This is a genomic window from Janthinobacterium foliorum (assembly GCF_978021625.1).
Map to the genome: position 1 here is coordinate 115344 of NZ_CDXDQE010000008.1, position 55584 is coordinate 170927.

The following is a 55584-nucleotide window of genomic DNA, read 5'->3' on the forward strand; positions in this document are numbered from 1 at the left end:
ACGGTCAAGGCCATGGCCGTGGAGCCGCGCTGGCAGCAGCAATGGGAAAAGCAGCTGGCCGGCTACGTGTCGGCGGGCTTGTCGGCGAACAATATCGGCATGCTGGCCAGCGGCGGCGTCACGCTCGTCAGCAAGCTGGTGACGGCGGCCATCATGTGGTGGGGCGCCACCCTCGTCATCGACGGCAGGATGACGGTGGGCGAACTGGTGGCGTTCAACATGCTGGCCGGGCAGGTGGCCTCGCCCATCCTGCGCCTGGCGCAGCTGTGGAATGATTTCCAGCAAGTGGGCATTTCCATGAGCCGGCTGGGCGATATCCTCAACGCGCGGACGGAACCGGGCAGCCAGGGCGGAGGCAGCCAGAAGGCGCGCCTGCCGCGCATCGCCGGCGCCATCGACTTCCAGCAAGTGGGCTTCCGCTACCGGCCCGACGCGGCCGAGGTGCTGCGCGATGTGTCGGTGGCCATCGCGCCCGGCGAAGTGATCGGCATCGTCGGGCGTTCCGGTTCCGGCAAGAGCACCCTGACGCGGCTGGCGCAGCGCCTGTACATCCCCGAGCGGGGCAAGGTGCTGATCGACGGGCAGGACATCGCCGTCATCGACACGGCGTCGCTGCGGCGCCAGATCGGCGTGGTGCTGCAGGAAAATATCCTCTTCAACCGCTCCGTGCGCGACAACATCGCCCTCAGCGACCCGGCGCTGCCCATCGACGCCGTCATCGCCGTGGCGAAACTGGCGGGCGCCCACGACTTTATTTGCGAATTACCGGAAGGCTACGACACCATGGTGGGCGAGCATGGCACGGGCCTGTCGGGCGGCCAGCGCCAGCGCATCGCCATCGCCCGCGCCCTCATCGGCAATCCGCGCATCCTGATCTTTGACGAGGCGACCAGCGCACTCGATTATGAATCGGAAAAAATCATCCAGGACAATATGCGCGGCATTTGCGCGGGACGCACCGTGCTGATCATCGCCCACCGCCTGTCGGCCGTGCGCGAGGCGCACCGCATCGTCGTCATGGAACGGGGCCAGGTGGCCGAGATCGGCAGCCATGCGGCGCTGCTGGCGTTGCCGGGCGGTATCTACGCCCACCTGCACGGCCTGCAGCAGGGCAGCAGCGGGAGCGCGGCATGAGCGCCGGCCACCGCCTGGCGGCCTACGCCGACTTATTCAAGCGCTATGCCGCAGTGCTGCGGCACAGCTGGCGCCACCGCGCCGCCATGAGCGGACCCGTGCTCAGCGAAGACGAAGCGGCCTTCCTGCCGGCCGCGCTGGCGCTGCAGGAGCGGCCCGTGTCGCCCACCTTGCGCGTCACGGCGCGCGTGCTGATGCTGCTGGTCGCTTGCGTGCTGCTGTGGGCCATCTTCGGCCGGGTCGACATCATCGTCAATGCGGCCGGCAAGATCATCCCGTCGGGCAACAGCAAGACCATCGCCTCCGTCGACGTGGCGGCCGTGCGCGCCCTGCATGTGCGCGAAGGGCAGGCCGTCAAGGCGGGCGAGCTGCTCGTGGAGCTGGACAGCCGCGGCCCTGATGCCGAGCGCGACAGGGCTGCCGGCGACGCCGTGGCGGCCGCGCTGCAAGTGGCCCGTTCGCGCGCGCTGATCGGCGCCGTCGACTCCCTGGCCCTGCCGAAGCTGGTGGCGCCGCCCGCCGCCTCCGCCGCCCAGCGGGAAGAGGCGCAAGGCCACCTGGATGGCCAGTATGCCGCTTTCCGCACCCGGCTTGCCCACATCGACGGGGAAATCGCCCGCTATGCGCAGGCGCTGCCGCTGGCGGCGCAGCGGGCCGCCGACTACAGGGCCCTGGCCGACACGCGCGACGTGGCCGAACATGCCTGGCTGGAAAAGGAACAGGCGCGCATCGACCTGGCCGGCCAGCTGGCATCGGCCCGCAGCGAGCGCGCCGCCCTGCTGGCGCAGACGCGCAAGGATGCCTACGATGCGCTGGCGGAAGGCGCGCGGGTGGCGGCCGCCAGCGGCCAGGACGCGCGCCGCGCTGGCGCCCGCGGCAGCCTGCTGCGCCTGACGGCGCCCGTCGACGGCACGGTGCAGCAGCTCAAGCTGCACACGGTGGGCGGCGTGGTGCCGGCCGCGCAGGCGCTGATGCAGATCGTGCCGCGCCAGGGCCGGCTGGAAATCGACGCCGTGCTGGAAAACCGCGACGTCGGTTTCGTGCAGGAAGGGCAGGCGGTCGCCATCAAGGTCGACGCCTTCGACTTCACGAAGTACGGCACCGTGCCCGCCGTCGTCAGCAGCGTCTCGCGCGATGCCGTCGAGGATGACAAGAAAGGCCTCGTGTATGCCGTCAGGATCACGCTGCGCCAGCCGGCCATCGTCATCGACGGCAGAGTGGTGCCGCTGTCGGCCGGCATGGCCGTGCGCGCGGAAATCCGCACGGGCACGAGGCGGGTGATCGAATACGTGCTCTCGCCGCTGGTGCAGCACCAGAAGGAGGCGCTGCATGAACGCTAGCGCTCGCGCCGCCGTGTTCAGCGCCGGCTTGCTGCTGTGCGCGCTGCCGGCGCACGCCGGCTGGCGCGACGATCCCCTGCGCGCGCAGCCGCGCTTGCCCGATGGCGGCCGCCTGCTGCCGGGCGACAGCGTCGCCGCCCCATGCCCGCCGTCGTACGACGCAGCCACGCCCATGAGCCTGCCGGCGGCCATCGACCTGGCCCTGTGCCACAACGCGCAGGTGCGCGGCGCCTGGGCCGGCATCCAGCTGCAGGCGGCCGGCCTGGGCGAAGCGAGGGCCGCCTACCTGCCGACCCTGAATGCGGGCCTGAGCCGCGTGCACGACCGCACGGCCTATCCGGGCGCCGCCAGCGCTTCCAGCAGCTTGACCAGCAATACGGGCTCGCTGAGCTTTTCCTGGCGGCTGTTCGACTTCGGCGGCCGCGCGGCGGGCCAGCGCGGCGCCACGGCGCTGCTGGACGCGGCCCTGGCCAACCGCGACGCGGTGCTGCAAAAGACCCTGGCGGCGGCCGTCGGCGCGTATTTTGACGCGCAAACGGCGCAAGCGACTGCGCGGATGCGGCGGGAATACCAGGCGCTGGCGCAGGACACGGTGGCGGCGACGCGGCGCCGCGCGCAGCGGGGACTGGGCTCGCACAGCGACACCCTGCAGGCGGAAAGCGCGCTGGCCAAGGCGGCGCTGGGCGCCAGCCGCGCCGGCGGCGAAGATGACAAGGCGCGCGCGGTCCTCATTTATATCCTGGGCTTGCCGGCCGGCGCCGGCGTGACCGTGGGGGACGACGCGGATGCGCCGGCGTCCGGCCTGCGCGAGGACTTGCAGGCCTGGCTGGCGCAGGCGCAGGTCCGCCATCCCGCCATCGTGGCGGCGCAGGCGCAGGTGGCGGCGGCGCGCGAACGGGTGGCCGTGGCCCGCTCGGAGGGCCGTCCCAGCATGGACCTGACGGCCAATTTCTACCAGAACGGCCGCCCGAACCAGGGCTTGTCGCCCGCCTCGACACGCGAAACCCTGGTCGGCGTGTCGCTGAACATTCCCCTGTTCGACGGCTACGCGCGCGGCTACAAGGTGCGCGGCGCGCAGGCGCAGGTGGCGCAAAAGGAGGCCGAGGCGCAGGAAACGCAGCAGCAGACCCTGATGGAGCTGGTGAAAGCGCACGCGGAAGCGGACATGGCGCTGGCCAACCTGGCGGCCTCGCGCACCTGGCTGGACGCGGCGCAGGAGGCGCAGGCCAGCGTGCAGCGCAAGTTCGGCCTGGGCGCGGCGGACATCCTGGAAATGCTGGCCACGCAGTCGGCGCTGCTGGAAGCGCAGCAGGAGCGCATCCGCTGCCAGGGGGAGTGGCGCGCGGCCCGTCTGCGGCTGCTGGCCAGCGCCGGCGTGCTGGGACGGGAGGCGATTGCGGGGCGGTAACTGGCGCACTCCGCGCGCCACGGCGCTGCAAAAGTGACTATATTAAGGCGTCTGATCCACACCGACCAAGGGAGACATCATGCACAGCATCCAGAAGATTACCCCGTGTTTATGGTTCAATGGCCACGCCGAGGCGGCGGCCCTGTTTTATACGGGGATTTTCCCCAATTCGAAAGTCGGCCAGATCCTGCGCTATGGCGAGGAGGGCCAGGAAATCCATGGCCAGGAGCCGGGCAGCGTGCTGACGGTGGCCTTCGAGCTCGATGGCCAGACGTTCACGGGCTTGAACGGCGGGCCGCTGTTCCAGTTTTCCGAGGCCATCTCGTTCCAGGTCAATTGCGAAACCCAGGACGAGGTGGACCATTACTGGACCCAGCTGTCCGAAGGCGGGCCGCCGCAAGCGCAGCAGTGCGGCTGGCTCAAGGACCAGTTCGGGGTGTCCTGGCAAATCGTGCCCACCATCATGGTCAAGCTGCTGGGCGACCCCGATGCCGTCAAGGCGCAGCGCGTCATGAAAGCCATGATGGGCATGAAAAAGATCGACATCGACGAGATCAAGCGGGCCTACGCCGGTTAGAAGCTGGCCCGCAAGGTCAGCTGCGCGTTGCGCGGATCGCCGTAGTAGCCGCTGCCGTACAGGCCGTAGCCGCTGTAATAGCGCTTGTCGAAGACATTATTGAGATTGAGCACGGCGCTCAGACGCTTGCTGAACTCGTAGCGCGCCATCAGTCCCGCCACGCCAAAGCTGCCTTCGTCGGCGCGCGCCGGCACGTCGCCCGCCAGCACGGTGTGGTAATAGGTCCGGCCTTGCCAGCTGATATTGCCGCCCACGCTCACGCGGCGCCAGTCGCCGCCCAGGCGGTAGCTGGTGGCCAGCTTGACGCTGCGTTCGGGGCGCGTCGTGTCGATGCGCTGGCCATCCTTGTCGCGCGGGCGGCTGAACGTCGCGCCCGCCTGCACTTGCCAGTCGGGCAAGAGCTGGCCCGCCACTTCCAGCTCCACGCCGCGCGTGGTGGTGCCGTCGATGGGCCGGTAGACTTCCCGTTCGTTGGCGTCCGTGCCCACGTAGTCGGCCAGGTTGTCTTGCCGGATGTGAAAGATGGCCACGCTGGCGTTCAGCTTGCGCTCGAAAAACTCGCCCTTGATGCCGCTTTCCCAGGATTTGCCCGTGGTGGGCGGCAGCGCCCTGGCATTGGCGTCGCTGACCGATTGCGGCTCGAAGATGCTGGCATAGCTGAGATACGCGGAATACGTGCCGTTCAAGTCGTAGACGGCGCCCGCATACGGCACCAGCCGGTGTTTTTCCCGCGCGTCGTCGCGGCCCGTACCGCCCCAGCCGTAGACCAGGTCGCCCGTGCGTTCATAGCTGTTCAGGCGGCTGCCGACGATCAGCGACCAGCCATCGGCCGGCTTGAAGCGGGCCGCGCCGTACGCCGCATACTCCTTGAAGCTGTATTTTTGCGTCAGGCTGACGGCCATGCTGGCCGGCAGCGGCACATTGTTGTTCCAGTGGCGGTAATCGATTTCCACATTGCCGCCGCCATAGGCCAGGTAGTCGGAGTTGCGGTGACTGGCGTTGACGCCCAGCACCAGCTCATGCTGGCGGCCCAGCCACTGGAAGGGTCCTGTCGCATAGGCATCGAACGAATTGCTGTCGATGACATAGGTTTTGGCGCCGCGCTGCACGGTGGCCAGGCCCGTGGCCGGGTCCGGATACGGCCCCCAGCTGATGATGTTCGCCTGCAGCTGGTCCGTATCGCCTTTCCAGTGGCTCGCTTCCGCCTTCACCTGCCAGCCATTGTCGAACAGGTGCTCGGCGGCGGCGAACACGCGCGTGCTGGTGCTGCCCGCGTCCGTCCAGCGCGCGGCGGGGTTGAAGGCGCGCGCGAACCGCGTGCGGCTGCCATCGGCGTAAAACAGGGGATTCTGGCCGAACGACGACCCCGTCGAATCGATTTTCTGGTAATCGATGCCGGCCAGCACGCGCGTGCGCGGCGTCAGGTCCGCCTCGATGACGCCGTACACCACGCTCTTGTCCTGCTGGTAATAGTCGATGTAGGAGCCGTGCTTCTGGTGCGCGGCCACCAGGCGCGCGCGCACGGAACCGTCCGCGCTCAGCGGGCCGGAGACATCGGCTTCCGCGCGGTAGCGGTCCCAGCTGCCGATAGCCGCCTGCGCATAGGCCTGGACCTGGCGCGTGGGTTTCTTGCGCACCAGGTTGACGGCGCCGGCCGGGCTGCCGGCGCCGCTCATCAGGCCATTCGCGCCGCGCACCACTTCCACCCGGTCGTAGATGGCCATGTCGCGGATGCCCAGGCCGTTCGAATTGGTGCTGAAGTCGAAGGTGGGCACGCCGTCATACTGGAAGCTGTTCAGGCTGAAACCGCGCGCGTAGTAGTTATAGCGCTCCGAATCGTCGTGCGAGACGGTCACGCCCGGCGTCTGCTGCAGCACGTCGGCCAGGGTCAGGACGCCCTGGTCATCCATCTGCTGGCGCGTGATGACGGTCAGCGATTGCGGCGTTTCGCGCGGCGACAGGGTAAACCGCGTGGCCGTGCCGGCCAGCGCCGCCGCATAGGCGCCGCTGCCTTCCGTTTCCAGCGCCGGCTCGCCGCCGGCCGTGACCGTGATTTCGGCCAGTTGCTGCGCGCCATCGGCCGCCGCGTTCGCCGACCTGGGCAGCGGGCGCAGGACGAAATCGTTGGGCGCCAGTTGCAGCGCCGCCAGGCCGCTGCCTGCCAGCAGCGCATCGAGGCCGGCCGCCGCGCTGTCATTGCCGGCCAGGCCGGCCGTGCGCAAGCCGCGCACCTCGGCCGCCTGGTAGGTGAGGGTCAGGCCCGCCTTGCGCGCCAGCTGTTCCAGCGCCGCATCGAGCGGGCCGGCGGCGATCTGCAGGGCATGGGTGGCGCTGGCGCTGCTGGCCTGGGGCGGGTGCTGCTGGGCCATGACGGGCGCCGCGCCGAACAGCAGCAAGGCGCCGGCGACGGCGCCGGCCAGGCGTGAACGCGCGGGAAACCGGGCAGGAAACGGGGCATGAAAGCGGACGGCAAGCGGGGGGGATGGCTGGGGGCAGGGCAGGAAAGAGTGGTTCATAATCGCTATCAAGTTGGGGGGTATCAAGCTGTATGCCGCGCGGCCAGCCCGATCCCCTCATCTTTTTTACGCTTTTTTCAGCGTGACCCAGAAGCGCGTGCGGTACACGGCCACGATGGGCTGCGTCTGCAGCAGCACGCGCAGGGCCCGCTCGGGGTCGTCCAGCTGGAAGACGCCGGAGACGGGCAAGCTGGCGATACCGGCGTCGCACAGCAGCAAGCCATGCCGGTGGCGCGCCAGTTCGGCCACCAGCTGGCCCAGGGGCATGTCGCGCGCGGCGATTACGCCGTCGAGCCAGGCGGCCGGATCGTCATGGCCCGGTTCGCGCCAGGTGCGCGCGCCATCCGTCACGACGCTGTCGCCGGCGCGCACCAGCACGGGGCTGGCCACGCCTGTGCCTGCACCTGCCTGCAGCTGCACTGCGTGTTCCTGCACGGCCAGGCGCGTCAGCATGCCATCGGCGCCGGCGAGCCGGCGCACCGTGAAGCGCGTGCCCAGCGCCTGCATGCGCGCTTCGCCCGTGTCGACGAGAAACGGCCGGCGCCGCGGGTCGGCTTGCGTGGTGACGGCCAGCTCGCCATGCAGCAAGGTCAGCAGCCGCTGCTTGCCATCGAAGCGCAGCCGGACCGTCGTTCTCGCATTCAGGCGCAGCAAGCTGCCGTCCGGCAGGCGCACGGCCAGGCGCTGCCCCGTGCCCGTGCGGTAGTCGGCGCGCGTATCGATGGCGAACCAGGCGGCCGTGCCGGCAAAGCCTATGCCGGCCAGCACTTTCAATGCCTGGCGGCGCTGGCGGCGGCGCGCCAGGCTGGCGTCGAGGGTGGCGCGGCTCGCTTCCGGCGGCAAGCCCGAGAACTGGTTGCCGATGGCGACGAGGCGCTGCCACGCCTGTTCGTGGCCGGGATCGGCATCGCGCCAGCGCTGCAGCGATTGCAGGGCGTCCGGCGTGGCGCCGTGCATCTGCAGGCGCACGGCCCAGGCGATGGCTTGCTCGACGGCGTCATCCTGCAACGCGGCGGCCGTCACTGGAAGTACACGCGGTAGCAGGCGCGCCAGGCGCTGGCCAGGTCGCGCTCGACGGTGGCCAGCGAAATGTCGAGCCTGGCGGCGATGGCGGGACCCGTCAAGCCATCGAGCTGGGCCAGCAAAAAGGCCAGCCTGGCGCGCGGCTTGAGGGCGTCGAGCGCCGTATCGAGGCGCACCAGGGTGTCGATGATCAGCAGCCGCGTTTCGGGCGACGGCGCCGTCTGTTCGGGCAGGGCGGCCAGCGCCTGCAGGTAGGCGTGTTCCACGTCGCGGTGCCGGTAATGGTCGATCACCAGGCCTTGCGCGATGCGCGTCAGGTAGGCGCGCGGTTCGCGCAGGGCCGGCTGCGGCCGTTCGCGCCGCTGCAGCAGGCGCAGGAAGGTGTCGTGCGCCACGTCGGCCGCGTCGGCGCCGCAGCCCAGCTTATGCCGCAGCCAGCCCTGCAGCCAGCCGTGGTGGGCGCGGTACAGGGTGGCAAGGTCGGGCGGTGCGGCAGGGTTCATGGCGGCAGGGACGATGGTGGGCGGCGGTTAATTGAGAATCATTCTCAATTATTGCATTGACTGCGGGCGCTGGCAAGTGCCGCCGCCGGCGCCCGCACCATAGGCGCACCCTGTCCAAGCGGGCCGGCATTTGTTATAGTCCCAGCCATCTTTCCATCCGCCTACAGAACCTGCCATGACCACAAGCTCCCTCACTGCCAGCCCCATCGCGCCGCGCACTTTCGGCACGCCCCTGTCTTCCACCGCCGTCAAGGTCATGCTGCTGGGCTCCGGCGAGCTGGGCAAGGAAGTGATCATCTCGCTGCAGCGCCTGGGCGTGGAAGTGATCGCCGTCGACCGCTACCCGAACGCGCCCGGCCACCCCGTGGCGCACCGTTCGCACGTGATCGACATGAGCGACGGCGTGGCCCTGGCCGCGCTGATCGACCTGGAAAAGCCGGACCTGATCGTGCCGGAAATCGAAGCCATCGCCACCGATACCCTGGCGGCGCTGGAAGCGGCCGGACAGATCACGTGCATCCCGAACGCGCGCGCGGCCGTGCTGACGATGAACCGCGAAGGCATCCGCACCCTGGCGGCGGAAACCCTCGGCGTGGCGACGTCGCCCTACCGCTTCGCCAGCAGCCTGCAGGAATTGCAGCTGGCCTGTCAGGAAATCGGTTTCCCGTGCGTCGTGAAACCCGTCATGTCGTCGTCGGGCAAGGGCCAGTCCAAGCTGGACGGCCCGCAGGACGTGGAAACGGCGTGGGCCTATGCGGCCAGCGGCGGCAGGGTCGATACGGGCAGGGTCATCGTCGAGGGATTTATCGACTTCGACTATGAAATCACCTTGCTGACGGTGCGCGCCGTGGGCGCCTCGGGGCACGTTGAAACGCAGTTCTGCGAGCCGATCGGCCACTTGCAGGTGCAGGGCGACTACGTGGAATCGTGGCAGCCGGCGCGCATGGCGCCGCTGGCGCTGGAGCGTTCGCGCGACATCGCCCGCAAGGTGACGGACAACCTGGGCGGCCTGGGCCTGTTCGGCGTGGAACTGTTCGTCAAGGATGACATGGTGTGGTTCTCGGAAGTGAGCCCCCGTCCGCACGACACGGGCATGGTCACCATGGCCAGCCAGGTGCAGAGCGAGTTCGAGCTGCACGCGAAAGCCATTCTGGGTTTGCCCGTCAACGTGGCGCTGCGCTCGCCCGCCGCCTCGGCCGTCATCTACGGCCAGGTGGAAGCGAAAGGCATCGCCTTCGAAGGCGTGGCCGAGGCCTTGAACGTGCCGGGCGCGGACCTGCGCCTGTTCGGCAAGCCCGAATCGTTCGCCCGCCGCCGCATGGGCGTGGCCCTGGCCACGGCCGAGGATATCGACACGGCCCGCCAGCGCGCCGTGCTGGCCGCCTCGAAAGTCAAGCCCGTCGTCCGCTGATGGCGAACCCGGTGGCCGACGCCAGCCTGCCGCTGGCCGGCGCGGGCGACGACGACGTCAAGCGCAAGCTGCGCGGCCACATCGCGCGGCGCAACCTGGCCGGCGCCGCCAACGACTGCAAGTGGAACGCGTTGCTGGCCTTCATGCGCGGGCGCACCGACTGGGCGCCGTCGTACCGCTACGGCTCCGTTAGCGGCTACGTTTCACGCTGGGACACGGAGTGGGATTACCACCCGCCGTTTCCCTTTCTGGGCGTGGAATGGTTCGACATCAGCCTGTACACGGAAGAGCACGTGGCCATGCTGCTGCCGAAAAAAATCATCGACCATGGCGTGTGGATCGTGCCCGAACTGGCACGCATCGGCTTCGATTTCGAAGTGCGCGACCGAGTGGCGCGCATCTGGGGCTATCTGCCCCGTTCCTATCACGATTTCCCACCTGCTGATTGACACCCGACAAAACCTGCTGCGCGTCGCTACTGGCGGCCTGCGATGCTCGCCGGCTCGGCGCCCCCGCTCGGCGCCCCCGTACTGGGCAAGGGGGCGCCTTTTGGCCACCTCTGCCTTGCGCGCGCGGCGGTGTTGTCAGGGGTCGCAAATAAAGGAGTATTGCCATGCCTGACAACGACATTCCCCAAGTGCCGCAACCGGACGACGCCGTCACCGGCAAGGCGGCGGGCGCGCAGATGCTGGCCGCGGCCTGCGCCGCGCGCGACGCGTTTTATGCCAGCCTGGGCGCCATCGATGGCGACGTGCTGGCGCCGCTGCTCAATCCCGCTTTCACGGGCGGCCCGCGCTGGCCGTCCCTGCGCCAGGCCTGGAGGGTGATCCGCCGGCCAGATGCCATCATGCTCGCCAGCGATGGCTTGAGCGATCCGTTCGAGGATGACGACGACGTGTTCGTGCCGCGCGGGCACCTGCTGGAAGTGTGCATCGAGGCGCCGCCGTCCGCCTTCGATGCTCAGGACGTGGCGCAATCGTGGCTGTTCGACGTGATTTACCAGGTCAGCCAGAACGTGGCCGATCACGGCTCCATCGATTTACTGGTGCAGCGCCACGGCAGCGTCTCGATGGTGCTGGACCTGCAGGACGCGCCGCCCGCACTGGAAGACGAAAACGGCCAGGTGGGCGTGCTGCTGGCCCAGGGCGCGGCAGGCATTCCTGCCGCCTTCGACACGCCGTATGGCGAAGTGCTGCTGCTGACGATGACCGTGCTGCAGCCGGCGGAACTGGCGTTCATCAGCGCGGCGCACGACAAGGCGCAGTCGCGGCGCGACCTGGCCGCCGCGCTGGCCGCTTCGCCGTCGGGACATTGGAGCGTGGCCGGGCGGCCGGCCGTCATTCCCCGCTAGGCTTGTCGACCGGCGGCACGGCCGCTTGCTGGGGTTCGGCCGCGGCCGCTTCCACGGTGGCGGGCGCGGGCGGCGGTTCGCGCCATTTGCCCGCCGCCTTCAGCTTGTTCTTCAAGCCCGGCAGGGGAAAGCCCAGTGCATAGGCTTTCTGCGCATGCATGCTGGCCTTGTCGTATTCCTTTTTCTTGACATACATCAGGCCCAGGTTGTACTGGATCGTGGCCTGCTCGGGGGCCAGGCGGCTGGCCGCGTCCAGCTGCTCCAGCGCCGTCGCGTCCTGGCCCGTGGCCAGCAGATAGTTGCTATATACCATGCGCGCCGTCACGTCGTGCGGCGCGAAGCCGATGGCGCGCTCGAAAAAACAGCTGATGGTGTAACGGGCGCCCGGCGGCTGCGCGCTTTTCAGGCGCAGCCCCAGCTTGGCCATCGACGCCAGCGCACGGTGGTGGTTCGGAAAATGCTCCAGCGTGTAGAGAAATTCGCGCTTGACCTTGAGAATTTCGATCATTTCCAGCATGCCGCGGCTGGCCGCATACACGGCGCCCGACCATGACCAGGCGCGCGGGTCGCCTTCGTCGCCATAGTGCGCCACTTTCGACAGGTCGACGGACCCCACCAGGTCGGCCAGGTCGGCCGTGGTGGGGTCGTGCGGCGCATAGGTGCCAATGCCGCAGCGGTTCGCTTCCGACAGATAAATCTGTTCGACGGGCATGCGCAGGAAGTCGCCCGCGTACTGCTCTTCCAGCCGGGCACGGCAATGCGGGCATAGTTCGCCCTGCAGCTCGACGCCGTAGCTGGCCCGAAAGCCGGCGCGCATGCTGTGCGGCACCAGATGCAGCGGCGATTCGTGCACGGGGCAGCCGCCGATGCCGTACAGCGCCCCTTCGTCGCTGTGGCTGTAGTCTTCCAGGCCCCGCTTCAGCAGGATCACCATGGTCGACTTGCCGCCCGACGGCGGCCCCAGCAACAACAGCATGCGCCGGCCCACCTCAGAACCGGCCGCCGCCGCCTTGAAGTAGGCGGCCACGCGGTCGATCGCCTCGTCGATGCCGAACAGCTCGTCATCAAACAGGCGGCAGCGGAAATGCCCGCTGCCGTCCGTCTGCCCGTTCCAGCGCATCATGTCCCACAGGTACTGGTGGGCGCTGCGGGCCAGCAGCGGGGCGCCATCCGGCAGGATTTGCTCGAGGAAGTCGGCGAGGCTGCCGCGCCAGGGATTGAGGCGATGTTCGGCCGCATAGGACGCCATGCCATGCACGAAGCGGGCGCGCTGATGCGCGCCGTCCGACGTATCAGGCTCCGTGCCGCCACCTGCCGATGCATCATTCTGCGTACCAAGGCTCGTCATCGTGTCCCCATTGCCGCCATCGCGCGCTATCTATTTACCATCGTGCCGTCGCATGCCATCGCATGCCATTCCCCGTATGGAGCGGGCCATCTGCCAGTTTGTCGGTGAAGTATACGGCGCCGCCGCTATCTGCACGCCTGATCTCGCGCAAGCTTGAAAACGGAACTATTCCTGCGGCACTTAACACAGATACTGTCCGCACGTCATGTGCCAGCGCAGTTCAATCCAGATCAATACCGGCGGCGGCCAGCGGCCCACACTGCGCCTTGGGAGTGACCAACGAGGAGAACATCATGTTTGGGAATGACAATGGTTTCAGCGCGCCGCCGGCCGGCGCCGGCAGGGGACAGACGGCCGACGACGAAGAAGCGATCGATCAGTTTGCCGTACCCGGCGATGGCGACGGCAACATCGAGAGCGCTTCCGTGTCGGAGGTGCCGGATGCCTTGAGCGGTGTCAGCATGGAGTTATTGGAAATCAAGCGCAGTATCGAAGACGGCATGCGCCAGGCCATTTCCCAGGCCAGTGGCGTGCGCGCGGCCGATGCCTTCAGCGATGGCGGCAATATCCAGGGCGTCTCGATCGGCCTGGGCGAGGGCGCCAGCGACAGTTCCTCCGGCGAACCGGGTGTGCCCGCCCTGACCCTGTATGTTGCCGAACCGACGTCCGTGGACCGCGCCAAGGCCGCCATCGTGGGCGCCATGGGCGTGCGCGCCGTGGCCAGCGACAACGTGCCGGTGAATATCGTCGTCACGGGCGTCATCGATGCGCAGCCCCACCGCTTTCGCCTGCGGCCTGCGCCGGGCGGCGTCTCCGTCGGCCACTTCCGCATCACGGCCGGCACCATCGGCTGCCTGGCCGTGGGCCGCAGCGCGCCGCGCAACAGCCGGTTGATGATCTTGAGCAATAATCATGTGCTGGCCAATTCGAATGGCGGCGTGTTCAACGACTGCATCGTGCAGCCTGGCCCCATCGATGGCGGCCGCTGCCCGCCAGACCAGGTGGCCGTGCTGGAACGCTTCGTGCCCATCAATTTCAGCGGCGGCGTCAACTTTGTCGATTGCGCCACCGGCTGGGCCTGGCCAGACCGCGTGCGGCCCGAACTGGTGTACCTGAGCGGCGGCGTGCCCGCGTATTTCCGCATCAGCAATGCGCTGGTGGCGCCCGTGCTGGGCATGCTGGTGGGCAAATCGGGACGCACGACGCAATTGACGCAGGGCCGCATCACGGGCCTGGGTGCGACCATCAACGTCAATTATGGCAGCGGCAGGATAGCGCTGTTCCAGGACCAGATCGCCATCACGGGGGTCAGCGGCGCGTTCAGCGCGGGCGGTGATTCCGGCTCCTCCATCTGGACCTGGAACCAGCAGCGCAATCCCGTCGGCCTGCTGTTCGCCGGTGGCGGCAACATTACCTTTGCCAACCAGATGCGGCGCGTGGTGGTGGCGCTCGACATCAATCTGTACACCTGAGCAGGCAGAATGCATGGCGCCGTGGCCGGTGCCGCGCCACCTTGCATATCGCCGCCTTTTGCACGAAGATGAAGTTGTCAGGGACTGCAGGCGCGCATGGTTCAGCCCGGCAAGGGGAGCTGTGACGCCCGGTAGCCGGGTGTATCATGGATAGCATCAGGAGAAATTGCCATGTCAAACAGCAAATTTACACCATCGCCCCATGCCGTGTTCGAGGATGCCGCCATGCCGTATTTGCCGGATGAGCCCTTGGGGCAGGGCGCGGGAATCACGGGACAATACGGCCAGCCGGCACGGCACGGGCGCCTGGAGGCCGCGAAGCGGCGCAATGAGCGGGCGCTGATGGCCATCGACGGCGTGGAAGGCGTCAGCCTGGGACAAACCGCCGTCGGCAAGGAAGCGCTGGTCGTGTATTTGCGCGACTCGTCCGTCAAGCGGCGCGTGCCGCTGCAGGTCGAGGGCTATCCGGTGGAAACGAGCATCACGGGCCAGATCGATATCCAGCGCTGGTAGGGAAGGCCCGACGGCATCGCCATCAGGCCTTGAGCGTGGCGCCACTGCCCGGCGCGACGACAGGCTGCCATGTGCTGGCGTGGCCCGCCGTCACGCCAGCGCCGGCATGGCGGACCGGCCGGCGGCCTGCCAGCCCGCCAGCCCGCATTCCAGCGCGGTTTGCCAGCTCAGGCTAGCTGCTCAGCCTACTTGCTCAGTCGGCCGATCGCTTCCGCCACGCCCGCGCCATAGGCGGGGTCGCACAGGGTGCAATTGCCGATATGGCGTTGCTTGACCTGCTCCGAGGCGCCCGAAATGGCCCGGGCCGTGTTCTCGAACAGCACTTGCTGCTGTGCCGGGGTCATCAGGCGGAACAGGGCGCGCGGCTGCGAATAGTAATCCTCGTCCACGCGGTGGTTCCAGTGGTCGGCCGCGCCTTCAATGCTCAGCGGCGGTTCGCGGAAATCGGGCTGCTCCGCCCACTCCTGCTCGCTGTTCGGTTCATAGGCCAAGGTCCCGCCCTGGTTGCCGTCCACGCGCATCTGGCCATCGCGGTGGTAGCTGTGGAACGGGCACTTCGGCGCGTTGACGGGGATAAGGCTGTGATTGACGCCCAGGCGGTAGCGCTGCGCGTCGCCATACGAAAACAAACGGCCTTGCAGCATCTTGTCCGGTGAAAAACTGATGCCGGGCACCACGTTGGCCGGGTTGAACGCAGCTTGTTCCACTTCCGCGAAGTGGTTGTCCGCATTGCGGTTCAGTTCCAGCACGCCCACCTCGATCAGCGGATAGTCGCCGTGCGGCCATACTTTCGACAGGTCGAACGGGTTGATGTGGTACGTTCCCGCCTCTTTTTCCGGCATGATCTGCACATACAGGGTCCAGCGGGGGAAATCCTTGTTTTCGATGCTTTCGTACAGGTCGCGGTGCGAGCTTTCGCGGTCCTTGCCCACCAGTTCCTCGGCTTGTGCATCCGTCAGGTTCTGGATGCCTTGCTGGGTTTTAAAGGTGAACTTGACCCAGAAACGTTCGTTTTGCGCATTCAGGAAGCTGAATGTGTGGCTGCCGAAACCGTGCATGTGGCGGAAGCTGCGCGGCAAGCCCCGGTCGCTCATCACCACCGTCACCTGGTGCAGCGCTTCCGGCAAGGACGACCAGAAGTCCCAGTTGCTGTTGGGGCTGCGCAAGCCCGTGCGCGGGTCGCGCTTGATGGCGTGATTCAAGTCCGGGAATTTCAGCGGGTCGCGCATGAAAAATACCGGGGTATTGTTGCCGACCAGGTCCCAGTTGCCTTCTTCCGTATAGAACTTCAGGGCGAAGCCGCGGATGTCGCGTTCCGCGTCCGCCGCGCCGCGTTCGCCGGCCACCGTGGAAAAGCGCGCAAACATGGGGGTTTGCTTGCCCACCGCGCCAAAAATCTTGGCCCGCGTGTAGCGCGTGATGTCGTGCGTGACGGTAAACGTGCCGTGCGCGCCGGAACCCTTGGCATGCATGCGGCGTTCCGGGATGACTTCGCGGTCGAAGTGGGCCAGTTTTTCCAGGAACCACACATCTTGCAACAGGGCAGGGCCACGCGGGCCTGCCGTCTGGATGTTCTGATTGTCTACAACAGGCGCGCCAAAGGCGGTGGTCAGCTTTTTCATTGGACTCTTTCTTTATAGGGAGGTCAACGGACGAGCCAGGGCCTACCCAAACACTGGCTGGGTCGAGCGATGCGACGCGCTCACCGAGGCTGGTCCAGAGTAACTAATTTCCAAAAAGCAAATTCAGTGTAATGCATTTCGAGGCTGGCAGCAGCCCTGCCGCCTCCGTGGAGACGGCAGGGCCATCATAGCCTCTCGGCAATGTCTAGCCCAACACGATTGACGCAGCACAAACCTCTATGCTGTGGTGGCGGCGCGCAAGGCGGCCAGCGATTGGCGCTGCGTGCCATCCGAGGGCAGGTTGTCCGGCGACAGCCATTGCTCCAGGGCTTGCCGCAGGGCGGGCCAGTCGCTGCGGACGATGGCAAACCATGCCGTATCGCGGCTGCGGCCCTTGTAGAAGCCGGACTGGCGGAAGATGCCTTCGAACTGGAAACCCAGGCGCAGCGCGGCCTGGCGCGACGGCGCGTTCAGGCTGTCGCACTTCCATTCGTAGCGGCGGTAGCCCAGGGTGTCGAAGGCATAGCGCATCAGCAGATACTGCGCTTCGGTGGACGCGGGCGTGCGCTGCAAGGCGGGCGAAAACATGACCGTGCCCACTTCGATGGCGCCGTTGGCCGCATCGATGCGCATCAGGGCCAGGGTGCCGAGCGCTTGTCCGCTGGTCAGATCGATGACGGCGTAGTGCAGGGGATCGTTGCACTGGGCAGCTTGCTGGGCATAGGCGCGGTAGCCTTCCAGGTCATCGAAGGGGCCCATCAGCATGTAGGTCCAGCCGCGCTGGTCCGGCGCCTGCGCATGGGCGCGATACAGGTCTGCCGCATGCCGCGCAGCATCGAGCGGCTCCAGGCGGCAATAGCGGCCGTGCAGGGTGACGCGCTCAGGACGGGGGCGGGCCGTCCACTCCGGCGCGGGTGCGCCGATAGGTTGCTGGAAAGAATTCAAGAGGGGGGACATGGCGGCTTTCTGATTGTGTCGGCCGGCACCTTGCCGGCCTGTGACGGGCAGAATAAGCGGCGCGTGGTCTCCTCACAAGTGCCATATCGGGTATATTCCATGGTGCCATGATTTGATGATATTTGATGTGATACCGATTAACCACCCGCAAACCACCCTCGAACTGCCCCTGTCCCGCGCAGCCGGTGCCGCACCGCTGCAGCGGCAATTGCATGCGCGGCTGAGAAAGGCCATTCTCGACGGAGGTTTGCTGGCAGGCAGCCGTCTGCCTGCGTCGCGCCTGCTGGCGCAAGCCCTGGCCATTTCGCGCAATACCGTCAGCGCCGTGTACGAGCAACTGGCCGTGGAAGGTTTTGTCGTTGCGGGGCGGCAAGGCACCTTGGTTGCCGCCTTGCCGCCACAAGGCATGGCGCCCGCGTCCCTGCCCATGCCGCCGCTGGCGCGGCGCCTGGGGCCGCTGTCGGCTGCGCCCGTCACGGAACACGGTCCCGCCGCGCTGCGTCCCGGCGAACCGGCGCTGCCGCAGTTTCCGCTGGCGGCATGGCGCCGCGCGCTCGACGTTGCCTGCAGCAATGGCAGCGCCGCGCTGGCGTATGGCGAGCCGGCCGGCGAGCCAGCCTTGCGCGCGGCGATCGCCCGCTACCTGGGCGCGGCGCGCGGCGTGCGTTGCCTGCCCGAACACATCATCATCACGGAAGGGGCGCAAGAGGCGCTGGGACTGTGCGTGCGGCTGCTGACCAACCCTGGCGACACGGCCTGGGTGGAAGATCCCGGCTACCGGGGCGCCAAGGCGGCCATGCGCGCGGGCGAGCTGCGCATCGTGCCCATGCGCGTCGATGCACAGGGCATGCTGGCCAGCGCGGACGATTGGCGGGAACAGCGCCCACGCCTCGTCTACGCGACGCCGGGCCACCAGTATCCGCTGGGCGCCGTGCTGTCCGCCGCGCGGCGCCTGCAACTGATCGAGGCGGCGCAGGCGCACGGCGCCTGGCTGATCGAGGATGATTACGACAGTGAATTTCGCCACGCGGGCGAGCCGATCGCCGCCATGCAGGGCCTGGCCAGCCAGGGGCCGGTCTTGTACGTGGGCACCTTCAGCAAGACCATGTTTCCCGCCTTGCGTCTGGGCTTCCTGATCCTGCCCGCCGCCTTGCTGGAGGCGGCGCGTGCGCCGCTGGCCGCCATGCTGCGCGGCGGGCACCGGCTGGAACAGCTGGCCATGGCGCATTTTATGGATAGCGGGCAGTATGCGCGCCACCTGGGACGCATGCGGCGCCTGTACCGCGAACGGCAGCACGCCTTGCGCGCGGCGCTGGCGCAGCACTTCGATGTGCCGCACAGCATCGAAGGCGGGCATTGCGGCTTGCACCTGACGGTACGGCTGCCCGCGCAGTTTCCCGATGCCGCCATCGCCGCGGCCGCGCGCGCCTGCGGCATGGCGCCCACGGCCCTGTCCAGCTTTGCGCTGGCGCCGCTGCCCGTAGACAATGGCCTGGTGATCGGCTATGGCAACACGCCGCCCGACCTGTACGCGCCGCTGCTGCGGCGCCTGGCACAGCTGGCGCAATCGGCGCGGTAAGGCAGACGCGCGCGGTCGCCTGTGTTAAAAACGGTTCCAGTTGTTATGCCGGTGCTCCGTCGCTTCCTTCATCAGGTGGCCGGCGCGCAGGGCATCGTCGGCCTGCACCGCCATGGCCAGTTCCTGGATGGCGGGCGGGTACTCATGGTGGGCCGCTTCTTCCAGCAAGGCGCGGCCCCTGGACAAGTCCTGCGGCACGCCGCGGCCTTCGCGGTAGGCGTTGTACAGCAGGAACATGGCATGTGCGTTGCCCAATTCGCTAGATTTTTCCAGCCAGCGCGCCGCCTCGGTCTGATCCTTCGGCACGCCTTCGCCATTCGCCGCCTGCAGGCCCAGCATCAGGGCCGCCTTGCCATGGCCTTGCTGCGCCGCCTGCCGGTACCACAGCCACGCTTGGCCCGGTTCTGCCGCGCGCAGCATCTGGCCCAGCTCGAAGGCGGCTTCCGTGTCGCCCGCGCGGGCCGCCTGTTCAAAGAATTTCAGCGCATCGGCGCGGCGCCCGGGCCTGGCCTGGTAAATCAGCGCCAGTTCGCGTTCGGCCACGGGCATGTCCTTGCTGGCCCAGCTGCGCACCTTGCGCTCGGCCTGGTGGTCGCCGGCCTGGCGCGCATGCATGGCGACGGCTTCGATTTCGGCCGCCGTGGGCGGTGGCGAGGACTGGCAGGCGGCCAGCGCCGTTGCCAGGATGACGGCGGGGAGGGAAAGCGCTTGTTTCATCTTGATCACCTTTCATCAAAACAGGCCGGAACACCAGCAGTTCCGGCCCATGCACCTTATTTGCTCAGGTCGATGCGGTATTTGGCAAAACCGCTGGCGTCGAGCGCGCCTTCGGCCGCCACGTTGGCAATGCCGCTGCTTTGCGCCAGGGCCAGGTGGCCCGGCGCGGAGCGCAGGATCACGGGACCGGCCGTGGCCGTCTTGACGAAGCTCCAGCTGCGCGCGCTGCCATTCGCCGCCAGCGTCACCTTGCCGCCCTTGGTGCTCAGCGACGCCAGATAATTGCTGACCACGGCCTGGTTCGCATCGGGCGACTTGATGATGGTCTTGCTGCCGTCGATGCCGGGCACGGCGCCGCCGCCGCCGGCACGGTAGTCGTTCGTCGCCACGATGAAATCGTCGCCATCGGCCACGGGCGCGCCCCTGTACGTCAGGTTGACGATGCGGCTGCCCGCTTTTTTTGTCACGTCGATCTGGTACGTCAGCGCATTGTTTTCCGCGTAGAACACGTCATAGTTATAGATCGTGCCATACGAGGGCACCAGGTCCTGCTCGGCGCTGCTGGCCGGGTCGATCTGGTTGAATTGCTTGGCCGACGTTTCCAGCCACGCCTTCAAGTCCGCACCCTTGATCTTCACGGCTTGCAGGTTGTTATTACTATATAAATACAAATCGCCGGGATTACGCACCTGCAAGCCAATCGGCGCGGCCGGGCTGGCGCCCGACGCCACGTCCGTGAAGTCCGATGGCCCGTTGCGGCCCGCCTTGAATGGGGCGCTGCAGGAAATCACGGGAATGTTCTTGTAGGCCGACAAGGTGGCGTCCGTGCTGGTGGCGATGAAGTTTTTCACATAGTCCAGCTGCGCCTGGTTCACCAGCTGGATGGCGCTGACATCGCCCACCAGCGCGAAATAGGCCGACATCTCGAAATCCGTGCTGATGCCCAGCGGCTGCTTGGCATAGGCGATGGTGGCCGCATGCTCGGTGGCCACCAGCGGGGCGATGGCCGGGTCGGCTTTCACGAGGGTCGTGCCATCCGTGTACTTGAAGCCGCGCGATTCCACCGTCGTCTTCGCCGGCTGCACCACCCATTTGCCGCCCTGGTACACCATGGTCAGCTTGATGATGCCCAGGCGGCGGCCCCAGCTTTGCGCCATGACGGTGGGCACACCGTTGACAAAGCCGTTCTCCGCATCGATCTTGGCGCTGGCGGGGAAGGCGCTAAACGAGGCGTCCAGCGCGGCCGCGCCGGTTTCCTTGCCTTTTGGGAAGATCAAGTGCGAGTGGCCGATCATCAGCGCGTCGATGCCCGTGCTGGTCAGGTGATAGCTGCCGTTTTCCATCTTCGGGCTGTAGGGGCTCGTGTCCAGGCCGCCATGCGACAGGGCCACCACCAGGTCGGCACCCTTGCTGCGCAGCTCGGGCACGTATTGTTTCGCCGCTTCCTGCACGCCCGTCACGCTGACCTTGCCAGCGAGGACTTTCTGGTCCCATTCGAGGATTTGCGGCGGCACGAAGCTCAGCACGCCCACATTGATCTTCACCGTCAGCTTGCTGCCATCGGGCGCCGTGGCGGCAAAATCGCGCGGCAGCAAGGTGTAGGGCTGGAAGATGGGCTTGCCGCTGGCCACGCCGACGACGTTGCTCAGCACGGAAGGGTAGGCGGGCGCGCCGCAGGTGCCCGTCGGCTTGGTGACACCGGGGATGCCGAAGTCCGTGTTGGTGATCTGGCTCAGGTAAGCGAGGCCATAGTTGAATTCGTGGTTGCCCATGCCGCCCGCGTCGTATTTCAGCGCGTTCATGGCCTTGTGCACGGCCAGCGTGCCCGTGCACGGCACGGGCGCGGCCACGGCTTGCAGGTCGGCCAGCAAGGTACCCTGGATGACGTCGCCATCGTCGAGCAAGACGTTGTTCGGGTTTTCCGCGCGCGCCGCCTGGATCAGGGTCGACGTGCGCTCCAGGCCCAGGCTCGTGTCTTCCGCCAGCGCATAGTAGTTATAGCTCAGGACATTCGAGTGGATGTCCGTGGTTTCCAGCAAGGCCACGCTCACCGTCGTGCCTTCGGGAATGGCCGGCGCGGCCGGGGTATGCGAACTGCCGTTGCAACCGACGAGACCCACACTTGCCAGCGCCGCCAGCATGACCCAATTTGTTTTCATTACCGCCCTCAGTTAGATGCAAAGGACGCGACTGTAACGCCGCCATATGACGCGGCGATGACAGCCGTGCAGGGCGCATGGATGCGTGCTTAGCGGCAGGCCGCCACGGCGGCCTCCAGCCACGCCGCATCGATGGCGCCCAGGCGCCGGGTACAGATCCGATGCTGAGAGTTCACAATCACTGTGTACGGCAAGCCTTTGATTTGATTGCCAAAGGTGGGCAGCAAGGCAGGCCCGGCCAGGGCCTGGGGATAGCTGGCAGGGTGCTGCAGCAGGAAAGCCTGCGCGGCAGCCCTGGTATCGATGGCGATGCCGATGAAGGGTAGCCCGGGATGCTTGGCGGCATGGGCATTGAGGACGGGCAGTTCGCGCACGCAGGGCAGGCAGTTGCTGGCCCAGAAGTTCAGCACCACGGCCCGCCCAGGGAAGTCGCCGAGCTGCATCCGGCCGCCGCCATTCAGGCGGGGCAGATCGAATTGCAGCGGTGCGGCGCTTGCAGGGCAAGACGGCGGCAAGAACAGCATCAAGAACAGCAGCGCTGGCCGGCGCCTCATTGCGCTACCACGGCCGCGTCCGTCATGCGGTAGTACAGGCCCATGGGATCGCTGGCCAGCACCTTCAGCTTGCCCTGCACGACGAACGGCGCGTAGCTGAAGTTGACGGGCGTGCGGCTCCTGATTTCCACCACGCCTTCGGGCCCGGCCGGCAGGCAAAAGGGGCAGCTGGCCGAGGTCACGGTCAGCAGGAAATGCCTGTGCTTCCGGCCTGGCTCGATCGGCATCATGAAGCCCTGCACTTTCACTTCCGTATTGTCGAGTGCGCGGATGGCCGGTGTGTATTTGGGCACCATGCGGCCCTTGCTTGCCTTCACGGTGGTGGCCTGGCCCAGGAGTTTCCACGACACCACGCCTGGCAGATCCGTCAAGGGGGCGAAAAACGAGGGCGGTTCGTCGGCTGGCGCGGCGGCGGCAAGGCCGGCCAGCAGCAGTCCGGCACCCAATATCATGATTTTTTTCATGCTGGCTTCCTGTCAGGGGCGCGCCAGGATGGCGGCAATATCCGTGCGGTAGGCGCGCGCGGCGGGGATGGCGGCGGCCAGCAAGCCGATGGCCATGGCGATCACGGGCAGCCACGCTTCGCCGGGGGCGATGCGCCAGGGCTGCAGGCTCAGGTCTTGCACGGATGCCAGCACAGCGATACCGGCATGGCCCAGCAGCCAGCCGATGGCCGCGCCGGCCAGCGACAGCAGCAAGCCCTGCGCCAGCAGCAGTCGCAGCAGCGTTAAGGGCGAGGCGCCCAGGGTGCGCAGGATGGCCATGTCCCACTTGCGTTCTTCCAGCGCGCCATACAGGGCGACGAACAGCGACAGGGCCGCCACCAGCAGCACGCCGGCGGCGATCGCCCGCAGCACGTCGATGCCCACGCCCAGCAAGGTGAACAGGCGCGCCGCCTCGAAGGCGGGCTGCGCCGCCTGCAGCCGGGCCTGGGCATTCACCCAGCGGGGCAGGAAAACGGCGGCCAGGGGCGACGCGTAGTGCACCAGCACGGCCGTCAGCTCGCGCTGCGGCGTGGCCGCCGGCACGGCGGGCTGCTCGTCCGGGTCCGTCTCGTGCACTTGCCACACGGATGCGACGGGCGTGAGGATCAGCCGGTCGAGCACCGTGCCCGTCGGCTGCAGGATGCCCACGACGGTGTAGGGCGCATGCCCGTGCAGCTCGCCGCCCGTCGCCAGCCCGTGCGACCCGGCAAAGCTGGCGCCCACGGTGGCGCCCGTCTCGCGCGCGGCGCGGGCGCCGAACACGGCTTGCATGGGCTGCGTGAACAGCTGGCCTTGCGCCAGGCGCGCGCCATAGTGGCCGGCCAGGGCCGCGGTGCTGCCGACGATGCGGAAACCGTGGAAGTTGTCGCCCAGGGCCAGGGGAATGGCGCTTTTCACCAGCGGCTGCGCGGCCAGCGCCGCCAGCGCGCCCTCCGGGATGTTACCGGTCGGAATATCGGCGTGGTACACGGAGGACAGGATCAGCTGCAGCGGCGAGCCCTTGGCGCCCACCACCAGGTCGATGCCCCGCGCATCGCGCTCGGCATGCTCTTCCAGCTGGGCCGACACGCTGAAGATGAACGTCATCATGGCGATGCCGATGGCGACCAGCAGCAGGTTCAGGCTGGACGCCAGCGGCTTGTGGCGCAGGGCGCGCCAGGCCAGGGTAAGGGCGTTCATGCCGCCACCCGCATCGGGGGCAGGCGCAGCACCGTGGCCTGCGGCAGGGCGGCCAGCACGCGCGCGTCGTGGCTGGCGATGATGAGCGATGCGCCTGCCTGTTCCGCCTGGCCAGCCAGCACCGCGATGACGGCGGCGCAGGCGGCATCGTCGAGATTGGCAGTCGGCTCGTCGGCCAGGATCAGCTGCGGGCGCATGACGACGGCGCGCGCGATGGCGGCCCGCTGCCGCTGGCCGCCGCTCAATTCGTGCGGGTAGGCGGCCAGTTTGGCGCCCAGGCCCAATTGATCGAGCAGGCTGGCGGCGCGGGCCGGATCGGGCCGCTGGCCGCTGGCGTAGGCGGGCAGCAAGACATTTTCCAGCACGCTCAGGCTGGCCACCAGCGCCAGTTGCTGGGGCAGCAAGCCGACGGCGCGGCCGCGCCAGCTGTCGCGCTGGCGCGGCGTCAGGCCGGGCAGGGAGGTGCCCGCCACTTCGAGGCGGCCGGCCTGCGGCGCCAGGATGCCGGCCAGCAAATGCAGCAGGGTCGATTTGCCGGAACCGGACGGCCCCAGGAGCAGGGCATGGCGCCCGGCAGGCAAGTCGAAGGCGGCGATGTCGAGCACGGGGCGGGCAGCGGCGTCGCCATAGCCATATGTCAGTGAGGCGAGATGGAGCATGGAGTCTCTTTCAGGGTGGCGGAAACGGGCGGTGCAAAATTGCCGCACAAATGCAAGTGAGCTGCATTATAATTTAAAACGCAATCGACTTGCATTTAAAAATCAGGCTCCATTGCTACCCCTCATCGACCATCCGAAAGATACCCATGACCCAGCGCAAACTCCCCGTCACCGTCCTGTCCGGCTTTCTCGGCGCCGGCAAGACCACCTTGCTCAACCACATACTGCGCAACCGCGAAGGCAAGCGCGTGGCCGTCATCGTCAACGACATGAGCGAGGTCAACATCGACGCGGCGCTGGTGAAGGAAGGGGCTGCGGCGGCCGGTGCGGCCCTGTCGCGCACGGAAGAAAAACTCGTCGAAATGTCGAACGGCTGCATCTGCTGCACCCTGCGCGACGATCTCCTGGTGGAAGTGCGGCGTCTGGCCGCCGAGGACCGCTTCGACTACCTGCTGATCGAATCGACGGGCGTGGGCGAACCGATGCCCGTGGCCGCCACCTTCGACTTCGAGGACGAGCACGGAGACAGCCTGAACGACGTGGCGCAGATCGACTGCATGGTCACGGTGGTCGACTGCGCCAACCTGCTGGCCGATTTCCATAGCGAGGACAGCCTGGAGCAGCGCGGTGAAGTCGCGGGCGAGGGCGATGACCGCCAGCTGGCCAATTTGCTCACCGAACAGATTGAATTTGCCAACGTCATCGTTCTCAACAAGGTGGACATGGTGGAGGCCGATGAGCGCCTGCGCGTGCTGGCCATCCTCCAGGCCTTGAATCCCGGCGCGCGCATCATCGAGACGAACCAGTCCGTCGTGCCGCTCGACGCCATCCTCGGCACGCGGCTGTTCAACCTGGAGCAGGCGGCCAGCATGCCGGGCTGGGCGCAGGAGCTGGCGGGTATCCACGCGCCGGAAACGGATACCTATGGCATCAGCAGCTTTGTCTACCGGGCCAGGGAGCCTTTCCATGCGCAGCGCCTGCACGACTACATTGCCCAGCCGATTGCCGGCGTGGTGCGCAGCAAGGGCTATTTCTGGCTGGCCAGCCGGCCCGAATGGGTGGCCAGCCTGTCCGGCGCGGGCAAGCTGATGAATATCGAACCCGTGGGCCTGTGGTGGGCTTGCGTGCCGCAGGAGCGCTGGCCCACGGATGCGGACTCCCTGGCGGAAGTCAAAGCGGGCTGGAGCGAGCCATATGGCGACCGCTATCAGGAAATCGTCTTCATCGGCCAGGGCATGGACCAGGCCGCCATTGAAGCGGACTTGAAAAAATGCCAATTGAACCATATGGAAACGCGCCAGGGCATGGCTGCCTGGCGCGGCTTGCCGGATCCGTTCCCCCAATGGCAGCGCATGGAAGAACTCGAAGATCAACCTTGAACAGGACAACAGCATGACAGAACTGATCCCCGTCACCATCATCACGGGTTTTCTCGGCAGCGGGAAGACCACCTTGCTCAAGCGCATATTGCAGGGCAACCACGGCTTGCGCATCGCCGTGATCGAAAATGAATTCGCCGCCGAAAGCATCGACCATGGCTTGCTGGTGCAGGATGGCGGCGAGCAGATCGTGGAAATGAACAATGGCTGCATCTGCTGCAGCGTGCGCGGCGACCTGATCCGCATCCTGGGCGAGCTGCACGCGAAACGCGCCGCGGGCAGCATCGCTTTCGACCACGTGGTCATCGAAACGACGGGCCTGGCCGCGCCCGGGCCCGTGGCGCAGACCTTCTTTGCGGAGCCTTCCGTCAGCGAGTTCTACCTGCTCGACGCCATCCTGACGGTGGTCGACGCGCGCCATGCGCAAGCCCAATTGACGGCGCACCAGGAAGCGCAGGAGCAGGTGGGCTTTGCCGACCGCCTCCTGCTGTCGAAGACGGACCTGGTCAGCAAGGCCGAACTGGCGGCGCTGCGCCGGCGCCTGGCCGCCATCAATGGCCGCGCCCGCATGCAAAAGCTCAGTTTTGGCAACGTGCCCCTGCGCGACATCCTGAATATCCGCGGCTTCAACTTGAATGCCATCGTCGAACTGGAACCGGATTTCCTGGGCGAACTGGGCCACCGCCATGGCGACGGCGTGCAATCGTTCGTGTACCACCAGGCGCAAGCGCTCGATTTGCTGCAGGTGGAAAATTTTCTCGATGCCGTGGTGCAGCTGTTCGGTACCCAGCTGATGCGTTACAAGGGCATTTTGCATGTGGCCGGCCTGCCATGCCGCGCCGTCTTCCAGGGCGTGCACATGCTGATGGGCTCGGAACTGGGCGCGCCGTGGGGCGACGGGGAAACCCGCGCCAGCAGCATGATCTTCATTGGCCGCGATTTGCCGCAGGACATGCTGACGCGGGGCCTGGACCGCTGCGTGCCCGGCGCCTCCAGCCCGGCCAGCGTACTGACCGGCGTCATGGCCGAGGCGGTGGCCGGGGCGGCGGCATGAGCGTGGAAGCGGGCTTGCCCGCCCTGGCGCTGATCTTCCTGCTCGGCATGCGGCACGGCCTGGAACCGGATCACCTGGCCGCCGTCGACGGCTTGACCATGCGCAGCCTGCCGCGGCATCCGCGCTGGGCACCGTGGATGGGCGCGCTGTTTGCGCTGGGGCATGGCGTCACCGTGCTGGCCATCGTGGCCGTGGCCGCCATGGCGGCGGAACGGTACACGCCGTCGGAGGCCCTGTTCGGCTGGCTGGAATGGCTGCCCATCGCCTTGCTGCTGCTGATCGCCGGGATGAACGCCCGCACCTTGCTGGCCGGCGCGCAACTGGCCAACGTGCGCAGCCTGCTGCTGCCCGGGTGGCTGCGCGGCGCTTCCGGGCCGCTGGGCGGCGTCCTGGTCGGCATGCTGTTCGCGCTGGTCTTCGACACGGCCCTGCAGGCGGCCGCCTGGGGCTACGCTGCCGTGGCCCTGGGCGGCATGGGGCCGGCCTTGCTGACCGGCGGCGTGTTTGCCGTCGGCATGGGTGTGACGGATACCTTCGATGGCTGGGTCACGGCGAAAGTCATGCGCACCGGCAAGGAAGACATCGTGCGCGCGTTCCGGCGCCGCCTGGGCTGGCCCATCGTCGCCATCTGCGTGGCCATGGCCGCCTGCATGGCCGCAGGCAAGCTGGACCCGGCGTGGTCGATGCCGGAAAGCTGGCTGGCGGCGCTGGGCGCGGCCATGGTGCTGCTGATGGCCGCGCTATATGGCTGGACCCTGTACGGCTTGCGCGCCGCGCGCACGCCGTGAGCATGGCCGGACGGCCGGCGTGGGTATAATGCAAAAAAAACTCCGGGTTCCACCATGTCCGCCACCGATATCACCATCCGCCTGCTGACGCCAGCCGATGCCGGCGCGTTTTGCGCGCTGCGCCTGCGCGCCATCCTCGACTCGCCCAGTTCGTTTTCCTCCTCGCGCGAGGATGAACTGGCGCGCACGCCGGAAGAGCATGCGCAGCGCATCGCCGGCGGCCAGCAGCAAAGGGCGTTCGGCGCCTTCGACGGCGAACGCCTCGTCGGTTTTGCGGGCTTGCGGCGCGAACCGTTGCGCCAGTTGTCGCACAAGGCCGTGCTGTGGGGCGTCTTCGTCGACGTGCAGCAGCGCGGCAAGGGCGTGGCGCGGCGTCTCGTGCATGCCTGCATCGACCTGGCCGAGCGCGACCCGGCCATCCTGCAAGTCCACCTGAGCGTGAATGCGGAAAACAATGTGGCCTTGCGGCTGTATGAATCGTTGGGATTTATCGCGTATGGCACCGAACCGCGCTCCATGCGCGTGGGCGAGCTATTTTATGACGAGTATCACCTGGCCTTGTTGATCAGGTGATACTCCGGGGAATTACTTGCAGCGCGGGCACAGGCCCTTGATCAGGTAATCGACCTCGTCGCCGCTGAAACCTTCCGGCAAGGCCACGGGCGTGGGCAGCTTGACTTCATTGAAGCAGGTGACGTTGGCGCACTTGGTGCACTGGAAATGCGCGTGTTCGTGCGCCTGGTGGCCGGCGCCCGCGCTGAAGCGCCACACCTGGTCGGCACCGGCGATGCGGTGCACCAGTTCATTTTCCGTCAGCCATTCCAGCACGCGGTACAGGGTGACGGAATCGATATCGCTGTCCTGCGACAGCGCCTGCTGGATTTCATGGTGGGTCAGCGAACGGCTTTGCGCCATCAGAAAGTCGAGCACCTTCACGCGCGTCTTGGTGACGCGGGCGTTGGTGTTGCGGATCAGCGATTCGGCTTGCGGTGTAGAAGATGATGTCAACATAATATGGCCTGCTTACGGGTGGACGGGCTGGCGGCGTCATCGCCGTGCCTTCGGCACCCTCATGGCCGTATCTTAGCATGCGTGACCACGGGCATGAAGCCGCGTCATGGTTTGAACGTCCAATAGCGGCCCGCGACCGTATCGACGGGGTCGAGAAAGCGCTGGTCCGCGCGCGCATGGTTGCGTATCAGATAAAACATGTCGGACAGGGCGGAACGCTTTTCCGCAAAGTACGAATGTTTCATGAAGCTGGTATCCACGCCCGTGGCGTCGATGGTTTCCACGCCCGCCACGATCAGCATGCCGGCGCCGCTGTCGCCCGCGCGCGGGTAGCCGTGCACGGCTTTCGAGGCGGCCAGGGCCAGGTCTTGCGACGACGCGTACAGGGTGACGGGGTTGCGCGCCTGCGCCAGTTTCGGCGCGATATCGTGCTTGAAGATGGCGGCATCGATATCGGGCGCGGAGAGGATGATTTCCGTGATCTTTTGCGCCAGCTGCGGCTGTGCGGCCAGCAAATCGGCCACGGCCCGCGTCAGGCCGCGGCTGCCCATGCTGTGGCCCACCAGGTACACTTGCGCCGCCTCGGTGCTGGCAAGAAAGTCGGCGAGGAAGGCCGTGATGTGCGGCGTGCTCCATTCGATATTGTTTTCATCAATGGTATAGCCGGCAACATCGCCCTGCGACGGCCAGCTGTAGAAGACGGGCGCGCCGTCGAAGCCCAGGTCGTAGGCCATCTGTCCCGTGCGCCGGGCCGCATCCTCGAACGTCACGTTGTAGCCGTGCACGAAGACAAACGCGCTCTTGCCGGCCGCAGCGCGGATCTGGGTTTTCATGGCGGCAAAAAAATTCTCGCGGTCCTGCACCTCGGCGGACAGCAGCACCACGTGCTTGGCCGGGTCCTCGCGAAATTCCAGCCGCCACAGCGACGGCGATTCCAGCTGGCCCATGCGATGGTCGCGCGGGATGCTGATGTCGCAGCTGCCATAGCTGAGCGGGCCGTCGTCGGCGCCGTTGCCTGCCGTCATGCTGCGCTGGCCGCTGAAACGCTGGGCCGGCGGCTTGCCGACATCGCGCCGGCGGTCCGTGGCGAAATACACTTTGACGACGGCATAGTTCGAGACGACGGCGTTCTTGTCGGCCGGTGCCGGGACTGCCTCCGCCTCCGGCAGGGGCGCAGGCGGGCGCTGCAGCGCATCGAGCAAGCCTTGCGCGGCAAACAGGGCTTCCATGTCGTCCGGCACCTTGGCCGTGGCCAGCGCCGCGGAAAGCGCCAATTGCAGCCGCGTATCGGCAGGGTTCGCTTCCAGCGCGGCGATGGCGGCCAGGATAGCCGCCGCGCTGTCGAATTTGGCGATGGCCGCCTTGATCTGCTGGTAGTGGGACGTGACGGCGGCCGGCGCGAGGCCGGGCGCGCCATGTTCGATGGCCGCGACGACGGCGGAAGTGATCAAGTCCATGCGCCACCTGCCTTTCAGGTCAATCTGGATTGAATGTCAACCCATATTGCCATAAAAGCACGCGCAAGGCGACTTGTCCAGCGGCGCACGCACCTTGCGTATCACATATCAATGCCGTTCAATGCTGCTTGTCGTCGCTGAACTGCTGCGCCAGCGACTGCAGGGGCGCCAGCGTCAGGCTGCCGCGGCTCACGTGCTCGGGGATGGCGACGCGCACGGGCTTGCTGTGCATATTGCTTGACGACAGCACATTCGTGGCCGTTTCCGGCGCCGCGTTCCACACGGGATCGTCGATGCCTTCAAACACATGTTTCAATTGCTCGCCCCAGGTATCGCGGATCATGCGGAAATACTGGTTCTTTTCATCGATGGTGACGAAGCGCGTGACGGCCAGGCTGCCCGTCTCGTAGACGAGCAGGTCCAGCGGCAAGCCGACGGAAACGTTCGAGCGCAGGGTGGAATCCATGGAAATCAGCGCGCACTTGGCCGCTTCGTCCAGGCGCGTGAACGGATTGATGACCCGGTCGATGATGGGCTTGCCATATTTGGCTTCGCCGATCTGGAAATACGTGTTTTCATCGTGCGATTCGATAAAATTGCCGGCCGAATACACCTGGAACAAACGGCAGCGTTCGGCGCCGATCTGCCCGCCCAGGATGATGCTGACGTTAAAATCGATGCCGCAGTCGGCCAGGGCCTTCGCTTCGCGCTGGTGCACGGTGCGCACGGCGTCGCCCACGATGCGGGCCGCGTCGTACATATTGCCCACGTTCCAGATGCTGCGCCCATCCGCATCCACGTGTTCGGAAACCAGCTGGCGGATGGCTTGCGAGATCGACAGGTTGCCGGCCGTCATCAAGACCAGCATGCGGTCGCCCGGGTTCTCGAACACGCTCATCTTGCGGAAGGTGCCCACCTGGTCCACGCCAGCGTTGGTGCGGGAGTCGGACAGGAAGACCAGGCCTTCATTCAGGCGCACGCCTATGCAATAAGTCATCGTAGCAAATTCAGTCAAAGGGGAAGCATTCTACACCAGCCGGGCCTGCCAACTATGCTGCAAGGCCCGGCCAGCCTCATTCCTGCCCGTTGAGACGGGCATGTACGGGCACGATCTGCACATCGACTCTTAACGTTTCCGTGCCGCCACCCTGGCGCACGCCGCGCACGGGCGCGGCCGAATCGTAGTCGCGGCCGATGGCCAAGCGGCAATACGCATCCGTCATCAGCCGCGCATGGGTGACGTCGATGCTGACCCAGCCCGCGAAATCCGTGTCTTCCGTCCAGGCATCGACCCAGGCATGGCTGGCCGCGTGGCCCGTCGTGCCCGGATCGATATAGCCGGACACGTAGCGGGCCGGGATGCCCCAGGCGTGGCAGCAGGCCAGGAACACATGCGCGTGGTCCTGGCACACGCCGCGTCCCAGGGCCAGGGCGTCGCCGGCCGTCGTGGTGACCATGGTGGCGCCGCTTTCATAGGCCACCTTGCCGACGATGTGCTCTGCCAGGCGCAGCAAGTGGCCCGTGCCCGCCGTCACGCGGCGGTCAGGCAGGCTGGCCGCGGCCAGTTCCAGGATGGCGGGGTTGGCCTGGGTAAGTGCCGTCGGCATGGTAAACAGCAGCGGCGACAGGGTATCGACCAGGTTCAGGCGTCCCTTGTGCGGATAGATGGTTTCCACCACGCCATGCGCCACCAGGCTCAGGGAGTGATGGCTGCCATTGATGGTCAGCATGTGCGACAGGTTGCCGTAGGCATCCGTGTAGGCGTGGCACTGGCCCGGCGTGGCGATCTGCCAGGACAGGGCCCGCTGCTGCGGCTCGATGCGCGGCGTCAGGTGCAGCTGCTGGATGGTGTAGGCCAGCGGCGCGCTGTAGGCGTAATGGGTTTCGTGGCGGATGGTGAGCTGCATCAGGCCGCCAAGGGAACGAGGAAGTCGCGGCTGACCCGGTTGCCCAGGTCATAGATGTTTTCCAGAAACTCCGTCAGGGTCAGGTGCAGTCCCGCCTTCATGATGTCGTCGATGTGGCCGAATTTCAGCTCCGCATGCAGCTTGCCGGCGAAGCGCTCCGTATCGGCGGACACGTCGTTGCGGATATGTTTTAAATTTTCCACCACGTCATCCATGCAGGCCAAGAGCGACCTGGGCATGTCGCCGCGCAGCATCAGCAATTCCGCCACGCGCGCCGGGGTGATGACGTCGCGGTAGACCTTGCGGTAGATTTCGAAGCCAGAGACGGAGCGCAGCAGGGCCGCCCAGTAGTAAAAGTCGCGCTGGGTGATGTCTTTCGACGTGTCGCGCGCGCCGTGGAATTTCACGTCGAGGATGCGCGCCGTATTGTCGGCCCGTTCCAGGAAGGTGCCCAGGCGGATGAAATGGATGGCTTCGTCCTTCAGCATGGTGCCCAGGGTCACGCCGCGCGACAGGTGCGAGCGGTATTTCACCCATTCGAAGAAGGCGCTGGGGTCCGTTTCCAGCAGATTGCTCTTCAGGCGCTTCTGCATGTCGAGCCAGGTGGCGTTCTGGATTTCCCATACTTCCGTCGTCAGGGTGCCCCGCACGGCGCGGGCGTTTTCGCGCGCCCCCGTCAGGCAGGCGAGGATGGAAGATGGGTTGTTCGGGTCGCGCACCATGAAGTCGAGCACGTCGCGCGTATGAAAACGGCCATATTTGTGGTCGTACGCGCTTTGCAGCTCGGAAATGCCCAGGGTGGCGCGCCAGCCCTGTTCCGCGTCCTGCTCGGACTGCGGCAGCATCGACGTCTGCATGTTGACGTCCAGCATGCGCGCCGTGTTTTCGGCCCGTTCCGTGTAGCGGGCCATCCAGAACAAATGATCGGCGGTGCGGCTCAGCATGTTTTCTCTCCTGCCTGATAGTTTGCTTTTTCTTCCGCAACGGCGGGTTCCAGCACCCACGTATCCTTGGTGCCGCCGCCCTGCGAGGAATTGACCACCAGCGAGCCTTCGCCCAGGGCCACGCGGGTCAGGCCGCCGGGCACCATGGAAATCGTCTTGCCGGACAGCACGAACGGGCGCAGATCGATGTGGCGCGGCGCGATGCCGGCGTCAACGTAGGTGGGGCAGGCGGACAGGGCGAGGGTCGGCTGGGCGATGTAGCCGCCCGGATTGGCCAGCAGGCGCTGGCGGAAGTCCTCGATCTGCGCCAGGCTGGACGCCGGCCCCACCAGCATGCCGTAGCCGCCCGCGCCGTGCACTTCCTTCACCACGAGCTTGGGCAAATTGGCCAGCACGTAGGACAGGTCGGCGCTCTTGCGGCACTGGTACGTCGGCACGTTGTTCAAGACCGGTTCCTGCGACAGGTAAAACTTGATCATGTCGGGCACGAAAGGATAGATCGACTTGTCGTCCGCCACGCCCGTGCCGATGGCGTTCGCCAGCGTCACCCGGCCGGCGCGGTAGACGGACAGCAGGCCCGGCACGCCCAGGGACGAGTCCGAGCGGAAGGCCAGCGGGTCGAGGAAATCGTCGTCGACCCTGCGGTAGATCACGTCCACGCGCTTCGGTCCCCGCGTGGTGCGCATGTACACGGAATTGTCGTTGACGAACAGATCCTTGCCTTCCACCAGTTCCACGCCCATCTGCTGGGCCAAAAAGGCGTGCTCGAAGTAGGCGGAGTTGTACATGCCGGGGGTCATGACGACGACAGTGGGATCGTCGACGCCCATGGGCGCGACGGAACGCAGGTTGTCGAGCAGCATGTCCGGATAGTGGTCGACGGGGGCGATGCGGTTGCGCGCAAACAGTTCCGGGAACAGGCGCATCATCATCTTGCGGTCTTCCAGCATGTAGGACACGCCGGACGGCACCCGTAAATTGTCTTCCAGCACATAGAATTCGCCCTGGCCGGCGCGCACGATATCCACGCCGGCGATGTGGGCATAAATGTCCGAGGCGACGGCGATGCCCTGCATTTCCGGGCGGTACTGCGCGTTCTTGTAGATTTGCTCGGCAGGAATGATGCCCGCCTTGATGATGTTTTGCTCATGATAAATATCATGGATGAACATGTTCAAGGCTTGCACGCGCTGCACGAGACCCGTTTGCATCTGCGTCCACTCGGCGGCGGGGATGATGCGGGGGATGGTATCGAAGGGAATCAGGCGTTCCGTGCCGGCATCGTCACCGTAGACGGCAAAGGTGATGCCGACCCGGCGGAACGTCAGGTCGGCTTCGGCCCGCTTGCGGGCGATGGTGTCGGGGGATTGCTGCGCCAGCCAATTGTCGAATTCACGATAGTGTTCACGTACCTTGCTGTCCGATCCCACGTCATCTGCAGTCATTTCATTGAAAAAATTTGCCATGTTGAGATTTCCCCTTGAGCCGTATCTGACTATAGCTCAGCAGAAATCATGCCAGTGCCACGCACCTGAAAATGTGTAAAAAATGACCACTTTTGTGGCGTAAATCCGTCATCCGCACCGTATTGGTGCGTTACGAGGCACTCTTGGGGACGTCGGCAGGCTGGACGAAGGGACGGCAATCGACGGGCAAGTCGAAGATGAAGCTGGTACCCGTTTCCGGCGAGCTGTCGACGGCGATGCTGCCGCCGTGGCTTTCCGCCACGTTTTGCACGTAGGGCAGGCCGATGCCCCAGCCGGGCGCGGGGCCCAGGTTTTCGCGGCGCAGGTAGTCGAAAATGCGCGCGCTCTGTTCCGGCGAAATGGGCCGCCCGCCGTTGTGCACGTTGACGATCATGCGCTCGTGCGTAGCTTCCACGACAACGCTGATGGGTTCGTCATCGCCATACTTGATGGCATTGCCGAGCAGGTTTTCCAGCGCCCGGCGCAACGAATTCTCGCACCACCAGCCCGTGACGGATTGCCCGCTGACGATGCATTTGCCCGGATGCTGCAGGTTGACCTGGCTGGCCACGGCGTGCGCCAGCGGCAGGATATCGAACTGGCTCAGGGCCAGCGGCAGCTGCTGGCCCCGGTGGTAGCTGAGCGTGTCGAGCAGCTCCTCGATCATGCTGTCGAGGCGCTTGCCGTGGTCGGCGATCTTCTGCGCCAGCGCCGCCACCTTGTCCGGCTCCGTTTGCCGCAGCAGCAGCAGGGCGCTGGTGCTGATGACGGCCAGCGGATTGCGCATGTCGTGCGACAGGCCGGCCGCGATGCGGCGGCGGAAACCTTCATGCATGGAAGTAAATTCGCGGATCGATTCGCGGATGCCCATGTCGATCGAGGCATTGATGATGCGCCAGTCCTTGCTGTGCAGGGTGATGTGCGATTCGTGCGCGACGGCGGCGAAGCAGTCGCGGAAGATCTGGTACTCCTGGATTACCTGTTCCGGCCCGTAATTGGTCATGCGCGCCCGCTCGTTGCCATGCACGGCGGGCACGTTGCTGTCGCTGGTGGCGTTCTCGCGCGGGTGGCCGGGCGTCAGGGCTTCGGCCAGGTTATCGAAGAAGGCGGGCAGGGTATTGATGAGGATGGGCGTGAGCAGCTGGTCCGCGCCCCGCACACTGGCGCGCACGCGCTGTTCCCAGGCCGTCAATACCGCATCGCGCATGGCGAAGAGGCGCTGGGCGCGCGCCAGCGGACGGTGGGGGCGCGCCTGCCGATCTGCCTGATGATCCGTGGCAAGTTTCATCTGAACTCCTTGCAGGAATGGCTATGCTTTCGATAGTATGCGCCAATTCCGCGGCCAGGGAAACGCCCGCATGCGCGCTTTACGGCACGCTGTCGCCTTGCTGTAACACGCCGTGCAGGCGGGCCAGCGCCTGCGACCAATCCTGCAGTGAGAAGTTCTGTGGATCGTCATGACCATTCGCAAAGCCCGTATCGAGCACGGCGTGGAAGGCGGGAATCAGCCACGTTCCCTTGCGCACGCCGGCGGCCAGGTACAGCAGGGCCAGCCGTTCATATTGCGCCGGCGTAAAACCGGGATCGGGCGCCAGGCCATCGTTGCCCTTGCCGCCGCCCGGGACGGAGTTGCGCGGCTGCACCAGTTCCACGTGCAGGAACAGCCCCGTCCACGACGGCTTGTCCTTTTCCAGCTTGCTGGCGTAGCTGGCCGTGCCAAAGTCGCGCACCTGCAGGGAGCCGCCCAGGCGGTTGACGTAGACATGGCCTTTCGGCCCGCCGCCCAGCGCGGGATTGCGCAGCGTAAAGTCGTTGAAATCCCAGCTGGCGTCGTTGATGTGGGCGGGAATGGGTTCTGCCAGGAAATTCGGATAGCTGGTGTCGTGGATGACAAAGTAGCGTGCGACGGGCGCTACCAGGCGGCCCACGGCACGCGACAGGGGCGCATCGACGGCGCCGCCCACGTCGGCCTCGCGGATGCCGCGCGCCGCCAGGTACGCGCGCAGGGCGGCGGGCGCGATGGCCATGCGCCGGCCGATGTGGCTGTCGAGAAAGTCCGGCAAGGGCGCGCTGGCGCCCAGGCGGGCATAGCGTTGCACGGGCCGCAACAGGCAGGTGGCTTGCGCCCGTGCATCGCCCTGGAAGCCGCTTTTCCAGGCGGCGTAGGGGCAGGGCGCTTGCAGCTGGGCAGCGGCGGGCAGCGACATGGCGAGTAACAGGAGCAGGGCAGGGAATCTCATGCGGGCATTGTCGCCCAAGCCTGCGTTGCGGCACAGGCGCGCACGCGAAAAAAAAGCTGCCCGAAGGCAGCCTTTCCTGGAAATGCGGCAACTGGCCCCTTAGAACGCCACGCTGCCGGAAACGACGACGGTGCGCGGCGCGGCCAGCACCAGGCTGCCCGAATCGAACGAGGACACGGCCGAGGCCCAGTAGCTGCGGTCGGCAACGTTGTCGATGCGCGCGCGCAAGGTCACGTCGTGGCCTGCCAGCTGCGTCAGGTAGCGGGCGCCGATGTCCACGCGGGTCCAGGACGGCAACTGCTTGGTGTTGGCCAAGTCCGCGTATTGCGTCGAGGTATACACGGCGCGCGCGTTCAGGCTCAGGCCCGGCGCGCCCGGCACGTCCCATTCGCCGCCCACGCTCGCCTGCATTTTAGGTGCGCCGATGGCGTGCTTGCCGTTATTGAGCGGCTTGTCCGTGTTGCGCTGCTCCGTGTCGAGCCAGGTCAGGCCGCCCAGCAGGCGCACGCCCGCCACCGGCGTGCCGAAGACGGACAGTTCCAGGCCCTCGTTGCGCTGCTCGCCCGACAGGGTGGCGCGCGTGCCGACGATGGCCGGCAAGGGCTTGGCCGTCGAGAACAGGGCGGCGCTCATGCCCAGCTTGCCAGCGTCATACTTGACGCCGATCTCCTTTTGCTTGGACTTGTACGGCGCAAAGACTTCGCCATGGTTGCTCACCAGCTGGTCCGTCGTGCCGTCGAAATAGGTGCCGCTGGCCACGGGGCCCTTGACCAGCGCCTCGATGTAGTTGGCGTACAGCGAGACCTGCTTGCTGGCCTTGTAGACAATGCCGGCCACGGGCGTGGTGGCGCTCTTGTCATAGGTGGGGCCGGACTGCACGGCCGTGCCGTAGGCATAGCCCGTATCCTTGATCTGCTGGCGGCGCGCGCCCACCGTCAGCAGCAGGCTGTCGTCGAGGAAAGCCATGGTGTCGGCCACGGCAAAGCTGCTGAGGATGGTGCGTTGCGTGAGGCGGGGATCACTCATCACGCCGCCCGAGTTCGCTGCCAGGGTAGGCGGCATGGCCACATCGACGGGGCGGTAGATATTCGTCGGCAAGCCCGCGTAATCGCTGATGGCGTAGGCATTCTTCGCTTCATTCCAGTGGCCGGACCAGCTCGCCACCAGGGTGTGCCGGACGGCGCCCGTGCTGAGTTTGCCGCGAACACCCAGTTCGCCCGTGCGGATTTCCTGCTTGCGGCCATTGTCGAAACGGTACACGCTGGCGTCGCCATTGCTTGACGTCAACGCCGGTTCGGCCAGGCTGTTCGATTCCTTCGTCGAGCGGCTGCCAAACGCGGCCCACGCCACCACATCCTTGGCCAGGTCGACTTCGGCGCGCGCCGTGCCAAAGACATCGTGTTCCTTCGAGAAGCTCCATGGCTGGGCGAAATTCTTCGATGCGTCCGGCGCGCCGGGCAAGCTTGCCACGCGGCCGATGTTGACGGATGGGCGTGGCGCCGTCAAATCGAAGTTCTGGTAGCCGGCATCGGCCGACAGGCGGAAGTTGCGGCCGCGATAGTCGAGGCCCACGGCCAGCATGCCCACGTCGTGGTCTTCGCGCTCGATGCTGGTCTCTCCCTGGCGCTTGGCGGCATTCACGCGCACGCCGAATTCCTTGTTCTCGCCGAAGCGGCGGGCCACGTCGATGGCCGCATAGGCATGGCCGCCCGATTCCACGCCCAGCGTCAGTTCCGTCAGCGGCGTGTTGCCGGCGCGCTTGGGCATCAGGTTGATGGCGCCGCCGATGCCGCTGCCGCCAGGCGCCGCGCCATTCAGGAAGGCGCTGGCGCCACGGAAGACTTCCACGCGTTCCAGCAATTCCGGCGAGACGTACTGGCGGGGCAGCACGCCGTACAGGCCGTTATACGCCACGTCGTCCGAGTCGAGGGCGAAGCCGCGGATCACATACACTTCCTGGAAATTGCCGTAGCCGCGCGACATGCGCACGGCCGCATCGCTTTGCAGCAAGTCGCCCACGCTGCGCGCCTGCTGGTCGGCGATGAATTGCTGCGTGTAACTGGTATTGCCGAACGGCGTATCCATCATGTCCACGGAGCCGAGGATGCCCATGCGCCCGCCGCGCGCCACTTGTCCGCCCGCATAGGCTTTCGACAAGCCTTCCGCCGACGCGTCGGCCGAGGCATTCACGACGACCGTCGGCATGGTTTGAGCGTCATCGGCAGCCGTGGCAGAGGTGCTTTGCGCATGGGCAGCGGTGCTGGCCAGCAGGAAGGCGGCCAGGGCGAGCGGGGTAGGGGCGAGGTGGAACTTGCGCATGGTAGTTGTTCGATAGTAATGAGAATGATTATCATTATATTCCTCCCGACCGGAAAGCGTCCAGATCGGTGCAACTGATGGTAAAAAAATAGTGCGCCGCGCAACACCGCGCGACGAAGGCACCGGATTTCGCATGAAAAAGGCGCGCCAGGCGATACCTTGCGGATTGATTAACAAGTTTGCGCCAGGATCGCTACACTATGGCATCGCGCCTTGCGCCCACCGGATGTTGTTGCCCATGCTCGACCAAGACCAGCCCGCTTCCCCGCACCGCACCTGGCGCTTCAGCGCGCAAGGCGCCGCTGTCGTGCTGATCCTGGCCATGCATCTGCTGGGCCTGTATTTCCTGCTGCTGCCGGCGCGGCAGCTGAAGCAATACACGGAAGTGGCCTTCATGACGCTGATGCCGCCCAGGCCGTTGCCGCGCACGCCGCCGATGCCCTTGCCCATGCCGATGCCGCACGCCAGGGCCGTCGCGCCGGCCGCGCCGGCCACTGCGCCAGTGGCCGCGCAGCCCGAGGCTGCTCCCGTCACCGCCGAGGCGATCACCGTGCCTGCCGCCGAACCGCCGCCGGGCGCCACCGGCGACCTGCGCACGCGCGCGCTGCTGGCGGCCGGCGCCGCCGACAAGGCCGTGCGCGGCGAGCTGGCGAGAGACAAGCCATGGCTGGCCGCGGCGGAACTGCAGGGGGATACCGCCTTCCGGAAACAGGTGGCCTCGGCTTACCGTGGCGGTCCGCTCATCAAGGTGGAAGAGTACCTGACGGCCGACGGCCGGCCCGCCAGCAGAGTCGTCAGCCCGGGCGGCGCGAGCTGCTTTGCCATGGCAGACAATCCGGGCGCGGGCGCCGATCCCTTCAAGACGGGCGGCAAGCTGAAAAAAGTGGCGTGCCCCGGTTGAGCCGCGCCGCAAAGACCGCGCCAGGCGCAAGGTTTTAAAGCCGATTCCAGGGTTGCCAGCCCCGGCAGGGCGTCAAATATGCTAAGTTGCGTCTGCAACTTTCGCCGACCCCATCCTGGACGCCCATGCCACCCGATATCCTCATTCTCGCTCCCAGCCCTTCGGCTGCCGTCAATGCGCAGCTGGAAGAACATTACACGTGCCACCATGCCTGGCAGCAAACCCCGGAAGAGCGCCATGCCTGGCTGAATGCCCTGGCGCCGCGCATCCGCGGCGTCGTCACCACGGGCGCGCTGGGCTTGAATGCCTCTGATATGGCCTTGCTGCCCGCGCTGGAAATCATCGCCGTCAGTGGCGTCGGCCTCGATGGCGTGGCACTGGACGAGGCGCGCCAGCGCGGCATCGCCGTCACCACCACGCCGAACGTGCTGACGGATGACGTGGCCGACATCGCGCTGGGCCTGCTGCTGGCCAGCGCGCGGCACATCGTCGCACTCGACCGTTTCGTGCGCGACGGGGGCTGGGAACGCCGCGAAGCCATCGCCCCAGCGTCCAGCCTGCGCGGCAAGACGGCCGGCATCTTCGGTTTCGGGCAGATCGGGCAAGCCATCGCGCATCGCCTGGCCGCGTTCGGCATCGAGGTGCGCTACTTCCAGCCGCGCGCCATCGCCGGCACGGCCGTGCCGCGTTCGGCATCGCTGCTGGCCCTGGCACAGGAAAGCGATTATTTGATCATCTGCGCGCCAGGCACGCCCGCCACGCGCAAGATCGTCGACCGTACCGTGCTCGACGCGCTGGGCCCGCAAGGCACCCTGATCAACATCGCCCGCGGCGCGCTGATCGACGAGGAGGCCCTGGTCGCCGCCTTGCAGGACGGCCACCTGGGCGCCGCCGGCCTCGACGTCTTTGCCGACGAGCCCCATGTCCCCGCCGCCTTGCGCGCCATGCCCAACGTGGTGCTGACGCCGCACGTGGGCAGCCTGACCGTGGAAACGCGCCATGCGATGGGGCAGCTGGTGGTCGATAACCTGGCGGCGCATTTCGCCGGCCTGCCTTTGCTTACGCCGGTGAAAGGCTAGGCGCCTTCAGCCTGGCTGCCCGGTGCCGGTGAAATGCGTTAGCATCGTGTAAATAGCATTTTCATACGATGCTTTCACGAAAGGAGTGGCGATGCATACCTTGCTGGTGATGGGCGCGGGCTGCGCGCTGCTGGCACTGTGCCTGCTGGTGGGGCGAAGCAGGGGCGCGATGGCGCGCGCGGCGTTGGCCTTCATCCCCTTGTGGCTGTTGGGCGCCGGTTTTAACATGGCCGTGGGCGTGCTCGCGGCCGGCTATTCCGTGGCCGAGGAACTACCGATTTTTGCAATGATTTTTGCCGTGCCAGCCTTGCTGGCCGGTTTTTTGTGGTGGCGTTTACAACGCGCCTGAGCCGTCCGCCCATAGGCTGCATCGCCAGTACGGCCAGGTTTGAATTGATGAAAGAGTAGCTATGGAATTGACAAAATCGCTGTTGCGCAAGCGCGGCGGACAGGACAGCGGCAAGGTGGGCATGATCGAGCTGTTCTTCGACCTGGTCTTCGTATTTGCCGTGACGCAACTGTCGCACGGCTTGCTGGCGCACCTGAGCGCCATGGGCTGGCTGCAGACGGGCCTGCTGCTGATGGCCGTCTGGTGGGTATGGATCTTTACCTCGTGGATCACCAACTGGCTGGACCCGGAACGCATTCCCGTGCGCATCAGCCTGTTTGCGCTGATGCTGGGCGGCCTCATCATGTCGGCCTCGATACCCGAAGCGTTCGGCACGCGCGGCCTGGCGTTCGCGCTCGCCTACGTGGCCATGCAAGTGTGCCGCCCCCTGTTCGCCTGGTGGGCCGTGCGCCATGAAGCGCTTTCGCGCCGCCGCAATTTCCAGCGCATCGCCCTGTGGGCCGTGTTTTCCGGCATCTTCTGGATCGCCGGCGGCCTGGCCGACCCGTCCCAGCGCCTCTTCTGGTGGGCCGCCGCCCTGGTCATCGACCTGGCGGGACCGTGGATGCAGTTCGGCATGCCGGGCCTGGGCCGCTCGTCGACGGCGGACTGGGATGTCGATGGCGGCCACATGTCCGAACGCTGCGCCCTGTTCGTCATCATCGCCCTGGGCGAATCGCTGCTGGTGACGGGCGCCACGTTCGCGGGACTGGAATGGACGGCAGGCAACTGGCTGGGTTTCCTGTCCGCCCTGGTCGGCAGCATCGCCATGTGGTGGATCTATTTCGACACGGGCGCCGAAGCGGGCCACCACCGCATCGCCCACTCGAAAGACCCGGGCCGCATCGCGCGCAAGGCGTACACGTACATCCACGTGCTGATCGTCGGCGGCGTGATCGTTTCCGCTGTGGCCGACGAACTGGCCCTCGTGCATCCGGATGAAGCGGGCTTCGCCGGCATCAGCGCCTTGCTGGGCGGTCCGATCCTGTATCTGCTGGGCAATGCCTTGTTCAAGTGGGTCAGCAGCGACCGCGCCGCGCCGCCGCTGTCGCACCTGCTGGGCATCTTGATCATCCTGGCGCTGATCCCGATGGCCTACGGCCGGCTGTATTCGCCGCTGACCCTGGCCTGCATCACCAGCTGCGTGCTGGTCCTCGTGGCCGTGTGGGAACATATGGCGCTGCGCCGGCCGGCGCCGGAACTGGACCCTTAATTTTCAGGCAGGGCCGCCGCGCGCAGCTGATGGATGAAGGCGCGGGCGGCGGGCGCCTGTTCGTGGCGGCGGAAGGCCGCCGCGATTTCCGAGCGGATGGGCGGGCCCGCCAGTTCGCGCAATACCACGCCAGGCAATTGCACGCTGGCCATCACGGAGTGGGGCACGATGGCGCAGCCCACGCCCAGCGACACTTCCGTCAATACGGCCACCAGGCCGCCAGGGCGCGACACCACCTGGGCCGCAAAGCCGCCGCGCCGGCTCGCTTCCAGCGTGCCCCATTCCTGTTCCGGCACGATGAAGGCCTGCTGCGCCAGCGCGCCTGCTTCCACCGCGTCCCGCCGTGCCAGCGGGCTGTCGGCCTGCACGGCCAGCACGAAGCGGTCGCGCAGCAGCACCACGCTGTCGATGCCGTCCGGGTAGTGCAGCGGCGGGCGCACGAAGGCCAGGTCCACGCGGCCCTGGTCCAGCAATGCCGGCAGGGCGTCCATCGCGTATTCGCGCGCGCTGATGCGGATGCCCGGGTGGCTGGCGCGAAAGCGGGCAAACTGGCCCTGCAGCACGCCAGCATACGCGGCCGAGGCGACATAGCCGATCTCCAGCCGCCCCAGCTCGCCCCGTCCGGCCCGGCGCGCCACGTCCTGCGCCTGCTCCAGCTGCGCCAGCGCGCGCGCCGCTTCCACCACGAACAGTTCGCCGGCCGCCGTGAGAGCCACGGCGCGCTTGCTGCGCTGGAACAGCCGCGTGCCCAGCAGGCTTTCCGTTTCCTGCACCTGCTTGGTCAGCGCGGGCGGCGAGATGCCCAGCTGGGCGGCGGCACGCGTGAAATGCAGACTGTGCGCGACGGCCAGCACGCAACGGAAATGCCGCAGTTCCAGGGATTTTTCGGTATTCACCATGGGCGAATTATATGCCGCTTGTCTTATAACAAGAAATAACGCGCGCCTGCTTACAATCGGGGCATGAAGAATACTCACTGGACTTTATATACGTGCTCGGGCGTCTGCGCCCTGATCATGCTCGATACCAACGTCGTGGCCGTTTCCTTGCCCTCGATCGCCCGCAGCCTGAACGCCAGCTTTGTCGACGTGGAATGGGTGGTCAGCGCCTACATGCTGGCGTTCGCCTCGTTCCTGCTGCCGGCGGGCAGCATCGCCGACCGCCTGGGACGGCGCAAGGTGATGCTGTGCGGCCTGGCCGTGTTTGCGCTGGCCTCGCTGCTGTGCGGCGTGGCCTGGACGCCATTCGTGCTCAACGTGGCGCGCGCCATCAAGGGCCTGGGCGCCGCACTGCTGCTGACGTCCGCGCTGGCCGTCATCGGCCACACCTTCCATGCGGAAAAGGAGCGGGCCCACGCCTGGTCCGTGTGGGGCGCGGCCATGGGCGTGGCCATGACGGTGGCGCCGCTGCTGGGAGGGCTGATCACCAGCGCCGTCAACTGGCGCTGGATTTTCTATTTGAACCTGCCCGTGGTGGCCATCCTGATGCTGCTGGTGCGGCGCCACGTGGCCGAATCGCGGGATGCCGGCAATGCCAGCTTCGACCCGCTGGGGGCATTGCTGTTTTCCGCCGGCCTGTTCTGCATCATCTGGGGCTTGATCGACGCCAGCGTGGCGGGCTGGTCCAGCCGCGCCACACTGCTGCGTTTCGCAGCCGGCGCCGGGCTGCTGGCCGTGTTTGTCGTGGTGGAGCGGCGCCAGCGCGCGCCCATGGTCGACTTGTCGCTGTTCGGCCGCCGCGTGTTCGTCGGCGCCGTGCTGGGCATGTTCGGCTACGCCATCGCCGCGCAAGTGATGATGACGTTTTTACCCCTGTACCTGCAGAACGCCTTCGGCTTTTCCGCCGTGCTGGCCGGTTGCGCCATGCTGCCGTTTGCCGTCGCCATGGTGGCGTGCTCGCGCCTGGCGCCGCGCGCCATGCGCCGGCTCGACGACCGCGGCATCCTGGTGACGGGCCTGCTGATCGTCGCCGCCGGCAACGTGGCCACTTCCGTGGCCGCCGCCAGCCTGCAATATGGCTGGGTCGCGGCCGGCATGCTCGTCACGGGCGCGGGCGCGGGACTGCTGAACGGCACCACCCAGAAAGCCATCCTGGCCTGCATTCCCCGCGAGCGCACGGGCATGGGCTCGGGCATCAGCACCACCACGCGTTTCGTCGGCATCGTGCTGGCCGTGGGCGGCCTGGGCGCCGTGCTGGCCATGCGCACGGCCGCGTCGTTCGAGCAGCTGGCGTGGCTGCACGGCTTGACGGCATCGCCCGACATGATCGGGCGCATCGTCGCCGGCAATGCGGCCGAGGCCTTCGGCCAGCTGCCGGCCAGCCTGCAGGCCGTGGCGCAGGAAGCGGCGCGCCACGCCTTCATCGACGGTTTCGCCAGCGTGCTGCAACTGGCGGGGGCGCTGGCGGCCGTGGTGGCGGCGCTGGTGTTCGTGCTGGCCAGGCCAGTGAAGCAGGCAGGAACGGTGAAAAAAGTGTAACTGTTCAACAAGATGCGTGTGCGCCGGCCCGGCTTGTAATATGATGCCATCGAGCAATACATGGCAATCATACAACTACCGCAAGTATGTCGCGGTCGCAGCACGGGAGGCGCGCATGCGCAGGAAACGTATCATCATTATCGGCACCCTGGTCGCGCTGGCAGGCGTGGCAGCGCCGCTGGGCCTGACGTGGCAGTGGTCGCAGCAGCGCGCCATCGCGGCCGAGCAGCAGCGCCTGCGCTTCCTGGCCAGCCACGCGCTGCAGCGGGCCGAGCGCACCTTCCGCGACGCCAGCGCCGCCTTGCACAGTTTCGCGCCCCTGATGGAAGCGCCATGTTCCGAGGCGCACATCCAGCAGATGCGCCGCACCACCGTGCGCACGCGCAGCATCGACGATATCGGCTATGTGGAAAATGGCGTGCTGAAATGCACGTCCAGCGGCATGGAGCGCGAACTCATCAAGATCAGTCCGCCACAGTTCCTGCTCGCCGATGGCGTCGGCGTGGATATCGACCTGCACCCCTCCGTCAGCGCGGGCAAGCGCATGGTGGGCGCGGCATATTTGTCGCACAAGGTGCTGATCGACCCCGTGCGCTTTGCCGACGTGCTGACGGACGAGGACATCCAGCTGGCCATGGCCGCCAACAGTGGCGCCTTGCTGGGCACCTTGCACGGGCCCGATCCGGCGCTGGTGAAGGCGCTGATGGCCAGGGGCGCGTCCGGCAGCGACCACGACGCCATCTATGCCGTCGTGCGCAGCGCCGGCTTGACGGCCATCGTCATCGAACCGCGCAGCAAGCTCGACGCGCGCCTGCGCAACGAGCAGATCGTGCTGCTGCCGCTGGGCCTGCTGTTCGCCGCGCTCAGCGTGGCCGCCGTCGTGTGGCTGTCGCGCCGGCGCCTGTCGCTGCGCGGCGAGCTGAAGATCGCCGTCGAGCGGCGCGAATTCTTCGTCCATTACCAGCCCATCATCGCCCTCGACACGGGCGTGTGCGTGGGCGCGGAAGCGCTGATACGCTGGCGCCGTCCCGACGGCAGCATGATACGTCCCGACCTGTTCATCCCCGTGGCCGAGGAAAGCGAGCTGATCCTGCCGATCACGGACCAGGTCATCGCTTGCGTCATCGCCGACATGCGCGAGGCGCTGGTGGCCGACCGTGAACTGCACATCGCCATCAACCTGTGCGCCAGCGATATCGAAACGGGCAGGGTGCTCGACGTGCTCGAGCGTGCCCTGGCCGGCACGGGCATCGAGGCGCAGCAGATCTGGCTGGAAGCGACGGAACGGGGCTTCATCAACATCGATGCGGCCCGCGCCACCATCGAAAAGGCGCGGGCGCGGGGCCATGCGGTGGCCATCGACGACTTCGGCACGGGCTATTCCAGCCTGTCGAGCCTGCAAAACCTGCCGCTCGACGCCTTGAAAATCGACAAATCCTTCGTCGACACCATCGGCACGGACGCGGCCACCAGCAGCGTCACGCCGCACATCATCGGCATGGCGCGCAGCCTGAAGATGCTGATCGTGGCCGAAGGCATTGAAACGCAGCAGCAGGCCGATTACCTGCTGGAACGCAAGGTGGAATTCGGCCAGGGCTGGCTGTACGCGAAAGCGCTGCCCGCCCGGGAATTCCTCGCCTTTTACCAGACCCGACGCACGCCATCCGCTCCATGACATCCAGACGCTTTCCCTATCCCTTGCAGCCGCTGCGCGTACCGGGCGGCTGGCACATCACCGTCAACACCCTGTTCGAGGTGGAGCCGGGGCCGGACACCATGCAATGGTTCAGCAGCGCCTTGCTGCTGTGGGGCCATTGCCGCGACACGGGCTACTGTTTTAACTCCCACTTCGAGCCGGAAGACGACCCCGAGGGCGAATTCGTGCTGGAGATGGCCAGGGTCGACCATGACCGCCACGGCAAGGCCGTCAAGGGCAGCGAGGTCTTCCTGGACGAGTTCCGCACGCGCAGCAAGGCGGACTTCGTCGCCAGGGTGGAGCAGTTCATGCAAGACCCTGCCGCCTGAACGCTAGCGCTTGCGCGGCAACACCACCTCTTGTTCACCCTGCCTGAGCACGGCGCCATCGATTTTGCCCTTGGCATCGCGCGTAAACTGCAGTTCCGCGTCGATGGCGCGGAAGAAGAACTGGTCCCTGGCATTGGCAAACACGGGTGCCGCCCCCAGGCCGGTGCCGGCCGCTTCCAGGCCATCCTTGCCGAGGCTGACCTTCAAGGCAAACGCCTCGCCCAGCGGATACTCGCCCACGTATTCGGCCAGCGCGGCGCGCGGCACGGCAATGGCCGCGTGCGGTTTTTTCAGGGCCGGCAGGGCCGTGCCGGGGAAGAGGGCGGCCAGGCCCAGCGCGTCGACGAGGCGCGCCGTGTTCGTCAGCACCACCACGCCCCGCTTGCCGTCCGCCGTGAATGCCGCATAGCTGGTGTAGCCGCCCGTCTGGCCGCTGTGCCAGGCGTAGCCTTGTCCCTGCCGCTGCTCCAGCACCCACGCCAGGCCGATTTTTGCCTGGCTGTCCGGCGCCAGCGGGCGTTGCGGCTCGATGGCCAGCACGTAGGGCCGCAATGGCCTGTCCATGTAGGCGTGCAGGTAGGCAACCATGTCGCGCGCGCTGGAATACACGCCGCCGGCCGGCGCCACCACGTTCAATTCCCAGGCGGGCGTCGCTTCGCCCGACAGCGAATGGCCGGGCGCCAGGCGCGCCAGCATGCCGGCCGAGGGCGTGTTCGAGGTCGAGCGCATGCCCAGGGGCACGGCGATGCGCGACTGCAGCAGCGCTTCATAGCTGGTGCCTGCCTGCGCAGCCAGGGCCGTGCCCAGCACGGCATAGCCGGTGTTCGAGTAGTCGAAGGTGCTGCCGGGCGGGCGCGGCAAGCGGTAGGCGGCCAGGAATTGCCGCTGCAGCGCTTCCGTGTAGTCCGCATACGGATTGGCCGGGTTCTGTGGCGCGAAATTGTCGGGCAGGCGCGGCAGCGACGAGTAATGCGTGGCCAGGTCGAGCAAGCTGATCGCCTTGCCGTCGAAGGCAGGGATCGTATAGCCGGGCAAGAGCTTGGCGACGGGCTCGTCAAGGGTGACCTTGCCTTCGACGACGGCGTCGGCCAGCAGCAGGCCGGTCATCGTCTTGGTGACGGAACCGATCTGGTAGACGGTGTCGGCGCCCGGCTTGCCGGGTTTGCCGGGATGGGCGGCGCCGAAGCCGTAGACGGCGCTGTCCTTGCCGTCGATCACGGCGATGACGATGCTGGCATGCATGCCCAGGCGCGTGAGGTCTTCGGCGCGCTGGCGCACGGCGTCGTCCAGCATGGGCACGGCCAGGGCTGCGGAGCTGAGCAGGCAGAGGGGGAGAAGGGCGAATGTTGGTGTCATGGGAACCTGTATGGAGTTGAACTGAATGGCAAGTTCACGCCAGCCCCTGGATAAAGTGGCTGGAATGCACGCCGAGCATAGGCCCGCTACATGAAGGTTGCCTGAGTTTTATGTCACTATTGCTGAAAACTCAAGGCTTGCGCTTGCCCGCCGTGGCCATGCCGTTCTGGTGCAGGACCACGCCCGTGATGGCGCCCCCGGCATCGCGCTGGAACACCAGTTGCGCTTCCACTTCCTTGTAAAAGAAAGTGTCTTTCGCGCTGGCGAACACGCGCGCCTCGCCCTGGCCCGTGGCAGCCACCAGCAAGCCTTCCGGTCCCTGGCGCACGCTGAGGACAAACGTGGGGGCCAGCGCGTACTGGCCCGCATATTGGGCCAGCTCGGCCGCGGCGATGGGGATTTCCCTTGGCGGCGGGCCATCCTGCTTCAGGGGCGGCAGGCTGCCGGGCACCAGCACGCCGACACCGAGGGCATCGACGTCGCGCGCCGTATTCGTCAGCACCACGACGCCCCGCTTGCCGTCCAGGGTAAAGCCGACGAAGCTGGCATAGCCGCCCGTCTCGCCGTTATGCCAGGCGAAAGGCCGACCCTTGGCCTGGTCGAGCACCCAGGCCAGGCCCACCTGCTTGACGCCATCGCCGTCGCCTTCCCCGGCCAGCACCTGGCGCGGCTGCACGGCCAGCTGCTGCGCAGGGCCGGGGGCGCGCATGTAGGACTGCACATAGGCAATCATGTCGCGCGTGCTGGAGCGCACGGCGCCGGCCGCCGCGATGGACTGGAAATGCCAGTTCGCCGTCGGCTTGCCATCGGCCAGATGGCCGGGCGCCAGGCGCGCGCGCAGGGCGGGCGTCGTCAAGGTCGAGCTCGAATGCATGCCCAGCGGGCGGAAGATGCGCGCCTGCAGCAGTGCTTCATATGGCCGCTGCGCCTGTTCGGCCAGGGCCGTGCCCAGCAAGCCGTAGCCCAGGTTCGAATATTCGTAGGCGGCGCCGGGCGCGCGCGCCAGGGCGTGGCTCGCCAGGAAAGCGCGCAGCTGTGCCTCGCCATAGTCGGCGTAGGGATCGTCCATGTCCGCCGGCGCCAGGTTGGCGGGCAGGCGCGGCAAGCCGGAGAAATGCGTGGCCAGCTGGACCAGCGTGATTTTCTGGCCGGCAAAGGCGGGAATCGCATAGGCGGGCAGCAGCTCGGCCGCCGCTTGCTCCAGGCCGGCCTTGCCCGCCACGACGGCATCGGCCAGCAGCAGGCCCGTCATGGTCTTGGTGACGGAACCGATTTCATAGACGGTGTCGGCGTCAGGCACGCTTTTGTCGCCAGGGCGGGCGCGGCCGAAGCCATACACGGCGCTGTCCTTGCCATCGATCACGGCGATGACGAGGCTGGCATGCTTGCCGTCGCGTACCAGGCTTTGCGCGCGCTCGCGCACGGCGGCATCAAGGGCGGGTGCGGCCATGGCGCCGGCCGTGGACAGCGATACGATGGGCAGTAACAGGGTGTGCAGGCGTGGTGGCATCATCAACTCCGTCAGGTAAATTGTTAATGGTGGGAAAGCAAAGCACTGTCGTCGAGCAAGTGATTCCTGTCGCAGGATGATGCCGCTGGCGATGCCGCTGGCGTCGCCAGCAATGTCGCCAGCTGGGTGCGCATCTCCGCCGCCAGCTGTTCCAGCATGCCGGCGCGGCGGCGCGCATCGGCGCGCTTTTTTGAAGGCACGTCCAGCAGATCGGGCGCCCGGTAAGGCGCGCAAGGCAAGTGATAATTGCCGTCGCGCATGCGCAAGGCATGCAGTTCCTGCCAGGCCTGGTCGTAATCGGCAGCAATACGCTGGCGGCGCCGCGCATTCAGGGCGATGCGGTTGTCATTGCTAATCAAAAATACGTTATTGCAGGCAAAAAAATCGCCGAAATCGCGCAGCGCCGTGACCATCAGGTTTTTCGGACGGCAACCGTGCAGCGCCCGCGTGGCCGCCTTGACGGCCTGCGCGCCCGCTTCCGAGCGCAAGCCTTGCAGCGCGCCCAGCTGCAAGGAGACGCCGTCCGCGCGGGGCAGGAACAGGAAACTGGCCAGGTAGAGGGGCTGGCCATCGCGCGTCAGGCGCAGGCACAGTTCGCCTTCGCGGTAGCTGTCGTGGATGGCCGTCAGCTGCAGGCGGTACACGGCGTCATCCTTGCCGGTGATGCTGGCCAGCAGCACGGGCTGGCGCGCCGCCTGCTCCACCAGCCCGCGGGCTCCCGCCTGCCACAGGAAGCGGTAATGTCCCTCCAGCAAGGCCAGGCGCGCCGTGCAACCCAGCTGGCGCGAAGCGTAGGGCCGGTAAATCTTGAAGCGCAGGCAGGGATGCAGCTGCGCCAGCGTGGCCAGGCCCGGCATGCTGCCCAGGAAGGCATGCCAGCGGGTGCGCTGGCGGGGGAAGAACAGGGCGCCCAGCGCCGCTTTCAGCCGATGTCCGCCCGCAGGCCGTGGCGCCGGCGTGACGGCATGGTGGTGCGCGCGATTGCGTGCGTTGTTTTGCAGGTTGATAGCAATGTCATTCATGGGTTCGCCCGGAAGTGGCAGGCGCTGCACGATGAGAGCCTTGCCAAGTTGTATGCTACGCAAGCCAGGTGAATTTCATATTAAGATGCGAGGCGCCGGCGCATTGCGCGTCCTTGCCGGCGCGGTGCCATGCCCGCTCAACGGGAGAGGAGATTTGCTATCATGAAAAAAACAGAAACCGGCGGCGTAACCGCGGCCGATGCCGCCCTGTCCGCCGCGCGCTTCATCGATGCCAGCATCGAAGAACTCGGCGATTGGCGCGGCGCCACGCTGGCGGCCGTGCGCGCATTGATCCGCGAGGCGGACCCGGACGTTATCGAAGAAGTCAAATGGCGGGGCGTGCCCGTCTGGTCGCACGCGGGCATCCTCTGCGCAGGAGAAACCTATGCATGGGCCGTGAAACTGACGTTTGCCAAGGGGGCGTCCTTGCCGGACCCGGCCGGACTGTTCAACGCCAGCCTCGACGGCAATACGCGCCGCGCCATCGATATCCACGCGGGCGAACGGCTCGACCCGGCAGCCTTCCAGGCCCTGGTCCGCGCCGCCGTTGCGCTGAATGCCAGGTCCAGAACGCAGCGTGCCGCCACGTGAGACATTACCTGTATATCTGGCACGAGCCTGCTGCGCACATGCTTGTCGCCTCCGGCATCGAATTCCGCGATTTCCTGCCGTCGCTCGCGCACGGCGGCGGCGTGCTGCTGCTCAAGGGCAATGCCAAGGCCGCGCAGCGCGCTGCGCCCTCGACACTGCCATCCGTGCCGCAGCGGCAACTGGCCGCCCTGGCCAGCGAAGACATCGCGGCCTGGGGCAGCCACGCCTGGGCCGATTATCCGGAAGGCAGCGTGCCGCCACTGGACGCGGCTGACCTGGCCGAGGCCCGTTATTTCGCCCGCCACGGACAGCCGCTGCGCCAGCCAGGCATCGCCGCCTTGCGCAACCGTTTTCTTGCCTATGCCCACGATGACGGCTGGTATCTGAAACTGTTTTACAGGGACTGGGCCGATGTGGCGCAGTTTCTTGCCGCTGCCGTCCCGGCCTCCCTGGGCACGCTGGATCTGCCTGCCTTGCAGCGCGGCGAGGCAGGATGCTGGCTGCAACAGGGTATTGCCGAGAAGGAAATGCCGACCCATGATATCGACAGCGTGCTCAATCGCCGGCTGTAGCCATATAATGGCCTGGCCATCATTCTCACGCGCCGATTCATGTCCGCTCCCCATTTCATCAGCACAGCTTGCCCATGAACCTGTGCACGCTGCGCCCATTCGCGGAGGCCGACACGGCCGCATGCGTCGCCATCCTGGCGCTGGCGGGGCGCGACGCGTTTGGTGCTGTCGCCGATAGGGTCGCCTTCCTGGCGGCGACGCAAGGCGAAGAGATCCTCGTCGCCGAGCGGGGCGGCATCGTCACCGGCTTTGCCGCCGTCTACACGGGCGCCGCGCCCGAACACTTCCTGCACCATCTGTATGTGCATCCGGCGCATGCCGGACAGGGCATTGGCACGCAATTGCTGGCGGCCGTGGCGGCGCGCTTCGGCCCGCAGCTGAGCCTAAAGACGCAGATGCGCAATGCGGGCGCGCGGCGCTTTTATGCGCGCGCGGGCTGGGTGGAGGACGCCGGCGACTGCGGCGTGGACGCCGTCGGCGCGTGGATACGCGTGCGCTATCGTCCCGGACACGCCGGCCCATGATAGCGGGGCGGCAGGTGGCGCGAGGCGGCCCGCCAGGCGGCCGCAATCAGGACGGTCCGGCGTTTGCGCCAGCGCCACGGCGATGGCCGCTTCCAGCGCGTCAGCATGCGCATGCTGCCACGGCGCCGCCTTGCCAGTATGGAAATCTTCCAGCCAACGGTGAAAAATCCTCCACTATTTCCCGTCCTGGGCCGGCAGCTTCCCATCGACCGGCGCCGGCCTGAAGTACGGCGCATGGCCTTCGCCATCGTCCGCCATGGGGCAGGCAACATAATAATGTGGCTCCCCCCGCCAACGGGCAATGCCCGAGCGCGGGCCGTCAGGCATTGCCCAGGCCATGCGCACGGGTTCAGACCTCGCGTTTTTCCTTCTTGATGCCTTGGGCATCGAGCAACAGCGCCAGCCTGGCCGCCATGCCGGCATGCTCTCGCAGCAAGCCATCGCGCTCCATTGCCAGGGCCTCTGATTTCTGCTGCGACGCTTGCGCATTCTCCGCCAGCATATCGAGCTGCCGGTCCTGCGCGGCCAGCGCCACTTTCGCGTCGTTCAGCGCCTGCAGCGCGGTGTCGAGCTTGGCCAGCAAAGCGTCGGCGGAGGCGGCTGCCTGCAAGTACTGAAACTCGAACTGGTCGCGTTCGGGGCGCACGGTGGCCAACGCCTGGCGGTCGGCGGCCGCGTCCGTGGCCAGGCGCGCCTGTTCCGCCTGCAGCTGCGCCAGGCGCATGTCTTGCTGCACCAACGTCGCCTGCTGGCCTTGCAGGCGCTGCTGCAGCTGCGCATTGTCCTGTTCCAGCCGGCTTTCCCGCTGCTGCGCCTGTGCACGCTCTTCGCTGCGCTGGGCGGCAGATGCTTCCTGGTAATGGTCGAACTGCGAGCGCACTTGCGCCAGCTGGCGGTTCAGGGCGGCGATTTCCTCGCCACGGTCGGCCAGGCGCTGCGTCAGGCCCGCGTTATCGCTGTGCAAGGTGGCCAGGGTGACGGCGCGGAAATGGTGCTCTTCCTTCAGTTGCGCCAGCGCATGCTGCGTGGCGCGCAGTTCCTGGGTGAGGGCGGCGCGCACTTCCGTCAGTTTCAGGCGCTCCGTTTCCGTCTTTTTCAATTTCTCCGTGGCCGCGTCCAGTTCGGCGCGGTTTTGCTGCATGGCCGTTTCCAGCTGCTGCGCCACGTCGCGCTGCTGCTTGTCATACACGCCGCGCATCGCTTCCATCAGCTCGGCCGGCAAGCCCGCTTCCGTCTTCACGGCGCCCGCGCCCTGGAACTCTTCCTTCCAGCGTTTCAGCAGGGGCGCGATGGTGCTTTTGCTGCCCGTGCTGCCCAGCGCTGCGCGCACGCTGTCGACCGTGGGATTGCGCCCATCGGCAGCGACGATTTGGGCTGCTTTCATAACATCAGAGTACAGAATGCCGGTGCGGGCCATAAAACCACCTATGAACGAAATTTAGTAACGTATTACATGATACGTAATACAGAATAATATTACGATATAAATTTGCAGTGTTTTTGAAAAAAATAAGTGGCGATAAGATCGCTTATCGCGGGTTATGGGGGGGGGTGCATGGTATTCTGCGTATTTCCCGGTACACCAGCCCGATTTCAACGATTCCATGCCCGATTTGCCCCTTTCCAAACGCCGCGCCGCCGTGCCGAAAAATGCCGGTATCGCCGTGGCACCGTTACACGGCGCCCTGGTCGACGCCGAGCTGGCCGCGCGCCACCAGGCGTTTCTCGCCGCCGCTACGTCCGATAACACGCGCCGCACCTACCGTTCCGCCATCCGCCACTTCCAGGCGTGGGGCGGGGCCTTGCCCGCGGACGAGTCCACCGTCATCCGCTACCTGATGGCGCATGCGGACAGCCTGAACCCCCGCACCCTGGCCCTGCGCCTGACGGCCCTGTCGCAATGGCATGCGTACCAGGGCTTTGCCGATCCCGCGTCCACGCCCACCGTGCGCAAGACCCTGGCCGGCATCGCCCGCCTGCACGGCAAGCCGAAAAAGAAGGCCAAGGCCCTGCCGCTGGAAGACCTGGAGCTGATCGTCAGCACACTGGCCGCGCTGGGCAGCGTCAAGGCCTTGCGCGACGGCGCCTTGCTGCAGCTGGGATTTTTTGGCGGTTTCCGCCGCAGCGAACTGGCGGGGTTGACCCTGGAAGACGTGAGCTGGGAACCGCAGGGCATGGTGATTACCTTGCCCCGCTCGAAAACGGACCAGCTGGGGGAGGGCATCGTCAAGGCGATTCCATACGGCGACGGCGTCTGCTGCCCGGCCACGGCCCTGCGCGCCTGGCTGGCCGCGGCGCACATCCGCACGGGGCCGCTATTGCGTCCCGTCAATCAGTGGGGCCATGTGAGCGCAAAAGCGCTGCACGCGAGCAGCATCAACACGATCCTGGAGCGTTGCGCCAGGCTGGCGGCGCTCGATTACGTGCCGGAGTTGTCGAGCCACAGCCTGCGCCGCGGCATGGCCACCAGCGCGCACCGGGCCGGTGCCGATTTCCAGGCCATCAAGCGCCAAGGCGGCTGGCGCCACGACGGCACCGTGCATGGCTATATCGAGGAGGCGGGGCGTTTTGAAGAGAATGCGGCGGGCAGTTTGCTGAAAGCGAAGAAAAAGCCCGCCTCCAAGGGCTGACGGGCGGCGCGCGCATGGCTGGGGCAACGTCCACCACGCCAAAGGCGGATGATTTCTGACCGGCAGCCGCCTCGGGCCCGAAATCGACGATGCGGTCGCCTAAGGGACACTCGGCGCGGCGCTTTTCCCACTGCCCCTCAGTCGTGTTCAGGTGGTACTGGTCCGGCAGATAGTGCCTGAGCCGGAACGACAGCAGTTCCCTTGCATGGCGGTGTTGGCCGAAT

General features: G+C 66.6%; 50 protein-coding genes and 1 pseudogene (1 of these 51 cut by a window edge). 25 read left to right on the top strand and 26 right to left on the bottom strand.

Going from position 1 to position 55584, the window contains the following annotated elements; genetic code table 11:
- The 4 genes from ACZ92H_RS17205 to ACZ92H_RS17220 all read left to right on the top strand — a co-directional run.
- Positions 1-1134: the 3' portion of a type I secretion system permease/ATPase gene (locus ACZ92H_RS17205; RefSeq protein ID WP_465050331.1), read on the top strand. It extends 1056 nt beyond the left edge of the window; only the last 1134 of its 2190 coding nucleotides appear in the window; its start codon lies beyond the left edge, outside the window; its stop codon occupies positions 1132-1134.
- Positions 1131-2474 (top strand): HlyD family type I secretion periplasmic adaptor subunit, encoded by a 1344-nt coding sequence (locus ACZ92H_RS17210; protein ID WP_465050332.1) that lies wholly within the window; start codon positions 1131-1133, stop codon positions 2472-2474. Before ACZ92H_RS17205 ends, ACZ92H_RS17210 begins: the two co-directional genes overlap by 4 nt.
- Positions 2464-3882: a TolC family protein gene (locus ACZ92H_RS17215; protein ID WP_465050333.1), complete on the top strand. Its 1419-nt coding sequence runs from the start codon at positions 2464-2466 to the stop codon at positions 3880-3882. Before ACZ92H_RS17210 ends, ACZ92H_RS17215 begins: the two co-directional genes overlap by 11 nt.
- Positions 3883-3961: 79 nt before the next feature.
- Complete coding sequence (locus tag ACZ92H_RS17220) at positions 3962-4459, top strand: VOC family protein (protein WP_465050334.1); 498 nt, start codon at positions 3962-3964, stop codon at positions 4457-4459.
- Here the strand turns inward: ACZ92H_RS17220 and ACZ92H_RS17225 are convergent.
- From ACZ92H_RS17225 to ACZ92H_RS17235, 3 genes are all read right to left on the bottom strand, one after another.
- Positions 4456-6975, bottom strand: a complete 2520-nt coding sequence (locus ACZ92H_RS17225) for a TonB-dependent siderophore receptor (RefSeq protein ID WP_465050335.1) — start codon at positions 6973-6975, stop codon at positions 4456-4458. The two genes, ACZ92H_RS17220 and ACZ92H_RS17225, sit on opposite strands and share 4 nt — an antisense overlap.
- Before the next feature lie 66 nt (positions 6976-7041).
- Complete coding sequence (locus ACZ92H_RS17230; protein ID WP_465050336.1) at positions 7042-7998, bottom strand: FecR domain-containing protein; 957 nt, start codon at positions 7996-7998, stop codon at positions 7042-7044.
- Positions 7995-8501, bottom strand: coding sequence for a sigma-70 family RNA polymerase sigma factor (locus ACZ92H_RS17235; RefSeq protein WP_465050337.1), 507 nt, complete (start codon positions 8499-8501; stop codon positions 7995-7997). The genes ACZ92H_RS17230 and ACZ92H_RS17235 overlap by 4 nt, the downstream gene beginning before the upstream one ends.
- 175 nt (positions 8502-8676) lie before the next feature.
- Between ACZ92H_RS17235 and purT the strand changes: the two genes are divergently transcribed.
- The 3 genes from purT (at position 8677) to ACZ92H_RS17250 (ending at position 11263) form a co-directional block, all read left to right on the top strand.
- Positions 8677-9912, top strand: coding sequence for a formate-dependent phosphoribosylglycinamide formyltransferase (gene purT / locus ACZ92H_RS17240; RefSeq protein WP_465050338.1), 1236 nt, complete (start codon positions 8677-8679; stop codon positions 9910-9912).
- On the top strand, positions 9912-10361 hold the full coding sequence (locus tag ACZ92H_RS17245) for a DUF6678 family protein (protein ID WP_465050339.1): 450 nt from the start codon (positions 9912-9914) through the stop codon (positions 10359-10361). The genes purT and ACZ92H_RS17245 overlap by 1 nt, the downstream gene beginning before the upstream one ends.
- A 164-nt stretch (positions 10362-10525) precedes the next feature.
- Positions 10526-11263 (top strand): hypothetical protein, encoded by a 738-nt coding sequence (locus ACZ92H_RS17250; RefSeq protein ID WP_465050340.1) that lies wholly within the window; start codon positions 10526-10528, stop codon positions 11261-11263.
- Here ACZ92H_RS17250 and ACZ92H_RS17255 read toward each other — a convergent pair.
- On the bottom strand, positions 11250-12611 hold the full coding sequence (locus ACZ92H_RS17255) for a hypothetical protein (protein WP_465050341.1): 1362 nt from the start codon (positions 12609-12611) through the stop codon (positions 11250-11252). The genes ACZ92H_RS17250 and ACZ92H_RS17255 overlap by 14 nt on opposite strands.
- Positions 12612-12904: 293 nt before the next feature.
- Here ACZ92H_RS17255 and ACZ92H_RS17260 point away from each other — a divergent pair, with 293 nt between their 5' ends.
- Both ACZ92H_RS17260 and ACZ92H_RS17265 read left to right on the top strand, forming a co-directional pair.
- Positions 12905-14083 carry a chymotrypsin family serine protease gene (locus ACZ92H_RS17260; protein WP_465050342.1) on the top strand — a complete coding sequence of 393 codons (1179 nt, stop codon included), beginning with the start codon at positions 12905-12907 and terminating at the stop codon, positions 14081-14083.
- Between the two features lie 171 nt (positions 14084-14254).
- The gene (locus ACZ92H_RS17265) at positions 14255-14596 is read left to right on the top strand and encodes a hypothetical protein (RefSeq protein WP_131369616.1); all 342 of its coding nucleotides are present in this window, start codon (positions 14255-14257) and stop codon (positions 14594-14596) included.
- A 185-nt stretch (positions 14597-14781) separates the two neighbouring features.
- On the opposite strand, the gene ACZ92H_RS17270 is transcribed toward ACZ92H_RS17265, so the two are convergent.
- Both ACZ92H_RS17270 and ACZ92H_RS17275 read right to left on the bottom strand, forming a co-directional pair.
- Positions 14782-16218, bottom strand: coding sequence for a catalase (locus tag ACZ92H_RS17270; protein ID WP_131369613.1), 1437 nt, complete (start codon positions 16216-16218; stop codon positions 14782-14784).
- 249 nt (positions 16219-16467) lie between these two features.
- Positions 16468-17175: pseudogene (locus ACZ92H_RS17275) on the bottom strand (GNAT family N-acetyltransferase); the annotation flags it as partial.
- Between the two features lie 115 nt (positions 17176-17290).
- On the opposite strand from ACZ92H_RS17275, the gene pdxR reads away from it, so the two are divergent.
- Positions 17291-18754 (top strand): MocR-like pyridoxine biosynthesis transcription factor PdxR, encoded by a 1464-nt coding sequence (gene pdxR / locus ACZ92H_RS17280; RefSeq protein ID WP_465050479.1) that lies wholly within the window; start codon positions 17291-17293, stop codon positions 18752-18754.
- A 24-nt stretch (positions 18755-18778) separates the two neighbouring features.
- Here pdxR and ACZ92H_RS17285 read toward each other — a convergent pair whose 3' ends face one another.
- From ACZ92H_RS17285 to ACZ92H_RS17310, 6 genes are all read right to left on the bottom strand, one after another.
- A complete protein-coding gene (locus ACZ92H_RS17285) occupies positions 18779-19471 on the bottom strand; it encodes a tetratricopeptide repeat protein (protein ID WP_465050343.1) in 693 nt (230 codons plus the stop codon).
- Positions 19472-19527: 56 nt separating this feature from the next.
- Positions 19528-21630 carry a bifunctional 2',3'-cyclic-nucleotide 2'-phosphodiesterase/3'-nucleotidase gene (locus ACZ92H_RS17290; RefSeq protein WP_465050344.1) on the bottom strand — a complete coding sequence of 701 codons (2103 nt, stop codon included), beginning with the start codon at positions 21628-21630 and terminating at the stop codon, positions 19528-19530.
- 89 nt (positions 21631-21719) lie between these two features.
- On the bottom strand, positions 21720-22154 hold the full coding sequence (locus tag ACZ92H_RS17295) for a TlpA family protein disulfide reductase (RefSeq protein ID WP_465050345.1): 435 nt from the start codon (positions 22152-22154) through the stop codon (positions 21720-21722).
- A gap of 26 nt (positions 22155-22180) precedes the next feature.
- The gene (locus ACZ92H_RS17300; RefSeq protein ID WP_465050346.1) at positions 22181-22648 is read right to left on the bottom strand and encodes a DUF3299 domain-containing protein; all 468 of its coding nucleotides are present in this window, start codon (positions 22646-22648) and stop codon (positions 22181-22183) included.
- Between the two features lie 12 nt (positions 22649-22660).
- The gene (locus ACZ92H_RS17305; RefSeq protein ID WP_465050347.1) at positions 22661-23848 is read right to left on the bottom strand and encodes an FtsX-like permease family protein; all 1188 of its coding nucleotides are present in this window, start codon (positions 23846-23848) and stop codon (positions 22661-22663) included.
- Positions 23845-24507 carry an ABC transporter ATP-binding protein gene (locus tag ACZ92H_RS17310; protein ID WP_465050348.1) on the bottom strand — a complete coding sequence of 221 codons (663 nt, stop codon included), beginning with the start codon at positions 24505-24507 and terminating at the stop codon, positions 23845-23847. Before ACZ92H_RS17310 ends, ACZ92H_RS17305 begins: the two co-directional genes overlap by 4 nt.
- Positions 24508-24653: 146 nt before the next feature.
- Here ACZ92H_RS17310 and zigA point away from each other — a divergent pair, with 146 nt between their 5' ends.
- From zigA to ACZ92H_RS17330, 4 genes are read left to right on the top strand one after another with little or no spacing between them, the layout of a single operon-like run.
- On the top strand, positions 24654-25886 hold the full coding sequence (gene zigA / locus ACZ92H_RS17315; RefSeq protein WP_465050349.1) for a zinc metallochaperone GTPase ZigA: 1233 nt from the start codon (positions 24654-24656) through the stop codon (positions 25884-25886).
- 13 nt (positions 25887-25899) lie between these two features.
- Complete coding sequence (locus tag ACZ92H_RS17320) at positions 25900-26940, top strand: CobW family GTP-binding protein (protein WP_465050350.1); 1041 nt, start codon at positions 25900-25902, stop codon at positions 26938-26940.
- Positions 26937-27728: a HoxN/HupN/NixA family nickel/cobalt transporter gene (locus ACZ92H_RS17325; protein WP_465050351.1), complete on the top strand. Its 792-nt coding sequence runs from the start codon at positions 26937-26939 to the stop codon at positions 27726-27728. The genes ACZ92H_RS17320 and ACZ92H_RS17325 overlap by 4 nt, the downstream gene beginning before the upstream one ends.
- A gap of 54 nt (positions 27729-27782) precedes the next feature.
- Positions 27783-28301, top strand: a complete 519-nt coding sequence (locus ACZ92H_RS17330) for a GNAT family N-acetyltransferase (protein WP_131369580.1) — start codon at positions 27783-27785, stop codon at positions 28299-28301.
- A 12-nt stretch (positions 28302-28313) separates the two neighbouring features.
- On the opposite strand, the gene ACZ92H_RS17335 is transcribed toward ACZ92H_RS17330, so the two are convergent.
- From ACZ92H_RS17335 to ACZ92H_RS17375, 9 genes are all read right to left on the bottom strand, one after another.
- Positions 28314-28739 carry a Fur family transcriptional regulator gene (locus ACZ92H_RS17335; protein WP_076572177.1) on the bottom strand — a complete coding sequence of 142 codons (426 nt, stop codon included), beginning with the start codon at positions 28737-28739 and terminating at the stop codon, positions 28314-28316.
- 104 nt (positions 28740-28843) lie between these two features.
- Positions 28844-30196, bottom strand: a complete 1353-nt coding sequence (locus tag ACZ92H_RS17340) for an alpha/beta hydrolase (RefSeq protein ID WP_465050352.1) — start codon at positions 30194-30196, stop codon at positions 28844-28846.
- Between the two features lie 118 nt (positions 30197-30314).
- Positions 30315-31193, bottom strand: a complete 879-nt coding sequence (locus ACZ92H_RS17345; protein ID WP_131369574.1) for a proteasome-type protease — start codon at positions 31191-31193, stop codon at positions 30315-30317.
- A gap of 76 nt (positions 31194-31269) precedes the next feature.
- Entirely contained in the window at positions 31270-32103 is an 834-nt protein-coding gene (locus tag ACZ92H_RS17350) for a transglutaminase family protein (protein WP_465050353.1), read from the bottom strand.
- A complete protein-coding gene (locus ACZ92H_RS17355; RefSeq protein WP_465050354.1) occupies positions 32103-33047 on the bottom strand; it encodes an alpha-E domain-containing protein in 945 nt (314 codons plus the stop codon). The genes ACZ92H_RS17350 and ACZ92H_RS17355 overlap by 1 nt, the downstream gene beginning before the upstream one ends.
- On the bottom strand, positions 33041-34513 hold the full coding sequence (locus tag ACZ92H_RS17360) for a circularly permuted type 2 ATP-grasp protein (protein ID WP_465050355.1): 1473 nt from the start codon (positions 34511-34513) through the stop codon (positions 33041-33043). Before ACZ92H_RS17360 ends, ACZ92H_RS17355 begins: the two co-directional genes overlap by 7 nt.
- A 130-nt stretch (positions 34514-34643) precedes the next feature.
- The gene (locus tag ACZ92H_RS17365) at positions 34644-35801 is read right to left on the bottom strand and encodes a sensor histidine kinase (protein WP_465050356.1); all 1158 of its coding nucleotides are present in this window, start codon (positions 35799-35801) and stop codon (positions 34644-34646) included.
- Between the two features lie 79 nt (positions 35802-35880).
- Positions 35881-36753, bottom strand: a complete 873-nt coding sequence (locus tag ACZ92H_RS17370) for a hypothetical protein (protein WP_465050357.1) — start codon at positions 36751-36753, stop codon at positions 35881-35883.
- Between the two features lie 99 nt (positions 36754-36852).
- Positions 36853-39072, bottom strand: a complete 2220-nt coding sequence (locus ACZ92H_RS17375) for a TonB-dependent receptor (RefSeq protein WP_465050358.1) — start codon at positions 39070-39072, stop codon at positions 36853-36855.
- A gap of 238 nt (positions 39073-39310) precedes the next feature.
- Between ACZ92H_RS17375 and ACZ92H_RS17380 the strand changes: the two genes are divergently transcribed.
- From ACZ92H_RS17380 to ACZ92H_RS17395, 4 genes are all read left to right on the top strand, one after another.
- Positions 39311-39973: a hypothetical protein gene (locus tag ACZ92H_RS17380; protein ID WP_465050359.1), complete on the top strand. Its 663-nt coding sequence runs from the start codon at positions 39311-39313 to the stop codon at positions 39971-39973.
- 125 nt (positions 39974-40098) lie between these two features.
- Positions 40099-41052 (top strand): 2-hydroxyacid dehydrogenase, encoded by a 954-nt coding sequence (locus ACZ92H_RS17385; RefSeq protein WP_465050360.1) that lies wholly within the window; start codon positions 40099-40101, stop codon positions 41050-41052.
- A 91-nt stretch (positions 41053-41143) separates the two neighbouring features.
- A complete protein-coding gene (locus ACZ92H_RS17390) occupies positions 41144-41401 on the top strand; it encodes a hypothetical protein (protein ID WP_465050361.1) in 258 nt (85 codons plus the stop codon).
- A gap of 67 nt (positions 41402-41468) precedes the next feature.
- Positions 41469-42653 (top strand): low temperature requirement protein A, encoded by a 1185-nt coding sequence (locus tag ACZ92H_RS17395; protein ID WP_465050480.1) that lies wholly within the window; start codon positions 41469-41471, stop codon positions 42651-42653.
- Here the strand turns inward: ACZ92H_RS17395 and ACZ92H_RS17400 are convergent.
- Positions 42650-43552: a LysR family transcriptional regulator gene (locus ACZ92H_RS17400; protein ID WP_465050362.1), complete on the bottom strand. Its 903-nt coding sequence runs from the start codon at positions 43550-43552 to the stop codon at positions 42650-42652. The two genes, ACZ92H_RS17395 and ACZ92H_RS17400, sit on opposite strands and share 4 nt — an antisense overlap.
- Before the next feature lie 63 nt (positions 43553-43615).
- Between ACZ92H_RS17400 and ACZ92H_RS17405 the strand changes: the two genes are divergently transcribed.
- From ACZ92H_RS17405 to ACZ92H_RS17415, 3 genes are all read left to right on the top strand, one after another.
- Positions 43616-45130, top strand: coding sequence for an MFS transporter (locus ACZ92H_RS17405; protein ID WP_465050363.1), 1515 nt, complete (start codon positions 43616-43618; stop codon positions 45128-45130).
- A gap of 115 nt (positions 45131-45245) precedes the next feature.
- Positions 45246-46805 (top strand): EAL domain-containing protein, encoded by a 1560-nt coding sequence (locus ACZ92H_RS17410; RefSeq protein WP_465050364.1) that lies wholly within the window; start codon positions 45246-45248, stop codon positions 46803-46805.
- Positions 46802-47155, top strand: a complete 354-nt coding sequence (locus tag ACZ92H_RS17415) for a hypothetical protein (RefSeq protein ID WP_465050365.1) — start codon at positions 46802-46804, stop codon at positions 47153-47155. The genes ACZ92H_RS17410 and ACZ92H_RS17415 overlap by 4 nt, the downstream gene beginning before the upstream one ends.
- A 3-nt stretch (positions 47156-47158) precedes the next feature.
- Here ACZ92H_RS17415 and ACZ92H_RS17420 read toward each other — a convergent pair whose 3' ends face one another.
- The 3 genes from ACZ92H_RS17420 to ACZ92H_RS17430 form a co-directional block, all read right to left on the bottom strand.
- Positions 47159-48511 carry a serine hydrolase gene (locus tag ACZ92H_RS17420; protein WP_465050366.1) on the bottom strand — a complete coding sequence of 451 codons (1353 nt, stop codon included), beginning with the start codon at positions 48509-48511 and terminating at the stop codon, positions 47159-47161.
- A 130-nt stretch (positions 48512-48641) separates the two neighbouring features.
- On the bottom strand, positions 48642-50024 hold the full coding sequence (locus ACZ92H_RS17425; RefSeq protein ID WP_465050367.1) for a serine hydrolase: 1383 nt from the start codon (positions 50022-50024) through the stop codon (positions 48642-48644).
- A 20-nt stretch (positions 50025-50044) separates the two neighbouring features.
- Entirely contained in the window at positions 50045-51043 is a 999-nt protein-coding gene (locus tag ACZ92H_RS17430; RefSeq protein WP_465050368.1) for a VirK/YbjX family protein, read from the bottom strand.
- Between the two features lie 162 nt (positions 51044-51205).
- Here ACZ92H_RS17430 and ACZ92H_RS17435 point away from each other — a divergent pair, with 162 nt between their 5' ends.
- From ACZ92H_RS17435 to ACZ92H_RS17445, 3 genes are all read left to right on the top strand, one after another.
- Complete coding sequence (locus tag ACZ92H_RS17435; protein WP_465050369.1) at positions 51206-51634, top strand: DUF1801 domain-containing protein; 429 nt, start codon at positions 51206-51208, stop codon at positions 51632-51634.
- Between the two features lie 38 nt (positions 51635-51672).
- Positions 51673-52206 (top strand): hypothetical protein, encoded by a 534-nt coding sequence (locus ACZ92H_RS17440; RefSeq protein ID WP_465050370.1) that lies wholly within the window; start codon positions 51673-51675, stop codon positions 52204-52206.
- 74 nt (positions 52207-52280) lie between these two features.
- Positions 52281-52730 carry a GNAT family N-acetyltransferase gene (locus tag ACZ92H_RS17445; RefSeq protein ID WP_465050371.1) on the top strand — a complete coding sequence of 150 codons (450 nt, stop codon included), beginning with the start codon at positions 52281-52283 and terminating at the stop codon, positions 52728-52730.
- A gap of 349 nt (positions 52731-53079) precedes the next feature.
- Here the strand turns inward: ACZ92H_RS17445 and ACZ92H_RS17450 are convergent, their stop codons facing one another.
- Positions 53080-54114: a DNA-binding protein gene (locus tag ACZ92H_RS17450; RefSeq protein WP_465050372.1), complete on the bottom strand. Its 1035-nt coding sequence runs from the start codon at positions 54112-54114 to the stop codon at positions 53080-53082.
- 220 nt (positions 54115-54334) lie between these two features.
- On the opposite strand from ACZ92H_RS17450, the gene ACZ92H_RS17455 reads away from it, so the two are divergent.
- On the top strand, positions 54335-55360 hold the full coding sequence (locus tag ACZ92H_RS17455) for a tyrosine-type recombinase/integrase (RefSeq protein WP_465050373.1): 1026 nt from the start codon (positions 54335-54337) through the stop codon (positions 55358-55360).
- Positions 55361-55584 lie beyond the last annotated feature (224 nt).

Coding starts and splice junctions, on each gene's coding strand:
- ACZ92H_RS17210 (WP_465050332.1), top strand. CDS start 1,131: ATGAGCGCCGGCCACCGCCTGGCGGCCTACGCCGACTTATTCAAGCGC.
- ACZ92H_RS17215 (WP_465050333.1), top strand. CDS start 2,464: ATGAACGCTAGCGCTCGCGCCGCCGTGTTCAGCGCCGGCTTGCTGCTG.
- ACZ92H_RS17220 (WP_465050334.1), top strand. CDS start 3,962: ATGCACAGCATCCAGAAGATTACCCCGTGTTTATGGTTCAATGGCCAC.
- ACZ92H_RS17225 (WP_465050335.1), bottom strand. CDS start 6,975: ATGAACCACTCTTTCCTGCCCTGCCCCCAGCCATCCCCCCCGCTTGCC.
- ACZ92H_RS17235 (WP_465050337.1), bottom strand. CDS start 8,501: ATGAACCCTGCCGCACCGCCCGACCTTGCCACCCTGTACCGCGCCCAC.
- purT (WP_465050338.1), top strand. CDS start 8,677: ATGACCACAAGCTCCCTCACTGCCAGCCCCATCGCGCCGCGCACTTTC.
- ACZ92H_RS17245 (WP_465050339.1), top strand. CDS start 9,912: ATGGCGAACCCGGTGGCCGACGCCAGCCTGCCGCTGGCCGGCGCGGGC.
- ACZ92H_RS17250 (WP_465050340.1), top strand. CDS start 10,526: ATGCCTGACAACGACATTCCCCAAGTGCCGCAACCGGACGACGCCGTC.
- ACZ92H_RS17255 (WP_465050341.1), bottom strand. CDS start 12,611: ATGACGAGCCTTGGTACGCAGAATGATGCATCGGCAGGTGGCGGCACG.
- ACZ92H_RS17260 (WP_465050342.1), top strand. CDS start 12,905: ATGTTTGGGAATGACAATGGTTTCAGCGCGCCGCCGGCCGGCGCCGGC.
- ACZ92H_RS17265 (WP_131369616.1), top strand. CDS start 14,255: ATGTCAAACAGCAAATTTACACCATCGCCCCATGCCGTGTTCGAGGAT.
- ACZ92H_RS17270 (WP_131369613.1), bottom strand. CDS start 16,218: ATGAAAAAGCTGACCACCGCCTTTGGCGCGCCTGTTGTAGACAATCAG.
- pdxR (WP_465050479.1), top strand. CDS start 17,291: ATGATATTTGATGTGATACCGATTAACCACCCGCAAACCACCCTCGAA.
- ACZ92H_RS17285 (WP_465050343.1), bottom strand. CDS start 19,471: ATGAAACAAGCGCTTTCCCTCCCCGCCGTCATCCTGGCAACGGCGCTG.
- ACZ92H_RS17290 (WP_465050344.1), bottom strand. CDS start 21,630: ATGAAAACAAATTGGGTCATGCTGGCGGCGCTGGCAAGTGTGGGTCTC.
- ACZ92H_RS17295 (WP_465050345.1), bottom strand. CDS start 22,154: ATGCTGTTCTTGCCGCCGTCTTGCCCTGCAAGCGCCGCACCGCTGCAA.
- ACZ92H_RS17300 (WP_465050346.1), bottom strand. CDS start 22,648: ATGAAAAAAATCATGATATTGGGTGCCGGACTGCTGCTGGCCGGCCTT.
- ACZ92H_RS17305 (WP_465050347.1), bottom strand. CDS start 23,848: ATGAACGCCCTTACCCTGGCCTGGCGCGCCCTGCGCCACAAGCCGCTG.
- ACZ92H_RS17310 (WP_465050348.1), bottom strand. CDS start 24,507: ATGCTCCATCTCGCCTCACTGACATATGGCTATGGCGACGCCGCTGCC.
- zigA (WP_465050349.1), top strand. CDS start 24,654: ATGACCCAGCGCAAACTCCCCGTCACCGTCCTGTCCGGCTTTCTCGGC.
- ACZ92H_RS17320 (WP_465050350.1), top strand. CDS start 25,900: ATGACAGAACTGATCCCCGTCACCATCATCACGGGTTTTCTCGGCAGC.
- ACZ92H_RS17325 (WP_465050351.1), top strand. CDS start 26,937: ATGAGCGTGGAAGCGGGCTTGCCCGCCCTGGCGCTGATCTTCCTGCTC.
- ACZ92H_RS17330 (WP_131369580.1), top strand. CDS start 27,783: ATGTCCGCCACCGATATCACCATCCGCCTGCTGACGCCAGCCGATGCC.
- ACZ92H_RS17335 (WP_076572177.1), bottom strand. CDS start 28,739: ATGTTGACATCATCTTCTACACCGCAAGCCGAATCGCTGATCCGCAAC.
- ACZ92H_RS17340 (WP_465050352.1), bottom strand. CDS start 30,196: ATGGACTTGATCACTTCCGCCGTCGTCGCGGCCATCGAACATGGCGCG.
- ACZ92H_RS17345 (WP_131369574.1), bottom strand. CDS start 31,193: ATGACTTATTGCATAGGCGTGCGCCTGAATGAAGGCCTGGTCTTCCTG.
- ACZ92H_RS17350 (WP_465050353.1), bottom strand. CDS start 32,103: ATGCAGCTCACCATCCGCCACGAAACCCATTACGCCTACAGCGCGCCG.
- ACZ92H_RS17355 (WP_465050354.1), bottom strand. CDS start 33,047: ATGCTGAGCCGCACCGCCGATCATTTGTTCTGGATGGCCCGCTACACG.
- ACZ92H_RS17360 (WP_465050355.1), bottom strand. CDS start 34,513: ATGGCAAATTTTTTCAATGAAATGACTGCAGATGACGTGGGATCGGAC.
- ACZ92H_RS17365 (WP_465050356.1), bottom strand. CDS start 35,801: ATGAAACTTGCCACGGATCATCAGGCAGATCGGCAGGCGCGCCCCCAC.
- ACZ92H_RS17370 (WP_465050357.1), bottom strand. CDS start 36,753: ATGAGATTCCCTGCCCTGCTCCTGTTACTCGCCATGTCGCTGCCCGCC.
- ACZ92H_RS17375 (WP_465050358.1), bottom strand. CDS start 39,072: ATGCGCAAGTTCCACCTCGCCCCTACCCCGCTCGCCCTGGCCGCCTTC.
- ACZ92H_RS17380 (WP_465050359.1), top strand. CDS start 39,311: ATGCTCGACCAAGACCAGCCCGCTTCCCCGCACCGCACCTGGCGCTTC.
- ACZ92H_RS17385 (WP_465050360.1), top strand. CDS start 40,099: ATGCCACCCGATATCCTCATTCTCGCTCCCAGCCCTTCGGCTGCCGTC.
- ACZ92H_RS17390 (WP_465050361.1), top strand. CDS start 41,144: ATGCATACCTTGCTGGTGATGGGCGCGGGCTGCGCGCTGCTGGCACTG.
- ACZ92H_RS17400 (WP_465050362.1), bottom strand. CDS start 43,552: ATGGTGAATACCGAAAAATCCCTGGAACTGCGGCATTTCCGTTGCGTG.
- ACZ92H_RS17405 (WP_465050363.1), top strand. CDS start 43,616: ATGAAGAATACTCACTGGACTTTATATACGTGCTCGGGCGTCTGCGCC.
- ACZ92H_RS17410 (WP_465050364.1), top strand. CDS start 45,246: ATGCGCAGGAAACGTATCATCATTATCGGCACCCTGGTCGCGCTGGCA.
- ACZ92H_RS17415 (WP_465050365.1), top strand. CDS start 46,802: ATGACATCCAGACGCTTTCCCTATCCCTTGCAGCCGCTGCGCGTACCG.
- ACZ92H_RS17420 (WP_465050366.1), bottom strand. CDS start 48,511: ATGACACCAACATTCGCCCTTCTCCCCCTCTGCCTGCTCAGCTCCGCA.
- ACZ92H_RS17425 (WP_465050367.1), bottom strand. CDS start 50,024: ATGATGCCACCACGCCTGCACACCCTGTTACTGCCCATCGTATCGCTG.
- ACZ92H_RS17430 (WP_465050368.1), bottom strand. CDS start 51,043: ATGAATGACATTGCTATCAACCTGCAAAACAACGCACGCAATCGCGCG.
- ACZ92H_RS17435 (WP_465050369.1), top strand. CDS start 51,206: ATGAAAAAAACAGAAACCGGCGGCGTAACCGCGGCCGATGCCGCCCTG.
- ACZ92H_RS17440 (WP_465050370.1), top strand. CDS start 51,673: ATGCTTGTCGCCTCCGGCATCGAATTCCGCGATTTCCTGCCGTCGCTC.
- ACZ92H_RS17445 (WP_465050371.1), top strand. CDS start 52,281: ATGAACCTGTGCACGCTGCGCCCATTCGCGGAGGCCGACACGGCCGCA.
- ACZ92H_RS17450 (WP_465050372.1), bottom strand. CDS start 54,114: ATGAAAGCAGCCCAAATCGTCGCTGCCGATGGGCGCAATCCCACGGTC.
- ACZ92H_RS17455 (WP_465050373.1), top strand. CDS start 54,335: ATGCCCGATTTGCCCCTTTCCAAACGCCGCGCCGCCGTGCCGAAAAAT.